At 72.5% G+C, this 57545-nt stretch carries 50 protein-coding genes and 2 pseudogenes (2 of these 52 running past the window's edge); 39 read left to right on the top strand and 13 right to left on the bottom strand.

Features of this window, described 5'->3' with window-relative positions; translation table 11 throughout:
- From rplQ to QMZ92_RS06240, 6 genes and pseudogenes are all read left to right on the top strand, one after another.
- On the top strand, window positions 1–89 hold the 3' portion of the coding sequence (rplQ, locus tag QMZ92_RS06215) for a 50S ribosomal protein L17 (RefSeq protein WP_269728889.1). Its footprint begins 406 nt before the window's first position; 89 of the gene's 495 nt are visible here — the last part of the coding sequence; its start codon lies beyond the left edge, outside the window; the stop codon is at window positions 87–89.
- Window positions 90–186: 97 nt separating this feature from the next.
- On the top strand, window positions 187–1056 hold the full coding sequence (gene truA / locus QMZ92_RS06220) for a tRNA pseudouridine(38-40) synthase TruA (RefSeq protein ID WP_283296199.1): 870 nt from the start codon (window positions 187–189) through the stop codon (window positions 1054–1056).
- Between the two features lie 175 nt (window positions 1057–1231).
- Window positions 1232–2530, top strand: a pseudogene (locus tag QMZ92_RS06225) (cache domain-containing protein); the annotation flags it as partial.
- Window positions 2531–2536: 6 nt separating this feature from the next.
- Window positions 2537–4129, top strand: a complete 1593-nt coding sequence (gene pgsB / locus QMZ92_RS06230; RefSeq protein ID WP_283296201.1) for a poly-gamma-glutamate synthase PgsB — start codon at window positions 2537–2539, stop codon at window positions 4127–4129.
- Between the two features lie 66 nt (window positions 4130–4195).
- Complete coding sequence (locus QMZ92_RS06235; protein ID WP_283296202.1) at window positions 4196–4678, top strand: poly-gamma-glutamate biosynthesis protein PgsC/CapC; 483 nt, start codon at window positions 4196–4198, stop codon at window positions 4676–4678.
- Window positions 4679–4698: 20 nt separating this feature from the next.
- A pseudogene (locus QMZ92_RS06240) lies at window positions 4699–5776 on the top strand (C40 family peptidase).
- Between the two features lie 95 nt (window positions 5777–5871).
- On the opposite strand, the gene QMZ92_RS06245 reads toward QMZ92_RS06240, so the two are convergent.
- The gene (locus QMZ92_RS06245; protein ID WP_283296203.1) at window positions 5872–6744 is read right to left on the bottom strand and encodes a hypothetical protein; all 873 of its coding nucleotides are present in this window, start codon (window positions 6742–6744) and stop codon (window positions 5872–5874) included.
- Between the two features lie 56 nt (window positions 6745–6800).
- Between QMZ92_RS06245 and QMZ92_RS06250 the strand changes: the two genes are divergently transcribed.
- The 5 genes from QMZ92_RS06250 to QMZ92_RS06270 all read left to right on the top strand — a co-directional run bounded on the left by QMZ92_RS06250 (window position 6801) and on the right by QMZ92_RS06270 (window position 12801).
- A complete protein-coding gene (locus QMZ92_RS06250; RefSeq protein WP_283296204.1) occupies window positions 6801–8453 on the top strand; it encodes an ABC-F family ATP-binding cassette domain-containing protein in 1653 nt (550 codons plus the stop codon).
- Window positions 8454–8747: 294 nt separating this feature from the next.
- Window positions 8748–9191 carry a 50S ribosomal protein L13 gene (rplM, locus tag QMZ92_RS06255; RefSeq protein ID WP_017949632.1) on the top strand — a complete coding sequence of 148 codons (444 nt, stop codon included), beginning with the start codon at window positions 8748–8750 and terminating at the stop codon, window positions 9189–9191.
- Between the two features lie 41 nt (window positions 9192–9232).
- Entirely contained in the window at window positions 9233–9751 is a 519-nt protein-coding gene (gene rpsI, locus QMZ92_RS06260; protein ID WP_093656348.1) for a 30S ribosomal protein S9, read from the top strand.
- A gap of 199 nt (window positions 9752–9950) precedes the next feature.
- The gene (gene glmM / locus QMZ92_RS06265) at window positions 9951–11309 is read left to right on the top strand and encodes a phosphoglucosamine mutase (RefSeq protein WP_283296205.1); all 1359 of its coding nucleotides are present in this window, start codon (window positions 9951–9953) and stop codon (window positions 11307–11309) included.
- A gap of 85 nt (window positions 11310–11394) precedes the next feature.
- Entirely contained in the window at window positions 11395–12801 is a 1407-nt protein-coding gene (locus tag QMZ92_RS06270; RefSeq protein ID WP_283296206.1) for an alpha/beta hydrolase family protein, read from the top strand.
- A gap of 75 nt (window positions 12802–12876) precedes the next feature.
- Here QMZ92_RS06270 and QMZ92_RS06275 read toward each other — a convergent pair whose 3' ends face one another.
- Together QMZ92_RS06275 and QMZ92_RS06280 are read right to left on the bottom strand one after the other, a co-directional pair.
- Entirely contained in the window at window positions 12877–13074 is a 198-nt protein-coding gene (locus QMZ92_RS06275; RefSeq protein ID WP_283296207.1) for a hypothetical protein, read from the bottom strand.
- Window positions 13071–13304: a hypothetical protein gene (locus QMZ92_RS06280; RefSeq protein ID WP_283296208.1), complete on the bottom strand. Its 234-nt coding sequence runs from the start codon at window positions 13302–13304 to the stop codon at window positions 13071–13073. The genes QMZ92_RS06275 and QMZ92_RS06280 overlap by 4 nt, the downstream gene beginning before the upstream one ends.
- Window positions 13305–13485: 181 nt before the next feature.
- On the opposite strand from QMZ92_RS06280, the gene QMZ92_RS06285 reads away from it, so the two are divergent.
- On the top strand, window positions 13486–13728 hold the full coding sequence (locus tag QMZ92_RS06285) for a GntR family transcriptional regulator (RefSeq protein ID WP_283296315.1): 243 nt from the start codon (window positions 13486–13488) through the stop codon (window positions 13726–13728).
- 3 nt (window positions 13729–13731) lie between these two features.
- Here the strand turns inward: QMZ92_RS06285 and QMZ92_RS06290 are convergent, their stop codons facing one another.
- Entirely contained in the window at window positions 13732–14679 is a 948-nt protein-coding gene (locus QMZ92_RS06290; RefSeq protein WP_283296209.1) for a DUF389 domain-containing protein, read from the bottom strand.
- Window positions 14680–14730: 51 nt separating this feature from the next.
- The gene (gene coaA, locus QMZ92_RS06295) at window positions 14731–15723 is read right to left on the bottom strand and encodes a type I pantothenate kinase (RefSeq protein WP_269728881.1); all 993 of its coding nucleotides are present in this window, start codon (window positions 15721–15723) and stop codon (window positions 14731–14733) included.
- 215 nt (window positions 15724–15938) lie between these two features.
- Between coaA and glmS the strand changes: the two genes are divergently transcribed.
- The 7 genes from glmS to QMZ92_RS06330 all read left to right on the top strand — a co-directional run bounded on the left by glmS (window position 15939) and on the right by QMZ92_RS06330 (window position 23292).
- On the top strand, window positions 15939–17786 hold the full coding sequence (gene glmS, locus QMZ92_RS06300; RefSeq protein ID WP_283296210.1) for a glutamine--fructose-6-phosphate transaminase (isomerizing): 1848 nt from the start codon (window positions 15939–15941) through the stop codon (window positions 17784–17786).
- Complete coding sequence (locus QMZ92_RS06305; protein ID WP_283296211.1) at window positions 17783–18151, top strand: holo-ACP synthase; 369 nt, start codon at window positions 17783–17785, stop codon at window positions 18149–18151. Before glmS ends, QMZ92_RS06305 begins: the two co-directional genes overlap by 4 nt.
- A gap of 304 nt (window positions 18152–18455) precedes the next feature.
- The gene (locus QMZ92_RS06310) at window positions 18456–19889 is read left to right on the top strand and encodes an NAD(P)H-hydrate dehydratase (protein WP_283296212.1); all 1434 of its coding nucleotides are present in this window, start codon (window positions 18456–18458) and stop codon (window positions 19887–19889) included.
- 91 nt (window positions 19890–19980) lie between these two features.
- On the top strand, window positions 19981–21150 hold the full coding sequence (gene alr / locus QMZ92_RS06315; RefSeq protein WP_283296213.1) for an alanine racemase: 1170 nt from the start codon (window positions 19981–19983) through the stop codon (window positions 21148–21150).
- Between the two features lie 39 nt (window positions 21151–21189).
- Window positions 21190–22419 (top strand): alpha/beta fold hydrolase, encoded by a 1230-nt coding sequence (locus tag QMZ92_RS06320; protein WP_283296214.1) that lies wholly within the window; start codon window positions 21190–21192, stop codon window positions 22417–22419.
- The gene (tsaE, locus tag QMZ92_RS06325; protein ID WP_283296215.1) at window positions 22391–22915 is read left to right on the top strand and encodes a tRNA (adenosine(37)-N6)-threonylcarbamoyltransferase complex ATPase subunit type 1 TsaE; all 525 of its coding nucleotides are present in this window, start codon (window positions 22391–22393) and stop codon (window positions 22913–22915) included. The genes QMZ92_RS06320 and tsaE overlap by 29 nt, the downstream gene beginning before the upstream one ends.
- A 179-nt stretch (window positions 22916–23094) precedes the next feature.
- Window positions 23095–23292 (top strand): hypothetical protein, encoded by a 198-nt coding sequence (locus QMZ92_RS06330; protein ID WP_283296216.1) that lies wholly within the window; start codon window positions 23095–23097, stop codon window positions 23290–23292.
- 73 nt (window positions 23293–23365) lie between these two features.
- Here the strand turns inward: QMZ92_RS06330 and QMZ92_RS06335 are convergent, their stop codons facing one another.
- The gene (locus QMZ92_RS06335; RefSeq protein ID WP_283296217.1) at window positions 23366–23917 is read right to left on the bottom strand and encodes a L,D-transpeptidase; all 552 of its coding nucleotides are present in this window, start codon (window positions 23915–23917) and stop codon (window positions 23366–23368) included.
- A gap of 102 nt (window positions 23918–24019) precedes the next feature.
- On the opposite strand from QMZ92_RS06335, the gene tsaB reads away from it, so the two are divergent.
- From tsaB to QMZ92_RS06360, 5 genes are read left to right on the top strand one after another with little or no spacing between them, the layout of a single operon-like run.
- Window positions 24020–24673 carry a tRNA (adenosine(37)-N6)-threonylcarbamoyltransferase complex dimerization subunit type 1 TsaB gene (gene tsaB / locus QMZ92_RS06340; protein WP_283296218.1) on the top strand — a complete coding sequence of 218 codons (654 nt, stop codon included), beginning with the start codon at window positions 24020–24022 and terminating at the stop codon, window positions 24671–24673.
- Window positions 24674–24693: 20 nt separating this feature from the next.
- Window positions 24694–25167: a ribosomal protein S18-alanine N-acetyltransferase gene (rimI, locus tag QMZ92_RS06345; protein WP_283296316.1), complete on the top strand. Its 474-nt coding sequence runs from the start codon at window positions 24694–24696 to the stop codon at window positions 25165–25167.
- Window positions 25160–26272 carry a tRNA (adenosine(37)-N6)-threonylcarbamoyltransferase complex transferase subunit TsaD gene (gene tsaD / locus QMZ92_RS06350; protein ID WP_283296219.1) on the top strand — a complete coding sequence of 371 codons (1113 nt, stop codon included), beginning with the start codon at window positions 25160–25162 and terminating at the stop codon, window positions 26270–26272. The genes rimI and tsaD overlap by 8 nt, the downstream gene beginning before the upstream one ends.
- Complete coding sequence (locus QMZ92_RS06355) at window positions 26269–26553, top strand: hypothetical protein (protein ID WP_283296220.1); 285 nt, start codon at window positions 26269–26271, stop codon at window positions 26551–26553. The genes tsaD and QMZ92_RS06355 overlap by 4 nt, the downstream gene beginning before the upstream one ends.
- A 7-nt stretch (window positions 26554–26560) precedes the next feature.
- Window positions 26561–26758, top strand: a complete 198-nt coding sequence (locus QMZ92_RS06360) for a hypothetical protein (protein WP_283296221.1) — start codon at window positions 26561–26563, stop codon at window positions 26756–26758.
- A 33-nt stretch (window positions 26759–26791) separates the two neighbouring features.
- Here QMZ92_RS06360 and QMZ92_RS06365 read toward each other — a convergent pair whose 3' ends face one another.
- On the bottom strand, window positions 26792–28009 hold the full coding sequence (locus QMZ92_RS06365) for a THUMP-like domain-containing protein (RefSeq protein WP_502962000.1): 1218 nt from the start codon (window positions 28007–28009) through the stop codon (window positions 26792–26794).
- Between the two features lie 148 nt (window positions 28010–28157).
- Here QMZ92_RS06365 and QMZ92_RS06370 point away from each other — a divergent pair, with 148 nt between their 5' ends.
- The 3 genes from QMZ92_RS06370 to groL all read left to right on the top strand — a co-directional run bounded on the left by QMZ92_RS06370 (window position 28158) and on the right by groL (window position 31514).
- Entirely contained in the window at window positions 28158–29219 is a 1062-nt protein-coding gene (locus QMZ92_RS06370; RefSeq protein ID WP_283296223.1) for a polysaccharide deacetylase family protein, read from the top strand.
- A gap of 263 nt (window positions 29220–29482) precedes the next feature.
- Window positions 29483–29791, top strand: coding sequence for a co-chaperone GroES (gene groES / locus QMZ92_RS06375; protein ID WP_017949608.1), 309 nt, complete (start codon window positions 29483–29485; stop codon window positions 29789–29791).
- A gap of 100 nt (window positions 29792–29891) precedes the next feature.
- Entirely contained in the window at window positions 29892–31514 is a 1623-nt protein-coding gene (gene groL / locus QMZ92_RS06380) for a chaperonin GroEL (protein WP_283296224.1), read from the top strand.
- A gap of 131 nt (window positions 31515–31645) precedes the next feature.
- On the opposite strand, the gene QMZ92_RS06385 is transcribed toward groL, so the two are convergent.
- The 3 genes from QMZ92_RS06385 to QMZ92_RS06395 form a co-directional block, all read right to left on the bottom strand.
- Entirely contained in the window at window positions 31646–32335 is a 690-nt protein-coding gene (locus QMZ92_RS06385; RefSeq protein ID WP_283296225.1) for an ester cyclase, read from the bottom strand.
- A gap of 465 nt (window positions 32336–32800) precedes the next feature.
- Complete coding sequence (locus QMZ92_RS06390; protein ID WP_283296226.1) at window positions 32801–33574, bottom strand: SDR family NAD(P)-dependent oxidoreductase; 774 nt, start codon at window positions 33572–33574, stop codon at window positions 32801–32803.
- A gap of 396 nt (window positions 33575–33970) precedes the next feature.
- Window positions 33971–34639, bottom strand: coding sequence for an MOSC domain-containing protein (locus QMZ92_RS06395; RefSeq protein ID WP_283296227.1), 669 nt, complete (start codon window positions 34637–34639; stop codon window positions 33971–33973).
- Between the two features lie 79 nt (window positions 34640–34718).
- Here QMZ92_RS06395 and QMZ92_RS06400 point away from each other — a divergent pair, with 79 nt between their 5' ends.
- A complete protein-coding gene (locus QMZ92_RS06400; protein ID WP_283296228.1) occupies window positions 34719–35609 on the top strand; it encodes a LysR family transcriptional regulator in 891 nt (296 codons plus the stop codon).
- A gap of 104 nt (window positions 35610–35713) precedes the next feature.
- On the opposite strand, the gene QMZ92_RS06405 is transcribed toward QMZ92_RS06400, so the two are convergent.
- Window positions 35714–36037 carry a WhiB family transcriptional regulator gene (locus QMZ92_RS06405; RefSeq protein WP_017949599.1) on the bottom strand — a complete coding sequence of 108 codons (324 nt, stop codon included), beginning with the start codon at window positions 36035–36037 and terminating at the stop codon, window positions 35714–35716.
- 380 nt (window positions 36038–36417) lie between these two features.
- On the opposite strand from QMZ92_RS06405, the gene QMZ92_RS06410 reads away from it, so the two are divergent.
- From QMZ92_RS06410 to QMZ92_RS06425, 4 genes are all read left to right on the top strand, one after another.
- On the top strand, window positions 36418–37029 hold the full coding sequence (locus QMZ92_RS06410) for a response regulator transcription factor (protein WP_003948568.1): 612 nt from the start codon (window positions 36418–36420) through the stop codon (window positions 37027–37029).
- 335 nt (window positions 37030–37364) lie between these two features.
- On the top strand, window positions 37365–37952 hold the full coding sequence (locus tag QMZ92_RS06415; RefSeq protein ID WP_017949598.1) for a sigma-70 family RNA polymerase sigma factor: 588 nt from the start codon (window positions 37365–37367) through the stop codon (window positions 37950–37952).
- Between the two features lie 150 nt (window positions 37953–38102).
- Window positions 38103–39605, top strand: coding sequence for an IMP dehydrogenase (gene guaB / locus QMZ92_RS06420; RefSeq protein ID WP_269728858.1), 1503 nt, complete (start codon window positions 38103–38105; stop codon window positions 39603–39605).
- 127 nt (window positions 39606–39732) lie between these two features.
- Window positions 39733–40857: a GuaB3 family IMP dehydrogenase-related protein gene (locus QMZ92_RS06425; protein ID WP_138053617.1), complete on the top strand. Its 1125-nt coding sequence runs from the start codon at window positions 39733–39735 to the stop codon at window positions 40855–40857.
- 109 nt (window positions 40858–40966) lie between these two features.
- Here QMZ92_RS06425 and QMZ92_RS06430 read toward each other — a convergent pair whose 3' ends face one another.
- Together QMZ92_RS06430 and QMZ92_RS06435 are read right to left on the bottom strand one after the other, a co-directional pair.
- The gene (locus QMZ92_RS06430; RefSeq protein WP_283296229.1) at window positions 40967–41491 is read right to left on the bottom strand and encodes a hypothetical protein; all 525 of its coding nucleotides are present in this window, start codon (window positions 41489–41491) and stop codon (window positions 40967–40969) included.
- Window positions 41492–41605: 114 nt separating this feature from the next.
- Window positions 41606–42847 (bottom strand): nucleotide sugar dehydrogenase, encoded by a 1242-nt coding sequence (locus tag QMZ92_RS06435; RefSeq protein WP_283296230.1) that lies wholly within the window; start codon window positions 42845–42847, stop codon window positions 41606–41608.
- A gap of 220 nt (window positions 42848–43067) precedes the next feature.
- Between QMZ92_RS06435 and QMZ92_RS06440 the strand changes: the two genes are divergently transcribed.
- From QMZ92_RS06440 to QMZ92_RS06470, 7 genes are all read left to right on the top strand, one after another.
- Window positions 43068–44774 (top strand): glycerol-3-phosphate dehydrogenase/oxidase, encoded by a 1707-nt coding sequence (locus QMZ92_RS06440; protein ID WP_283296231.1) that lies wholly within the window; start codon window positions 43068–43070, stop codon window positions 44772–44774.
- Between the two features lie 163 nt (window positions 44775–44937).
- Window positions 44938–47550, top strand: coding sequence for a serine/threonine protein kinase (locus QMZ92_RS06445; RefSeq protein ID WP_283296232.1), 2613 nt, complete (start codon window positions 44938–44940; stop codon window positions 47548–47550).
- 252 nt (window positions 47551–47802) lie between these two features.
- Complete coding sequence (locus QMZ92_RS06450; RefSeq protein ID WP_283296233.1) at window positions 47803–50952, top strand: serine/threonine kinase C-terminal domain-containing protein; 3150 nt, start codon at window positions 47803–47805, stop codon at window positions 50950–50952.
- 145 nt (window positions 50953–51097) lie between these two features.
- A complete protein-coding gene (locus tag QMZ92_RS06455) occupies window positions 51098–52681 on the top strand; it encodes a serine/threonine-protein kinase (RefSeq protein ID WP_283296234.1) in 1584 nt (527 codons plus the stop codon).
- A gap of 70 nt (window positions 52682–52751) precedes the next feature.
- Window positions 52752–54431, top strand: coding sequence for a serine/threonine-protein kinase (locus QMZ92_RS06460; protein WP_283296235.1), 1680 nt, complete (start codon window positions 52752–52754; stop codon window positions 54429–54431).
- A gap of 267 nt (window positions 54432–54698) precedes the next feature.
- A complete protein-coding gene (locus QMZ92_RS06465) occupies window positions 54699–56327 on the top strand; it encodes a succinic semialdehyde dehydrogenase (RefSeq protein WP_283296236.1) in 1629 nt (542 codons plus the stop codon).
- A gap of 98 nt (window positions 56328–56425) precedes the next feature.
- A protein-coding gene (locus tag QMZ92_RS06470) for a GMC family oxidoreductase (RefSeq protein WP_283296237.1) crosses the window boundary here: on the top strand, window positions 56426–57545 show its 5' portion. 719 nt of this gene lie beyond the right edge of the window; the window shows 1120 of its 1839 coding nt (coding positions 1–1120); the start codon lies at window positions 56426–56428; its stop codon lies off the right edge, out of view.

Raw genomic sequence — 57545 nt, forward strand, 5'->3', positions numbered from 1 at the left:
CGGTCAAGGAGGCCGACGAGGCCAAGGCCGAGGAGACCAAGGCCGAGGACGCCGCCGAGGCTCCGGCCGAGGAGTCGAAGGACGCCTGAGGCGTTCCGAGACGGCTTTACGGCTGACGGACGGGCCCGTTCCCCACTACCGGGGGCGGGCCCGTTCCCTTGAGAGGACCTGAGAGGCATACGAGACGTGAGCGATGACGTGAGGCCCGGCTTCGTGCGGGTGCGGCTGGACCTGTCCTACGACGGCAGGGACTTCTCGGGCTGGGCCCGGCAGACGCGTGGGCAGCGGACGGTCCAGGGCGAGATCGAGGACGCGATCCGTACCGTCACCCGTTCACAGGACACGTACCAGCTGACCGTCGCCGGCCGCACGGACGCGGGGGTGCACGCCCGCGGCCAGGTCGCGCACGTCGACCTGCCGCAGGACCTCTGGGCCGAGCACCGGGAGAAGCTGCTGCGGCGGCTGGCCGGCCGGCTGCCCCACGACGTCCGGGTGTGGAAGGCCGAGGAGGCTCCCGCCGGCTTCAACGCCCGCTTCTCGGCGGTCTGGCGGCGCTACGCCTACCGCGTCACCGACCACCCGGCGGGCGTCGACCCGCTGCTGCGCGGGCATGTGCTGTGGCACGACCGGCCGTTGGACCTGGAAGCCATGAACGCCGCGGCCGAACGCCTCCTCGGGGAGCACGACTTCGCCGCGTACTGCAAGAAGCGTGAGGGGGCCACCACCATCCGGACGCTCCGGGAGCTGCGCTGGGAGCGCGACGCGTCCGGGATCCTGACCGCGACCGTGAAGGCCGACGCCTTCTGCCACAACATGGTCCGTTCGCTCGTCGGCGCGCTGCTGTTCGTCGGCGACGGCCACCGGCCGGCGGACTGGCCGGCGAAGGTCCTGGCCGCAGGTGTCCGTGACTCGGCGGTCCACGTCGTGCGGCCGCACGGGCTCACACTGGAGGAAGTCGGCTATCCCGCCGACGAACTGCTGGCCGCCAGGAACCTGGAGGCGCGGAACCGGCGCACGCTCCCGGCCCGGGGCGCGGGGGCGTCCGGCTGCTGTTGAGCCTGCGGCTGCCCGAACGGCAGCCGCCGCTCAGTCCTTCGCCCACGTCGTGAGGAGGCCCGACAGGGCCTTCGCCGCCTCCTTCGTCTCGGGGCCGCCGTCCCTGGCGTCGGGAGCGAGTTCCACATGGACGAACGTGGTGTGCCGGCGCTTTGCCTCCCTGCCCTGGACGTTCGTGGTGCTCGGGCTGCTGGCCGCGGCCGTGCTGTGGGCGACCGTGCAGCGGCCGCTGCTGCGGCTGTTCCTGGAGTCCCGCCGACTCGCCCGGGGCGATCTGACCCGGCCCGTCTCGGTGCCCCGCTGGGGGGAAGCCGCCCGGATCGGCGCCGCGCTGGAACGGCTGCGCGAGCAGCTGCGCGGCACGGGAGAGGACTCCGGCTCCGCACCCCAGGGCAGGAGCCGGTTCGGGACGCGCGGACCGCTGGTGCTGACGGCCGCTCTGCTGCTGCTGTGGTGCGTCCCCGTCGGTCTGCTGCTGAACCGCACCGACGGCTCGGTCAGCGTGCCCGCGGCCATGGTCAACGACCAGCGCGACCGCACCGACCTGATCGCCGACCGGGTCCGCCGGGCGCTGAACGAGGCCCAGGCCGACCTCGTCTCCACCTCCCGCCTGATCGATGCGGACAAGCCCGACGCCACCGCGAAGCTGCTGACCGACGCCCTGCGCAAGCACACCCGCTACCAGGCGCTGTACGTCGTGGGTGAGGGCGGCAAGGTCGTCGCCCGCGCCGGCGGCGACCCGCGTGCCTGGAGCGACGGCGAGGACCTGCCCCTGGTCCGGGTGTCCGGCAAGGGCGAGAAGAAGCCGGTGGTCCAGGTCGGCGCGCCGGTGCCGAAGCGCAAGGGCACGACCCTCGTCGGCGAGATGCGGGTGGAGTTCCTCAACTCGCTGCTGAAGCGGCCCGGCCTCGGTGAGGTCCGCGTCGTGAACGCCGACGCGGAGACCCTTGCAGCCAGTGACGGCTTCCTGGCCTTCGAGGAGCTGCCGAACGACGCGCTGCCCGACCTGGTCCGGGCCGCCGGAGTCCGGGTCGGCGCAGGCCCCGTCGAGAACGGCCTGCTCATCCGTGAAGGCAGCCGCGTCACCGTCGCTGCGGCAGCCCCCTTCTCCGGCGGCGGCATCGCGGCCGACATCGGCTGGACCGTCGTCAGCTGGCAGAACGCCGAGCGCTTCCAGATCGCCCCGTACGAGCGCGAGGATCGCAGCGTGCTGGCCGGGATGCTCGGGCTGGCCGCGATCGGCGTCTGCCTGGGCTGGGTGTACCTGGTCGTCGTGCGGCCCCTGCGGGCCCTGGCCGCCGCCGCCGAGAAGCTCGCCGACGGAGACCTCAAGACCGTGCACTACCCCCGCTACCAGGACGAGGTGGGTGCCGTCGTCCGCAGCCTGGAACTGCTTCGCCAGCAGTTGCAGGCCCACAGACACAACCAGGCGCGCCGGCCCGCCGACCGACGGCTCCGCGTCGGAGGAAGGTGACCGGCTGTGCTCTACCTCTACTTCGTCCTGCTCATCGGCGGGGTGTTCCTGCTCGCGGCAGGAATCGTCGAACAGCGCAGGCACTACGCCGCCCTGCACAGCATCCCGTCGCGGGTGCTCGTCAACGGCATCCGCGGCAAGTCCTCCATCACCCGGCTGTGCGCGGGTGCCCTGCGCGGCGGTGATCTGGTCACCGTCGCGAAGACGACGGGGACGGCCGCACGCTTCATCCACCCCGACGCGACCGAGGAGCCGGTCTACCGCAAGTTCGGCATCGCCAACGTGGTGGAGCAGATCGGCATCGTGCGCCGGGCGGCCACCTACCGGCCCGACGCTCTCGTCATCGAATGCATGGCCGTCATGCCGGCCCTGCAGGAGGTGAACCAGAGCAAACTGATCCGTTCCACGATCGGCGTCCTGTGCAACGTCCGCGAGGACCACCTCGCCGAGATGGGTCCCACCCTGGACGACGTGGCCCGGTCGCTCTGCCGCTCGATGCCGGAGAACGGCATCTGCGTCACCGCGGAGAAGGAGCGCTTCCACATCCTCCAGGAGGAGGCGGACGCCCGTAACTGCGAGCTGGTCTACGCCGACCCGGAGTCGGTCACCGACGCGGAGCTGCGCGGCTTCAGCTGGTTCACCTTCAAGGAGAACGTCGCCATCGCCCTGGTCGTGGCGGATCTCCTCGGTGTGGAACGCCAGGTCGCCCTCCAGGGCATGTACGACGCTCCTCCGGACCCCGGCGTCCTCTCCGTGGAGCGCTATGTCACGCCCGAGGGCAAGCGGCTCGCGTTCGCCAACGTCTTCGCGGCGAACGACCCCGAGTCCACCCTGATGAACATCAACCAGCTGCTCGACCTGGGGGCGATCAGCCGCCCGCTGAACGTCGTGATCAACTGTCGGCCCGACCGCGTGGAACGCAACGGGCAGATGGGTGAGATCATCCCCGATCTGAAGCCCGACAACGTCTTCGTCATCGGGCACCCCGCCAAGAGCGCCATCGACGCCATCCCCGCCGAGTGGCGCGACAGGGCGGTCGACCTCGGGGGCGAGCGGCCGTCGGCCGACGAGTTCATGCCGGCCCTGCTCGAGCGCATGTCCGACGGGTCCTCCCTCGTGGCCATCGGCAACATCCACGGCCAGGGCGAGGAACTGCTGGAGTACCTGGCCGAACTCCCGGCGGACGAGAGCGAGAGCGGCTCCGCGGGCGAGCCGCAGCGCCCGGCCGTCGCCGCGGCTTCCCAGCCGGCACGGCTGGACCCCTTCGCCTCGTACCCCGTGGCGTACGAGGAGCGCTACCAGGCGTCCCAGACCCAGGAGATTCCGGTGGTCCGCATCCCGGTCCAGCCGTCAGGACCGGACGCCGCCGGCCATCGGGCTCCGGAGCCGCAGGCCCGGCAGCAGTGGGGCCAGCCCGCCCGGGCCGGGGCCCGGCAGCAGTGGGACCACCAGGCCCAGGCCCAGGAGCAGTGGGACCACCAGGCCCGGCAGCAGTGGGACCAGCAGACCGAGGGGTGGCAGGCGTGGCCGCACGCCGACGACCCGCACGGCCGGCCCCACCACCCGACCGAGGGCGGCGGCGTGCCCCCGCGCCCCTGACCCTCGCGGCCCCGGCCGCCTTCGCCGCGCCATGCCCGAAATCCGTACACCTGCCCGGAGACCCCGTTGACCACCGCTGCCCTGACCCCCGAGATGGCCGCCCTGGGCATCGCCATAGGTCTGTTCTTCTCACTGCTGTGCTACCTCACCACCAATCTGTCCCCCGGCGGAATGATCACCCCGGGCTGGCTCGCGCTGACGCTCATCGAGGATCTGCAGCGGGCCGCCATGGTGGTCGGTGTCACCGCCCTGACCTACGCGGGGACCAAGGTCATGCAGCGGCTGGTGATCCTCTACGGCAAGCGCCTGTTCGCGGCGGTGGTGCTGCTGGGCGTGCTGCTGCAGGCCACCGTGATGATCGTGCTCTCGATCGAGTTCCCGCTGCTGTACGGAAACCAGACCCTCGGGTTCATCGTGCCCGGCCTGATCGCCTACCAGTTGGTGCGCCAGCCCAAGGGGCCCACCCTGCTGGCCACGGGCACCGTATCCCTCATGGCCTACATCGTCGTCGCCGCCGGCCTGCTGCTCGGCGTCATGCCCGCCGTCTGAGAATCGAGGAAGAACCAGCGATGGCAGGAAAGAAGAAGTCGCGCCCGGTCGTCTCGGGCCTGGTGGTGCTCGGGCTCGTCGCCGTGTCCGGGTACCTCACGGTGGAGCTGCGCAAGCAGGAGGAGCAGGGGGTCACGGAGGTCCGGAACGTCGGGGTCCTCAACGGGACCCGCGGCTCGGGCACTCCGTCCGAGGGCAAGGGCGAGGAGACCTGGTCGCGGCTGGAGAACCCCGCACGCAGCGTTCTTCGCGGCTCCGACGGCAAGGTCAAGGCGGTGCTGACCGACGGGGCGCGCACCGCGACCCTGACCGGACCGGCGCGCACCTTCGAGGAACCGGCCGCCACGGCGTCCAAGGTCTCCACCACCGACTGGGTGCGGCTCATGCCGGAACCCTGGACCGAGGGCGCGCAGAAGGAGAAGTGGTTCAAGGACTGGTACGCGGAGAACAGGGACAGCAAGGAGGACGACGTCTTCGCCTTCGCCTTCCAGTACGTGGCGGGCGCACCCCAGAAGAAGGACGAGCAGGGCATCGCCTTCCGCGGCGACGCGAACTTCGGTCCGCTGAACACCTCGGGTGCCGAGGGCGGCGACCTGCGTCTGGAGCAGTCCGACTTCTACGACTACCTCGGCGTCCCGTACCCCTTCCGCGACGGCGTCACCGGCTCGCCGGAGGCCATGCGCGCGCTCCCTGGACTGCTCGGGATACATCCGCATGGTGCTGGGCTACCGAGCGCGCTACCCGCTGATGTCCTCCGACAAGTCCGGCGACGGCCTCCCGCGCACCGCGAACGGCATGGCCCGCTCGAAGCGGGGCGTCGACGTCCTGCCGCTCACCGGTGTGTCGGTGAAGGACCGCCCGTCCGCCATCGACCAGCTCCAGCCGGGCGACCTCGTCTTCTTCAAGCTCGACGCGCGCACCAACGAGCGGCTGGACCACGTGGGCATGGTCCTCGGCTACGACACCGAGGGCCACCTGATCTTCATCTCCAGCCGCGAGGAGATCAACGGGCCCACCATCGGCGACATCGGCGGCGTCTCCCGCCTGGACGGCAACGGCTACTACGCGAAGACGCTGCGCAGCGCCAAGCGCCTGTGACGTGACGCGGTGCCGGTGCGGCGTGCCGCCCGTGCCGGCCCGCGCCACGGGGGCGCCCGCCGACGCTCCGGCGGTGCCCCGGACCGGCCCGGCCGTCAGCCCGCCGGGGCCGTGGCCGCCGCGGACGCCTGCATCTCGCCGCGGCGCACGATCTGGCGGAACGTGAACTCCGCGAGGTCGTCGCCCGGCTGGAACGCCTTGCTGTCGCCCTTGGTGACGGACTTTCCGCTGACATAACCGGTGGCGGTGAAGTAGGCGTACCGGCCGTAGGAGTTGCCCACGAAGCGGCACACCGGCCCGCCCTTGCAGAAGGCGGCGACGCCCGAGCCGGAGAGCGGGGCGATGCTGCGGGCGGACTGCTTCGCGGCCGCCTGGGCCTGCGCCTCGGTCGGGAAGACGGCGACGCCGATGGTCACGGCCACGCCGTCCTTGGTGTACGTGGCGCGGATGACCTGGTCGCAGCCGTGCGAGCGGAGCGCCGTGCCCAGCGAGGCCTGGGTCGCGGAGGCGCAGTTCGTGGTGCGGGCCGTGGGGCCCTTGGCGTAGACCCGGTCGCCCATCGTGAGCTTCTTCCCCGGGAACAGGGTGTCGGCGCTCAGCGGCGCGGTGTCCTTCTTCGCGCTGGAGATGAAGTCCTTGGGGTTCGGCGGCGGCGGGGGAGCGACCGTCGAGAACGACGGCTCCGGCTGTGTGGTCTCGTTCGGCAGCTCGGGAGCCGTGGGCAGGTCACTGGCGTTCTTGCCGGAGGACGACGCGTCGTTGGTGAAGACGACGGCCGTGGCCACGATCGCGGCGACGGCGGCCGTCGCGACACCACCCGCCCCGATGAGCAGCCACCTCCTGCGGCGGGCCCGCGCGGCGGAGGCGTCGGCCAGCGCCGCCCAGTCGGGCGTCGACGACGGAGGCTCTCCGTAGGACTCGTACGGCTGCCGCGGCTCCTGCGGCCACTGCGATCCCCCAAAGCTCATGCCGCGCATCCTAAACCTGTTGGGCGTGAGCATGTCCTGCGGTGACAATGCCCACCATGGGACATCTCGAGGCCGCGCATCTGGAGTACTTCCTCCCGGACGGGCGGGTGCTGCTCGGCGACGTCTCGTTCCGGGTGGGGGAGGGGTCGGTCGTCGCCCTGGTCGGGGCGAACGGCGCGGGCAAGACGACCCTCCTGCGGTTGCTCTCCGGCGAGCTGAAGCCGCACGGCGGCACGGTGTCGGTGAGCGGCGGCCTCGGAGTGATGCCGCAGTTCGTGGGTTCCGCGGGGGCGCCTCCCGCGCCCGGAGGGCAACGGGGGAGCGACGAGCACACGGTCCGGGACCTGCTGGTCTCGGTGGCGCCGCCCAGGATCAGGGACGCGGCCCGCGCGGTCGACGAGGCCGAGCGCCAGATCATGACCGTCGACGACGAGGCCGCGCAGATGCGGTACGCGCAGGCGCTCAGCGACTGGGCCGAGGTGCAGGGGTACGAGGCCGAGACCGTCTGGGACATGTGCACCACGGCCGCGCTCGGTGTTCCCTACGAGAAGGCCCAGTGGCGCCTGGTGCGCACGCTGTCCGGCGGTGAGCAGAAGCGGCTGGTGCTGGAGGCGCTGCTGCGCGGCCCGGACGAGGTGCTGCTGCTCGACGAACCGGACAACTATCTGGACGTACCGGGCAAGCGCTGGCTGGAGGACCGGCTGGGGGAGACCCGCAAGACCGTGCTCTTCGTCTCCCACGACCGGGAGCTGCTGGCCAGGGCCGCGCAGAAGATCGTGGCCGTTGAGCCGGGGCCCGCGGGCAGCGACGTCTGGGTCCACGGCGGCGGCTTCGGCACCTTCCACGAGGCCCGGCGGGAGCGGTTCGCGCGCTTCGAGGAGCTGAAGCGGCGCTGGGAGGAGGAGCACGCCCGGCTGAAGGCCCTGGTCCACAAGCTGCGCCAGCAGGCGGCGATCAGTCCGGACATGGCGTCGCGGTACCGCGCGATGCAGACGCGGTTCAGGAAGTTCGAGGAGGCCGGCCCGCCTCCGGAGCCGCCGCGCGAGCAGGACATCCGGATGCGGCTGCGCGGCGGCCGGACCGGCGTACGGGCCGTGACCTGCGAGGGCCTGGAGCTGACGGGGCTGATGGAACCCTTCTCGCTGGAGGTCTTCTACGGCGAGCGGGTCGCGGTGCTCGGCTCGAACGGCTCTGGCAAGTCCCACTTCCTGCGGCTGCTCGCGGGGGAGGACGTGGCCCACACGGGGGCGTGGAGGCTGGGCGCCCGGGTGGTGCCCGGGCACTTCGCGCAGACCCACGCGCACCCGGAACTGCTCGGCCGCACGCTCGTCGACATCCTGTGGACCGAGCACGCCAAGGACCGCGGCGGCGCGATGAGTGCCCTGCGCCGCTACGAGCTGGAGCGCCAGGGCGACCAGACGTTCGACCGGCTCTCGGGAGGGCAGCAGGCCCGCTTCCAGATCCTGCTGCTGGAGCTGCGCGGCGCGACCGCGCTGCTGCTGGACGAGCCGACCGACAACCTGGACCTGGAGTCCGCGGAGGCGCTGCAGGAGGGCCTGGAGGCGTACGAGGGCACGGTGCTCGCGGTGACGCACGACCGCTGGTTCGCCCGGTCCTTCGACCGCTTCCTCGTCTTCGGCTCGGACGGGGTGGTCAGGGAGGCGCCGGAGCCGGTCTGGGACGAGCGCAGGGTGGTCCGGGCGCGGTAGCGGAGGCCCCGGGGCCTCCGTGCCGGGCCGCGCCGCCGGGCCGGGGGCGTTTTGACCCGTGCGGGGGAGCGCGGGTATTCTGCTGGTTCGTTATGCGTATTGGCTTGCTCTATCTCACGTGAGGGGCCCTTACGCCGGTTCACCGGGCCGATGACCAGCGGCATGCACTCGGGTTGCGTCCCCGATGTGCGGCCAGGGCTGTCGTGATCGTCCGGGTGGCCTTGTCAGGACCCCGTCCTCCGTGCTCTCACGAGCCGGGGGATCCCCATCACTGAAGAAGCGAAGGCTACGACCGTGCGTACGTACAGCCCCAAGCCCGGCGATGTGACGCGCCAGTGGCACGTCATCGACGCCCAGGACGTCGTCCTGGGTCGTCTGGCCACCACCGCTGCCACCCTCCTGCGGGGCAAGCACAAGCCGATCTACGCGCCCCACGTCGACGCTGGTGACTTCGTCATCATCATCAACGCCGACAAGGTGCACCTGTCCGGCAACAAGCGGACCCAGAAGATGGCGTACCGCCACTCCGGCTACCCGGGTGGTCTGCGCTCCGTCCGCTACGACGAGCTGCTCGACAAGAACCCCGAGAAGGCCGTCGAGAAGGCCGTCAAGGGCATGCTGCCCAAGAACTCCCTCGGCCGTCAGATGCTCTCGAAGCTGAAGGTCTACGCGGGCGAGAACCACCCGCACGCTGCCCAGCAGCCGGTCCCGTTCGAGATCACCCAGGTCGCGCAGTAAGTCCGGCCACCCCCTAAGACGAACAGAATCTGAGGAGAATCGTGGCCGAGACCACCACCGAGACCCCGCTCGAGGGCGAAGAGACCTACGCCGAGGTCACCACCTTCGAGTCCGAGGCCCCCGTCGAGGGCGAGTACACGAGCGAGTCGCTCGCGTCCCGCTTCGGCGAGCCGCAGCCGGCCGCCGGCCTGGGTCGCCGCAAGAACGCCATCGCCCGTGTCCGCATCGTGCCGGGCACCGGCAAGTGGACGATCAACGGTCGCACCCTCGAGGACTACTTCCCGAACAAGGTGCACCAGCAGGAAGTCAACGAGCCCTTCAAGGTGCTCGAGCTCGACGACCGCTACGACGTCATCGCCCGCATCGCGGGTGGCGGCGTGTCCGGCCAGGCCGGCGCCCTGCGCCTCGGCGTGGCCCGCGCGCTGAACGAGGCGGACGTGGAGAACAACCGCGGCCCGCTGAAGAAGGCCGGCTTCCTGCGCCGCGACGACCGCGCGGTCGAGCGGAAGAAGGCCGGTCTGAAGAAGGCCCGCAAGGCCCCGCAGTACAGCAAGCGCTAATCGCCTGCTCGCCTGTACGGCGTACGTTCGCCCCGGCGGCACTCGGTGCCGCCGGGGCGTTCCGTATATCGGACCCGGAGTGCCCCCCGGGGTGACACAGCCCCGTACCCCCGGCGTATAAACGGCACACGGGGACCCCGCACCCTCACGCAGGGGCACCACGGGGCTTGCGTTTTCGGAGCACAATCGGAGGACACCAGTGGGACGACTCTTCGGCACGGACGGTGTGCGCGGTGTCGCGAACGCGGATCTGACGGCGGAGCTGGCGCTCGGCCTGTCGGTCGCGGCGGCGCACGTGCTGGCCGAGGCGGGCACGTTCGAGGGCCATCGGCCGACGGCGGTGGTCGGACGTGATCCCCGCGCGTCCGGGGAGTTCCTGGAGGCCGCCGTGGTGGCGGGCCTCGCGAGCGCGGGCGTGGACGTCCTGCGGGTCGGTGTGCTGCCCACCCCGGCGGTGGCGTACCTCACCGGCGTGCTCGGCGCCGACCTCGGCGTGATGCTCTCCGCGAGCCACAACGCCATGCCGGACAATGGCATCAAGTTCTTCGCCCGCGGTGGCCACAAGCTCGCCGACGAGCTGGAGGACCGGATCGAGTCCGTCTACGAGGAGCACCGCACCGGCGCGCCATGGGATCGACCGACCGGCGCGGGCGTCGGCCGGGTCCGGGACTACGACGAGGGCTTCGACAAGTACGTCGCCCACCTCATCGCAGTGCTGCCCAACCGGCTGGACGGGCTCAAGGTCGTTCTCGACGAGGCGCACGGCGCCGCGGCCCGGGTCTCGCCCGAGGCGTTCGCGCGGGCCGGCGCCGAGGTGGTCACGATCGGCGCCGAGCCGGACGGCCTCAACATCAACGACAACTGCGGTTCGACCCACCTCGGCCTGCTGAAGGCCGCGGTCGTCGACCACGGGGCCGACTTCGGCATCGCCCACGACGGCGACGCCGACCGCTGCCTCGCCGTGGACGCGGAGGGCAACGAGGTCGACGGCGACCAGATCCTCGCGGTGCTGGCCCTCGCCATGCGCGAGGCGGGCACGCTGCGCGGCAACACCGTCGTCGCCACCGTGATGTCGAACCTGGGCTTCAAGCTGGCGATGGAGCGCGAGGGCGTCGAGCTGGTGCAGACCGCCGTCGGCGACCGCTATGTGCTGGAGTCGATCAAGGAGCACGGCTACGCCCTGGGCGGCGAGCAGTCCGGCCACGTCATCGTCCTCGACCACGCCACCACTGGAGACGGCACGCTCACCGGGCTGATGCTGGCGGCCCGCGTCGCCGCGACCGGCCGGTCCCTGGCGGAGCTGGCCGGTGTCATGGACCGTCTCCCGCAGGTCCTGGTCAACGTCCCGGACGTCGACAAGTCGCGCGTCTCGTCGTCGGCCGAACTGGCGGCCGCCGTCGGCGACGCCGAGCGAGAGCTCGGCACCACCGGCCGAGTGCTGCTGCGCCCCTCCGGCACCGAGCCGCTGGTCCGGGTGATGGTCGAGGCCGCGGACATCGAGCAGGCCCGCTCGGTGGCCGGGCGGCTCGCCGACGCGGTGAAGTCCGCGCTGGGCTGACGCGGGACTTCGCGGCCCGCCGTTCGGGGGAACGGCGGGTGTCGCGGGCAGGGGCCCGGAGCCACGGCTCGTACGTTCGGCTGGCATGACGTACGTATCAGCTGACCGCTCGTCAGGGCCCAGCCGTCGCAGCGCACTGGCCGGGATCCTCGGCGGGGCCGGGGTCGCCGCACTGGCCGGGTGCACCTCGTCGGGGGCGAGTCCCGCGAACGCGCCCACGCCGAGCGGGGCGACTTCGCCGCAACCCCAGGCGGACACCCCGACGCCCGGGGCGATGACGCTCTTCGAGGATCCGGCCTACAACTTCAGCTGTCTGTGGGCTCTCGGCGGGGCCGGCTTCAGCGCGGGAGAGGTGGGCGAGGTCCTCACCGCCGTAAACGCCGTGAACAAGGCCGGCCTCTCCGCGCAGACGTACGTCACGACGTTCCGCGAGCTCGGCGACAAGCTGATGGGGCCGCCCCCGGGCAGCAAGCCCGACGACCAGACCACCCGCTTCCGTGCGCTGCGCGCCGCGCAGTACTACGCCCAGGCGCTGTTCTTCGTCCTCGGCTCGGACGACCCGGGAAGCGAGGAGGACCTGTACAAGGCCGGTCGGGGCGCCTGGGACACGTTCTGCGACCTGTGCGACCCGGCACCGGAGAAGGCGAACGTCCCCTACGGCACGACTCCGCTGCCGGTGTGGTTCTTCCGTCCGGACCCGTCGAACACCCGCCGCCCCACCGTGATCCTGACCAACGGCAGCGACGGACAGAACGTCGACATGTGGACCTACGGCGTCGCGGCCGCTCTGGACCGCGGCTGGAACGCCCTCGTCTACGACGGTCCCGGACAGGGCCAGCTGCTCTTCGTGGACCAGGTGGTCTTCACCCCGACCTGGGAGAAGGTCGTCGGTCCCCTCGTCGACTGGCTGTCGCGGCGTTCCGACGTGGACACCGCCAAGATCGGTCTCACCGGGTTGAGCATGGCCGGTGACCTGGCACCCCGGGCCGCGGCATTCGAGGACCGGATCGCCGCGCTGGTGGCCATGCCCGGCTGCGTGGAGCCGTGGCTGGGCTTCCCCGCGGAGGTCCGGGAGATCCTCACCCCGAGCAAGGAGGAGACGAACAACATCTGGAACGAGGAAGTCGTTCCCGGAATGTCCCCCGCCGACGCCGCGACGATGAAGAAGCGCTTCGAGCCCTTCTCCATCCCGGCGATGCTCGCTGCCCGCGAGGGCAAGATCTTCACCGACTTCTACACGCCCGCCAAGCGCATCCAGGCGCTGACGATCACGGACATCGTGCCGCGCATCAAGACGCCGACGCTCGTGCTCGACTACGAGGACGAGCAGTTCTACCCGGGTCAGGCCCAGCAGATGTTCGACGCGCTGACCGCGCCCAAGGACTATCTGAAGCTCACCGCGGCCGAGGGCGCGCAACTGCACTGCTCGCCGATGGCGCCGCAGCTGCACTGCGAGGTCGTCTTCGACTGGCTCCAGGAGAGGCTGGGGTAGTCCTCGGACGACCGGGGGCGGGCACGGCGCCGGTCCGGTCCGCCCCGTCGTCGTTCCGGGCCCGGTCGACCCGGTTCAGTCGCCCCGCAGCAGGTCGAACACGTCGACGGGTGGCGGGAATCGAGGGGCGCAGCGGCGGCAGGCGTACACGTTCCAGCCGGGACCGCTCGCACTGTGGACCTCGTGCACCAGTACGGGATCGTCCGTGACCTGCTCGCACCGCACGCACATGCGCACGGGCGGCGGCGGTTCCGGGGAACGGTCGCGGTTCATGCGGCCGCCTCGCGGAAGAGGGCGTCGCCGAGGTAGGGGCGCACCAGCGCGCCCGCGTCCCCGTCGAGCGGTCCGTCGAGGCCGTACGGGCTGCGGTGCGCGAGCAGGGGCGGCGCCGGGCGCGCGACCGGCGCGGGCGGGGGAGTGGTACCGGTGCCCGCTCCCGGAGGAAAGCGCCGGTCCAGCCAACTCCGCAGTCGCGCGGCGAGGCGGGGGGCAAGGTCGGTCACGTCATCGGCTCCTTGGTTCTTGGTTCCCTGGTCGGTTGATGGCCACCCCCCGGGACGGTTGCATCCGTCGCCGGGGTTTCTTTGTGTAGACGCTAGAGATGACGTTTATAGATGTCTATAGAGAACGTATGATGTAGGTATCTGTGTTCGGACAGTAGTGGCTGTGTACGGTCACCGCGTGATGGAGTACGACCCGACCCGCCCCAAGTGGGTGCAGATCGTCGACGTGATCCGAGAGCGCATCGCCAGCGGCGAGTACCCGCCGCGCCACCGCCTCTCGGAGATGCAGATGGAGGAGGAGTTCGGCGTCGCTCGGATCACGGTGCGCAAGGCGACCGCCGCCCTCCGGGACGAGGGGCTGATCACCACGGCCCACGGTATGGGATCGTTCGTCACGGACCAGGGCGCTGACGCGTCCGGCTGACGCTCAGGCTTCCGCCGGCTTCGACATAGCCCGGCGCCGGCGCGTCCACAGCCACTTCTGGACGAGCAGCGTCAGCGTCCCGGCCATGATGATCCCGACCAGGTTCAGCAGCAGTTGCCGGCTGGAACCCCCCGCCTGCACGTAGTCGCCGTAGCTGAGCGCCACCGCCGCGTTGGCTGCCGCCGGGACGGTCGTCACGGAGATGGCGACCCCGACCAGCGCCCCGGACTTGGCGGACGTCAGCGACAGCGTGCCGGCGATGCCCGCGAGGACGGCGACGACGAACGAGAACGCGTCCGGGTCGTAGATGAAGGCCGTGTCCGGGCGGTCCCCCTCCAGCATCGAGAACTCGAACAGCCCGACGCCGTTCATGAAGAGGCTGAACACGACCGTCACCGCCATGGCCACGGCGAAGCCCACGACCAACGCCACCAGCGAGCGCAGGGCGAGTCTCGGGAGGCGTTGCACCACGGCCGTGCTGAAGCCGGCGAGCGGGCCGAACTCCGGGCCGACGGCCATCGCGCCCACGATAAGGATCGCGTTGTCGAGGAGGACACCGCACGCGGCGATCATCGTGGCCAACGTCAGGAACGCCAGATAGGTGACGGAGAGGGTCGACTCCTCGTGGGTGGCTTCGGTCAGCTGCTCCCACAGCACCGCGTCCGCGGGTTCGCCCGGTGCCTCCTTCTCGGCCTTGTCGGCGCGCTTCGAGAGGGACAGGTCCGTCGTCTCCACGGAGATCGCACCGTCACGGTCGAGGCCCAGGTCCCGCAGACGGCCGATCAGCTCGTCGCCTGCCTCGCGGGCGACATCGCACATGACCAGATCGCCCGACGGGTTCCGGGCGGCGCCGGCGAGTACGACGAGGTGCGTCGTGCCGACCGTCCTCTCGATGGCGCCGACGACCGGCTCGGTGCGGTCGGGCGGGACGATCAGACGCAGGTGCAGCACGCGGACGGCTCCTCGGCGGTTTCCGGTCCGGCCGGACCGGCCGACGGCGGGTCAGAGCTTGCGCAGGGAGAGCCGCTGGACCTTGTGGTCGGGGCCCTTGCGCAGGACCAGGGTGGCACGCCCGCGCGTCGGGGCCACGTTCTCCTGGAGATTGACGCCGTTGATCGTGCGCCACATCGTCCGCGCGTAGTCCAGTGCCTCCTCCTCGGAGACCTGGGTGTACCTGCGGAAGTACGAGGACGGGTCCTGGAACGCGGTCTCGCGCAGCTTGCGGAAGCGGTTGAGGTACCAGCGTTCGATGTCCTCCGGACGCGCGTCCACGTACACGGAGAAGTCGAAGTAGTCGGCGAGACCGACCCGGGTGCGCCCGTCCTTGCCGGGCAGGGCGGGCTGGAGGACGTTGAGGCCCTCGACGATCAGGATGTCGGGGCGGCGCACGGTCAGCCGCTCGCCCGGGACGATGTCGTAGATGAGGTGCGAGTAGACGGGCGCGGACACCTCGTCCTTGCCGGCCTTGATGTCGGCGACGAAACGGGTCAGGGCGCGGCGGTCGTACGACTCGGGGAAGCCCTTCCGCGACATCAGCCCCCGGTCCTGGAGCTCCTTCATCGGGTAGAGGAACCCGTCGGTGGTGACCAGTTCGACGCGCGGGTGCTCGGGCCAGCGGGCGAGCAGCGCCTGCAGCAGCCGGGCCACCGTGGACTTGCCGACGGCTACGGAGCCCGCGACGCCTATGACGAACGGGGTGCCCCGCTGGGTGCCGTGGCCGTTGCCGGCCTCGCCGAGGAAGGTGTTGAGGGCGCCGCGGAGATTGGCGGTGGCCCCGACGTACAGGTTGAGCAGCCGGGACAGCGGCAGATAGATGTCCCGTACCTCGTCGAGGTCGATGACGTCACCGAGGCCGCGGAGCCGCTCGACCTCGGCGGCGGTCAGCGGCAGCGGCGTCTTCTCGCGGAGGGCGCTCCACTCCTCACGGGTCAGGTCGACATACGGGGACGCCTCGGTCCGGTCTCCCCTGCGGCTTCGTGGCGGCGAAGTGATCACATGCTCATTGTCGGGGCTGAGGGCGGGTCGTGGGGGGTGGGCTCGGTCACGCGGGGCCGGACCCCGCCGGGTGGTCACCGGGCGTCACGGACCGGGCACCGGTGCACCCGGCACGGCCGCCTCGCCGTCGGCCACGCGGCCGACGGCGGCGGACCGCCCCGCTCACGCGGTTCGCGACGGCGGCGGGCGGGGCGCCGGAGTCGTAGGCTGCCGCCATGTGCGGAATCGTGGGTTATGTGGGAGCGCAGTCCGCGCTCGATGTCGTCATCGCCGGGCTCAAGCGGCTCGAATACCGGGGCTACGACTCGGCAGGCGTGGCCGTCCTCTCCGACGGAGGGCTGGCCGGGGCCAAGAAGGCCGGGAAGTTGCTCAACCTGGAGAAGGAACTCACCGACCGGCCGCTGCCGAGCGGTTCCACGGGCATCGGGCACACGCGGTGGGCCACCCACGGCGGCCCCACCGACGCCAACGCCCATCCGCACCTGGACAACGCCGGGCGCGTCGCCGTCGTCCACAACGGCATCATCGAGAACTTCGCCGTGCTGCGGGCCGAACTCGCCGAACGCGGCCACGACCTGGCCTCCGAGACGGACACGGAGGTCGTGGCCCATCTGCTCGCCGAGGAGTTCTCGTCCTGCGGTGAACTCGCCGAGGCCATGCGGCTGGTGTGCCGGCGGCTGGACGGCGCGTTCACCCTGGTCGCGGTCCACGCGGACGAGCCAGACGTCGTCGTCGGAGCGCGGCGAAACTCCCCTCTCGTCGTCGGTGTCGGTGACGGTGAGGCGTTCCTGGCCTCGGACGTCGCCGCGTTCATCGCCCACACGCGCTCGGCCGTCGAGCTCGGGCAGGACCAGGTCGTCGAACTCCGGCGCGACGGTGTCACGGTGACCGACTTCGACGGCGCGCCCGCGGAAGTGCGCTCCTACCACGTGGACTGGGACGCCTCCGCCGCCGAGAAGGGCGGCTACGACTACTTCATGCTCAAGGAGATCGCCGAGCAGCCGAAGGCCGTCGCCGACACGCTCCTCGGGCGGATCGACGCGGAGGGCTCGCTCACGCTCGACGAGGTGCGGATCCCCGCCGCGGTGCTGCGGGAGGCGCACAAGGTGGTGATCGTGGCGTGCGGCACGGCATTCCACGCCGGGCTCATCGCCAAGTACGCCATCGAGCACTGGACGCGGATCCCGTGCGAGGTGGAGCTGGCCAGCGAGTTCCGCTACCGCGACCCGATCCTCGACCAGCGCACCCTCGTCGTCGCCATCTCGCAGTCCGGCGAGACCATGGACACGCTCATGGCGCTGCGCCACGCCCGCGAGCAGGGTGCGAAGGTCCTCGCCATCTGCAACACCAACGGCTCCACGATCCCGCGCGAGTCGGACGCCGTGCTGTACACGCACGCCGGGCCGGAGGTCGCGGTCGCCTCGACCAAGGCGTTCCTGACCCAGCTGGTGGCCTGCTACCTGGTCGCGCTGTACCTGGGGCAGGTGCGCGGCACCAAGTGGGGCGACGAGATCCGGGCCGTCATCCGGGACCTCTCGCAGATCGCCACCCAGGTGGACCAGGTCCTGGAGACCATGGAGCCGGTGCGCGAGCTCGCCCGTTCGCTGGCCCGCAAGAACACGGTGCTCTTCCTCGGCCGGCACGTCGGCTACCCGGTGGCCCTGGAGGGCGCGCTGAAGCTCAAGGAACTCGCCTACATGCACGCCGAGGGCTTCGCCGCCGGCGAGCTCAAGCACGGGCCCATCGCCCTGATCGAGAACGATCTGCCCGTGGTCATCGTCGTGCCGTCGCCGCGCAGCCGTTCCGTGCTGCACGACAAGATCGTGTCCAACATCCAGGAGATCCGGGCCCGCGGCGCCCGCACCATCGTCATCGCCGAGGAGGGAGACACGGCGGTCGAGGCGTACGCCGACCACCTGATCCGCATCCCGCAGACGCCGACGCTGCTCCAGCCGATGGTGGCGACCGTGCCCCTCCAGGTCTTCGCCTGCGAACTCGCCACCGCCCGGGGCAACGAGGTGGACCAGCCGCGCAACCTGGCGAAGTCGGTCACCGTCGAATGATCATCGGGGTGGGGATCGACGTCGCCGAGATCGACCGCTTCGGGGAGGCGCTGCGCCGGACACCGGCGATGGCAGACCGGCTCTTCCTGCGGAGCGAGCTGTTCCTCCCGAGCGGGGAGCGGCGCGGAATCGCCTCCCTCGCGGCGCGCTTCGCCGCGAAGGAGGCGGTCGCCAAGGCGCTGGGTGCGCCGGCAGGGCTGCTCTGGACGGACTGCGAGGTCTACGTCGAGGACTCCGGCAGGCCGCGCCTCCGGGTCACCGGAACGGTGGCGTCGGCGGCGCGGGAGCGGGGGGTGCGGTCGTGGCACATCTCGCTGAGCCATGACGCGGGGGTGGCGTCGGCGATGGTGGTCGCGGAGGGGTAGGGCGCGGCGCGTCCCGGGCGGTGGGCCCGTGCCGGTCGGACCGCCCGGGGCCGCTCCCGGTCCGGGACGGCGGGTCGGCGGGCGCCGACGGCGCTCCGCCGGCGGAGCCGAGTGCGTTTCGGCGTGCGGCCCCGCAGGAGGGTGGGTCCCGTCCTCCTCGCGTTTGCCCAGCGCCTGCCGCGCCACGACCTGCGCGGCGGCCAGGTGCGACCGGGACCGGCCGGAGCGGGTGACGCCCGTCGAGAGCGAGCCAACGTCGCGCCACCGCACGCGCCACGCACGCGCGCACGGCATGCTTCTGAGTATGCGTCATGCCTACAGCGTCGACACCGTAAGGGCCGCCGAGGCCGAACTGATGGCCGAGCTGCCGGAGGGTGCCCTCATGCAGCGGGCCGCCGCGGGGCTCGCCGCGGCGGTCGCCGGACTGCTGCCCCGCGTCTCCGGCGCCCGGGTCGTCCTGCTCGTCGGCAGCGGCGACAACGGCGGCGACGCCCTGTACGCGGGCGTGCGGCTGGCCCGCCGCGGCGCCGGAGTGAGCGCGGTGCTGCTCGCCCCGGACCGCGCCCACCGCGGCGGGCTCGAGGCGCTGCGGGCCGCCGGTGGCCGGATCGCCGAGGACCCTTTCGGAGTGCTCGCGGTCGCCGACGTCGTCCTCGACGGCATCACCGGCATCGGCGGCCAGGGCGGTCTGCGCCCGGACGCGGTCCCGCTCGCGCGGGCCGCGCGGGGCTCCGGCGCGACGGTCGTCGCCGTCGATCTGCCGAGCGGCGTCGAGGCGGACACGGGTGAGGTGAAGGGCGAGGCCCTGCGCGCCGACGCCACCGTCACCTTCGGCACGTACAAACCGGGCCTGCTCGTCGACCCGGCGCACGAGTACGCGGGCGCCGTGCGGCTCGTCGACATCGGCCTCGGCCCCCGGCTGCCGTCCGTACCGGACCTGGAGGCGCTGCAGCACGCGGACGTGGCACGCCTGGTGCCGGTGCCCGCCGCGGAGAGCGACAAGTACCGGCGCGGTGTCGTCGGCGTCGTGGCCGGGTCGGCCCGCTACCCGGGCGCCGCGGTGCTCGCCGTGGCGGGCGCGGTGCACGGCGGCGCCGGGGCCGTGCGGTACGTGGGGCCCGGGGCGGACGCGGTGATCGCCCGGTTCCCGGAGGTGCTGGTGCACGGCTGGCCGCCGTCCCGGGCGGGCCGGGTGCAGTCCTGGGTCGTCGGACCGGGCCTCGGCGACGGTCCGGGGGTGGCGGAGGTGCTGGAGTCCGACGTCCCGGTCCTGGTCGACGCCGACGGCCTCCGGGGCCTCGACCCGGACACGGTGCGGGCCCGCAGCGCGCCGACGCTGCTCACTCCGCACGCGGGCGAGGCGGCCGTGCTGCTCGGGGTGGAGCGCGGGGAGGTGGAGGCCGCGCGGCTCGGGTCCGTACGGGCGCTGGCCGCCAAGTACGGTGCCACGGTGCTGCTGAAGGGCTCCACGACACTCGTCGCCGACGCGGACGCCCGCCGTCCGGTCAGGGTGAACCCGACGGGTACCTCCTGGCTCGCCACGGCCGGCAGCGGCGACGTGCTGTCGGGGCTGGCCGGCTCGCTCCTCGCGGCCGGCCTCGAACCGCTGGACGCCGCCTCCGCCGCCGCGTACCTGCACGGCCTGGCGGCGCGGCTCGCCTCGCAGGGCGCCCCGGTGACCGCACAGGACGTGGCGGGGGCGATTCCCCGGGCCTGGCGCGACACGCGGACACCCTGACGTGCCGCAGGCCACGGCGCGCGGGTGAGCAGGGCCACTGTTGGCCGCTGCCGTACGAACTGAGCGGCGGGCCTCTGAGAGACTGAGCGCGATGACTCAGAACGCACCCTTCCGGGCCCGTGCCGAGATCGACCTCGCCGCGCTGCGCGACAACGTCCGCGCACTGCGTGCGCGGGCGCCCCGCGCCGCCCTCATGGCCGTGGTCAAGTCGGACGCGTACGGGCACGGGATGGTGCCCTGCGCGAAGGCCGCCCTGGCCGGGGGCGCCGACTGGCTGGGCACCGCGACGCCGGAGGAGGCGCTCGCACTGCGGGCCGCCGGGATCGGCGGCCGGGTGATGTGCTGGCTGTGGACGCCCGGAGGCCCCTGGCGCGAGGCGGTCGAGGCGGACCTGGACGTGGCGGTCAGCGGCATGTGGGCGCTGCGCGAGGTGACGCGGGCCGCCGCCGGGGCCGGCCGCCGCGCGAGGATCCAGCTCAAGGCGGACACGGGCCTGGGGCGCAACGGCTGCCCGCCGGCCGACTGGGCGGAACTGGTCGCGGCGGCCCGGGCCGCCGAGGAGGCGGGCACCGTCAGGGTCACCGGCCTCTGGTCGCACTTCGCCTGCGCCGACGAGCCCGGTCACCCTTCCATCTCCGCCCAGCTGTCCGTCTTCAAGGACCTGGTGGCGTACGCGGAGAAGGAGGGCGTCGAGCCGGAGGTGCGGCACATCGCCAATTCCCCGGCCACGCTGACCCTTCCGGAGAGCCACTTCGACATGGTGCGCACGGGCGTCGCGGTGTACGGGATCTCGCCGAGCCCGGAGCTGGGCACACCCGCCGACTTCGGGCTGCGCCCGGTGATGACGCTCAGGGCGTCGGTGGCCCTGGTGAAGCGCGTCCCCGCCGGACACGGCGTCGGTTACGGGCACCACTACGTCACGGGTGGCGAGACCACCCTCGGCCTGGTGCCGGTGGGGTACGCGGACGGCGTTCCGAGGCACGCCTCCGGCCGCGGTCCGGTGCTGGTCGGCGGCGAGTGGCGGCGGGTGGCCGGCCGGGTGGCGATGGACCAGTTCGTCGTCGACCTCGGTCCCGAGGGGAAGTCGGTCGAGGAGGGAGCGGAGGCGGTGCTGTTCGGCCCGGGTGACCGGGGCGAGCCGACCGCCCAGGACTGGGCGGACGCGGCGGACACGATCGCCTACGAGATCGTGACCCGGATCGGGGCGCGCGTCCCGCGCGTCCATCTCCACGAGGGCGACGGCACGGCATCCGGCGACTGACCGGACGACCAGGAGACGACGACCAGTAGGAGCGGCACGGTGAGCGAGAACAGCGCGGGGGACGTGGCGGCGGCGGTGACCGACGCCGCCACGGGCAACTGGCGCCGGGCGGGTGTCGCCGGCGCCGCCATAGGGGTGATCGCCGCCGGTGCGGCGGCGGGCGTCGCGATGGAGCGCATGACCGTGGGCCGTGGCATGCGCCGGAAGGCCAGGCTCGCCCTGGACGCCTCGGGGCCGTACGGGGCGCTTCGCGGCACTCCGGGCAGGGCCGTCGCCGACGACGGCACGGCCCTGTACTTCGAGACGGACGAGGTGGACCCGGAGACGGGCGGCACCGCACCGCGCAGGCGCAGGCTGTTCGGTCGCAAGGCCCCCGCGTCGGTGACCGTCGTGTTCTGCCACGGCTACTGCCTCAACCAGGACTCCTGGCACTTCCAGCGGGCCGCGCTGCGCGGGCTGGTCCGTACCGTCCACTGGGACCAGCGCAGCCACGGCCGGTCGGGCCGGGGCGCCGCCCAGACCGGCCCGGACGGGGTGCCGGTCTCCATCGACCAGCTGGGCCGTGATCTGAAGGCGGTGGTCGACGAGGCCGCCCCGGAGGGGCCGCTGGTGCTGGTGGGCCATTCGATGGGCGGTATGACGCTGATGGCGCTGGCCGCCGCGTACCCGGAGCTGATCCGGGAGAGGGTCGTGGGCGCCGCGTTCGTCGGTACCTCGGCCGGCCGGCTCGGCGAGGTGAACTACGGCCTCCCGGTGGCGGGTGTGAACGTGGTGCGCCGGGTGCTGCCGGGGGTCCTGAGGGCGCTCGGCTCGCAGGCGGAGCTGGTGGAGCGGGGCCGGAGGGCGACGGCCGACCTCTTCGCCGGTCTGATCAAGCGCTACTCGTTCAGTTCCAGGGACGTGGACCCGGCGGTGGCCAGGTTCGCCGAGCGGATGATCGAGGGGACGCCGATCGACGTCGTCGCCGAGTTCTTCCCGGCCTTCGCGGAGCACGACAAGGCGGCGGCGCTGGACGTCTTCCAGGAGGTCCCGGTGCTGGTGCTGGCCGGGGACCGAGACCTGGTCACTCCCAGCTCGCACAGCGAGGCGATCGCGGACCTGCTGCCGGACGGGGAGCTGGTCATCGTGCCGGACGCGGGGCACCTGGTGATGCTGGAGCACCACGAGGTGGTCACCGACCGGCTGGCGGACCTGCTGGTGCGGGTGGGGGCGGTCCCGGCAGCGGCTAACGTTGGCACGTATGGAAGCACCGCACAGCCCGGCGGCTGAGACCGCTCACCCGTCCGCCGTCCGCCTGACCCTCACCTCGCCGGAGCAGACGCAGGAGCTAGGCCGCCGGCTCGCCAAGCTGCTGCGGCCCGGTGACCTCGTGATGCTCACCGGCGAGCTCGGCGCGGGCAAGACGACCCTGACACGGGGGCTCGGCGAGGGCCTGGGCGTGCGCGGCGCCGTCACTTCCCCGACCTTCGTGATCGCCCGGGTGCACCCGTCCCTGGTCGGCGGACCCGCGCTGGTGCACGTGGACGCCTACCGGCTGGGCGGCGGGCTGGACGAGATGGAGGACCTCGACCTCGACGTGTCGCTGCCGGAGTCGGTCGTCGTCGTGGAGTGGGGCGACGGCAAGGTCGAGGACCTGTCGGAGGATCGCCTGCACGTGGTCGTCCACCGCGTCGTGGGCAGCACGGACGACGACCGCCGCCAGGTCACGCTCACCGGTATCGGTCCGCGCTGGGCGGACGCCGGACTGGCCGGGCTCAGCGCCTGAGCCCCCCACCGGGTCCGGACGTCCGGCGTCCGGCCGGGACTCCTCGCCCGCCCGTGTGTACGTTCCGACAAGACGTCGGCAAGGTGTTGCGTCCGCCGCTCCGGGCATGGTCACATTGAGGACAGTACGTGGTTAGGTCTGCCTAACCGCGCCTGCCCCCGGAGCACCAGGAGGCATCCATGCCGGCGTCCGAACACGGAACGCAGTCGCGGCCGAAGCCGTCGTCCCGGCCGTCGCCGGCGGCGTTCTCCATGCGTGATCTGCTGGCGTCGTGCGCTGCGGCCAGCGCGGTCTCCACACCGCCGCGCGACCGCGGCGAATCCGTACCGGCCGGGGACTCCCCCGGAGAGCGGGAACCCCACCGCGACGCGGCGTAGTCCGTTCGAGCGAAACTCCCGGGCGCCGGGAGCGGCCTTCCGGATGCCGCGGCGCGCCGGTCCCCCTGCTGCGCTACGGCACGACGACGATCTTCGAGCCGATCGTCGCGAACGTCCACATGGCGTCGCCGTCGGCCCGCTTCATGCGTACACCGCCGGTCTTCCTCCGCGGGTCCGGGCTCGCCATCGACCCGTCCACGGCGGCACTGAAGCCGATCGACACGTCGTCGACCTCGGCGAACCGCACGACGTGCTCGATCTCCACGCCGTCCGAACCCTCGATCCGGCCGCTGCGCGACGTCACCTCGTACGTGCCGGGCCGCGGGCTGACCGTGCTGGGTGCGACCGGGAACGTCTGGGTGAGCTGCCCCTCGCCGACCAGCCAGACCCTGCGCTCGGCGAGCGAGTAGACGACGCGCACGCCCTTGCCGGACCCCGCGGGAACGGCCAGCGGGTCCTTCCGCGGACCCTCGGCGGCCTTCGAGGGACGGGCGCTGGGGGCGGCCGCGGCGGGCTTCTCCAGGTCCGCCGGCACGTTCGCGGAAGCCTGGTAGGCGAGGAACGCGACGACGGCGAGGGCCGCAGCGGTGAGCCCGGCCACCGTTCCCGAGCTGCTCCTTGCCACGCCTGCTCCCCTCGCTCGCACACCTGCCTGAGTGACGGTAGCAGCAGGGGAGCGGCGGGACGGGACGCCGTGCCTCGCCCGCGGTGGCCGTAGGCTGTTTGCGTGCTCTTGCTCGCCCTTGATACCGCCACGCCCGCCGTCACCGTCGCCCTCCACGACGGCGACTCCGTCGTCGCCGAGTCCACCCAGGTCGACGCCCGCCGGCACGGGGAGCTGCTGCTGCCCTCCGTCGACCGGGTCCTCGCCTCCGCCGGGCTGACACTCGACGCGGTCACCGGTCTCGTCGTCGGCGTCGGGCCCGGCCCGTACACCGGACTGCGCGTGGGCCTGGTCACCGCCGCCACCTTCGGCTCGGCGCTCGGGGTGCCGGTCCACGGACTGTGCACGCTGGACGGGCTGGCGTACGCCTCCGGGCTGGAGGAGCCGTTCGTGGTCGCCACGGACGCGCGGCGCAAGGAGGTCTACTGGGCGCGGTACGACGGCTCCCGCACGAGGGTCGGCGAGCCCGCGGTCGACCGGCCCGCCGAGATCGCCGAGGAGGTCGCGGGGCTCCCCGCGGTCGGCGCCGGCGCCCTGCTGTACCCGGAGGTCTTCCCGTACGCCCGGGGCCCCGAGCACCAGTCGGCGGCCGCCCTCGCCGCGCTGGCCGCAGGGAAGCTGGCCGCGGGCGATGAACTGCTGCCGCCGCGGCCGCTGTACCTGCGCCGCCCGGACGCCCAGGTGCCGAAGAACTACAAGGTGGTCACGCCGCAGTGAGCGTCCCTGTCCTGCGCGGGATGCGCTGGTGGGACATCGCGCCGGTGCTGGACCTCGAGCACGAGCTGTTCCCGGAGGACGCCTGGTCCCCGGGGATGTTCTGGTCCGAGCTGGCGCACGCGCGCGGCCCGCAGGCGACGCGCCACTACGTGGTCGCCCAGGACCCGGCGGAGGGGCGGATCGTCGGCTACGCGGGCCTCGCGGCGGCCGGCGGGCTCGGCGACGTCCAGACCATCGCCGTCGCCCGCGACCAGTGGGGCACGGGCCTCGGCGCCCGGCTCCTCACCGACCTGCTGCAGCACGCGACCGCGTTCGAGTGCGACGAGGTCCTGCTCGAAGTACGGGTGGACAACACCCGGGCCCAGAAGCTGTACGAACGATTCGGCTTCGAGCCGATCGGCTTCCGCCGCGGCTACTACCAGCCCGGCAACATCGACGCCCTCGTGATGCGGCTGCACGTACACGACGCACAAGGAACCGGAAACCATGGCTGACGAACCCCTCGTACTCGGTATCGAGACGTCCTGCGACGAGACCGGCGTCGGCATCGTCCGCGGGACGACGCTCCTCGCCGACGCCATCGCCTCCAGCGTCGACGAGCACGCGCGCTTCGGCGGGGTCGTGCCCGAGGTCGCCTCCCGCGCCCATCTGGAGGCGATGGTCCCGACGATCGAGCGCGCCCTGAAGGAGGCCGGGGTCACGGCCAGGGACCTCGACGGCATCGCGGTCACGGCCGGCCCGGGACTCGCCGGCGCGTTGCTCGTGGGCGTCTCCGCCGCCAAGGCGTACGCGTACGCCCTGGGCAAGCCGCTCTACGGCGTGAACCACCTCGCCTCGCACATCTGCGTCGACCAGCTGGAGCACGGCCCGCTGCCCGAGCCGACGATGGCCCTGCTGGTCTCCGGCGGGCACTCCTCGCTCCTGCTCGCGCCCGACATCACCGCCGACGTGCGGCCCATGGGGGCGACGATCGACGACGCCGCGGGCGAGGCGTTCGACAAGATCGCCAGGGTGCTGAACCTCGGCTTTCCCGGCGGCCCGGTCATCGACCGGCTCGCGAAGGAGGGCGACCCGGAGGCGATCGCCTTCCCGCGCGGGCTGACCGGTCCCCGCGACCCCGCGTACGACTTCTCCTTCTCGGGGCTGAAGACGGCCGTGGCCCGCTGGATCGAGGCCAGGCGCAATGCGGGCGAGGACGTTCCCGTGCGGGACGTCGCCGCCTCCTTCCAGGAGGCCGTGGTCGACGTGCTGACCCGGAAGGCCGTGCGCGCCTGCAAGGACGAGGGAGTCGACCACCTGATGATCGGCGGCGGGGTCGCCGCGAACTCCCGGCTGCGCGCGATGGCCGAGGAACGCTGCGAGCGCGCCGGGATCCGGCTGCGGGTGCCCCGGCCGAAGCTGTGCACGGACAACGGGGCCATGGTCGCCGCGCTCGGGGCGGAGATGGTCGCGAGGAACCGGCCCGCCTCGGACTGGGAGCTGTCCGCCGACTCGTCGCTGCCGGTGACCGATCCGCACGTGCCGGGTGAGCACCACCACGGCCATGTGCACGACCACGATCACGTACACGAGATCAGCAAGGACAACCTGTACTCATGACCGTCGTCACCCTGATGTGGGAGGCCAGAGCGGCCTCCGGGCGGGGCGGGGAACTGCTGGAGTGGGCCCGCGCCCAGGCCCTCGGCACGGCCCCGCTGCGTCGGGAGACCTTCCGGGCGCCGGGCGAGCGGGTACTGGTGCTGACCTGGTGGGAGACGGACGGTCCGGACGACGAGCTGCCCGAACTGCCGGACCCGGACGCCGAGCTGGTCGGCCGGCCGGTGCACCGGTGGCGCTTCCAGTCGCTCGACTTCTCCGGAGCGGACTACGCCGGCGGCTGATCCCTGGGTGTCCTTCGCCGCCCCGGCCGCCGCGCGCCCCGGGAACCGGACGTACGGGGAGGTCGCGTACCTCATGGGGGTCGGCGTGCTGTGCTGGGTGCCGGGGGTGACAGGTGCCGCCAAGGCGGTGGCGCACTACCGCTGGGCGGCGCGGCTGACCTCGGCGGTCCCCTCCGCCGCGGCGCCCGGGGCGGCGCACGGCTGACGGCGGGCGCCCGCCGTTGCCCCCGACGCCGCGTCAGGCATCCGCGGGAGCCCCGATCAGCACCGTGGGCGCACCGGCCACGCGGGTCAGGAAGACCGTGGCCGCGTTCGGCCCGCTCGGCTTCACCTTGCGGCGCAGCTCCTCGGGTTCGACCGCCGATCCGCGCTTCTTGACGGTGAGCGTGCCGACTTCCCGTTCGCGCAGCAGGGCCTTGAGCTTCTTCAGGTTGAACGGGAGTTCGTCGGTGATCTCGTACGCGGTCGCGTACGGCGTCGGGCGCAGCTCGTCGGCCGTGATGTACGCGATCGTCCCGTCGAGCAGGCCGCCGTCGAGTTCCTCGGCGACCTCCGCGACCAGATGGGCGCGGATGACGGCGCCGTCGGGCTCGTAGAGGTAGCGGCCGGTCCTCCGTACGCGGGGGTCGGGCAGCCCGCGTCCGACGAGCGGGGCACCCGACGGCAGCAGCGTGGCGCGCCGGGCGCCCGGCGCGGTGCCGAACCAGAGCACGGCCTCCTTCACGTCCCCGTGGTCGGAGATCCACTCGGCCTCGGCTTCCTCGGGGATCGCCTCGTGCGGGATGCCCGGAGCGATCTTGAGGGCCGCGAACCGGGCCGTGCGGGCCGCTCCGACGGCCCAGGACAGCGGTGGCGAGTACGCCTCCGGGTCGAAGATCCGGCCGCTGCCGCCCTTCGGCCCGCGTCCTCCTCCCGGCCGCCCGGCGCGGCGGGCGGGGTCGACGAAGACGGCGTCGTGGGCGGAGGTGTCGACCTCGGTGACATCGGCCCGGCGGACCTCGATGAGCGGGGCCAGGCCCAGCGCCTCGGCGTTGGCCCGGGCGACGTCGGCGGTGAACGGATCGCGGTCCACGGCGAGTACGGGGATCCCGGCGCGGGCGAGCGCGATCGCGTCGCCGCCGATCCCGCAGCACAGATCCGCGACGCTCCGTACCCCGAGTTCCGCGAACCGGGCGGCTCGGTGGGCGGCGACGGACGCCCGCGTCGACTGCTCCACGCCGTTGGGTGTGAAGTACATCCGGTAGGCGTCCTCCGCGCCGAACTTGGCCACCGCGCGCTGCCTCAGCCGTGCCTGCGTCAGCGCGGCCGAGACCAGCTCGGCCGGGTGGTCGCGGCGCAACCGGGTGGCGATAGCGAGCTCCTGTCCCGGGTCGTAGTCGCGCAGGGCGGCGAGCAGGGCCTGCCCTTCGTGGGTGAGCAGGGGGGCGAGCGGGGAGGGCGAGCCGGCGTCGTTCACCCGGCCATTGTCGGCCAGCCGGGGGACGGTCCGCGGCCGGGCGGCGCTGTCGGGCCTTCGCGGGCGCGCGGCGCTGACAAGATGCGACGCCATGCAGCAAGTACGACAAAACGAAAAGAAGCCAGCAATTCGGCGCAGACGTATGTGGATGTGCGTGCTGCTCGTCATGGCCGTCGGCTCGGGCTGTGCCGCCGAGCCCGGGCGGGGCGGCGGCGGGGCCGGGGCCACCGGGCAGGCGGGCGCCACCGCTTCGGCCGCCGCTCCCGCGCACGGTCAGGAGCCGGGGGACCGGAAGGGCGCCGGATCCCGGAAGGCGGAGGACCGGGAGGAGGGCCGCGGGGAGGGCGGGAAGGAGGGCCGGCAAGGCGCCCGGAAGGATTCCGGCGAGGAGGGCGGGGAGCGGGGGAAGGGCGAGGGCCGGGAGCGGGCGGGGGAGAAGGCACCCGTCGGACCGGCCGAGGCGCTCGCGTACGTCAAGCGCACGAAGAAGATCCAGGCCGCCCGGGCTGCCGCCGCCCGGCGCTGGGGCCTCCGGCAGGCCCCGCTGCCCGCGCCCCCGCCGCCCGACGAGAAGCCGAGGATCACCACGCGCAAGGGCTTCGAGGTCGATCGCCACAAGGGCCTGCCGCCGGTCTTCACCACCGTGCCCACCAAGCAGAAAATCGTCTTCCTGACGATCGACGACGGCGCGGAGAAGGACCCGGAGCTGCTGCGGATGATGAGCGAGCTGCAGATCCCCTACAGCGCCTTCCTCAGCGACTACGTCGTCCGGGACGACTACGGCTACTTCGAGAAGATGCAGGACCGCGGCGTCTCCCTGCACAACCACACGCTCACGCACCCCTACCTGCCGGCGATGCCGTACGCGAAGCAGAGGGCGGAGATCTGCGGGCAGCAGGCCAGGATCGAGAAGCGGTTCGGCAAGCGGCCGCGCCTCTTCCGTCCGCCGTACGGCAGCTACGACCGGGACACGCTGCGCGCCGCCAAGTCCTGCGGTGTGAAGGCCGTGCCGCTGTGGGCGGCGGAGGCGTTCCCCGACCACATGGAGTGGCGCGAGTTCGACCGGGACCTGCACCCCGGCGACATCATCCTCACGCACTTCCGCGGCAAGGTGGAGTGGAAGGGTGGCATGCCGGACATGATCCGCCACGTGATGAAGGTCGTCACCGCGAAGGGCTACGCCGTGGCGAGGCTGGAGGACTACGTCTGAGGGGCTGAGGACGCGTCGGGAAGCCGGACGGCCCGCGCGAGGGGATGCACGCCGGACGGTCGTCGGGAACCAGCCGAACACGCAGTGGATTGGCACTCCGCTTGACCGAGTGCTAATCCCGGTCATAGTCTCGGCTCTGGCACTCCCCACCGGAGAGTGCCAACACAGCGACGGGCAGGTCCGGCACCCGCGACGACGGATCCACCTGGTCGCCACCTCAGACAGTTGAACCCCGTGAGATCTCCGAAGGGGGAGGTCGGATCGTGACGACCACCAGCTCCAAGGTTGCCATCAAGCCGCTCGAGGACCGCATCGTGGTCCAGCCGCTCGACGCCGAGCAGACCACCGCCTCTGGCCTGGTCATTCCGGACACCGCCAAGGAGAAGCCCCAGGAGGGCGTCGTCCTGGCCGTCGGCCCGGGCCGCTTCGAGAACGGCGAGCGTCTTCCGCTCGACGTCAAGACCGGCGATGTCGTGCTCTACAGCAAGTACGGCGGCACCGAGGTGAAGTACAGCGGCGAGGAGTACCTCGTCCTCTCGGCCCGCGACGTGCTCGCGATCGTCGAGAAGTAGTTCACCGCAGATTTGCTCAGAGCCGCGCCCCTGGCCCCCGCTGATGATGAAGCCGGGCGGCGGGGGGCGCGGTTCGCTTTGAGAGGACTTGAGAAGCTCCATGGCGAAGATCCTGAAGTTCGACGAGGACGCCCGTCGCGCCCTTGAGCGCGGCGTCAACAAGCTCGCCGACACGGTCAAGGTGACGATCGGCCCCAAGGGCCGCAACGTCGTGATCGACAAGAAGTTCGGTGCCCCCACCATCACCAACGACGGTGTCACGATCGCCCGTGAGGTCGAGATCGAGGACCCGTACGAGAACCTCGGCGCCCAGCTGGTGAAGGAGGTGGCGACCAAGACCAACGACATCGCGGGTGACGGCACCACCACCGCCACCGTGCTCGCCCAGGCCCTGGTTCGCGAGGGTCTGCGCAACGTCGCCGCCGGTGCCTCCCCGGCCGCCCTGAAGAAGGGCATCGACGCCGCGGTCAAGGCCGTCTCCGACGAGCTGATCGCCACCGCGCGCCCGATCGAGGAGAAGTCCGACATCGCCGCCGTCGCCGCGCTGTCCGCCCAGGACCAGCAGGTCGGTGAGCTGATCGCCGAGGCGATGGACAAGGTCGGCAAGGACGGCGTCATCACCGTCGAGGAGTCCAACACCTTCGGTCTGGAGCTGGACTTCACCGAGGGCATGGCCTTCGACAAGGGCTACCTGTCGCCGTACATGGTGACCGACCAGGAGCGCATGGAGGCCGTCCTCGACGACCCGCACATCCTGATCAACCAGGGCAAGATCTCCTCCATCCAGGACCTGCTCCCGCTGCTGGAGAAGGTCATCCAGGCCGGCGCCTCCAAGCCGCTGCTGATCATCGCCGAGGACGTCGAGGGCGAGGCCCTGTCCACCCTCGTCGTCAACAAGATCCGCGGCACCTTCAACGCGGTCGCGGTCAAGGCCCCCGGCTTCGGCGACCGCCGCAAGGCGATGCTGCAGGACATGGCCACCCTCACCGGTGCCACCGTCATCTCCGAGGAGGTCGGCCTCAAGCTCGACCAGGCCGGTCTGGACGTGCTGGGCACCGCCCGTCGCGTCACCGTCACCAAGGACGACACCACCATCGTCGACGGCGGCGGCAAGAGCGAGGACGTGGTCGGCCGCGTCGCGCAGATCAAGGCCGAGATCGAGGCCACGGACTCCGACTGGGACCGCGAGAAGCTCCAGGAGCGCCTCGCGAAGCTGGCCGGCGGCGTGTGCGTGATCAAGGTCGGCGCCGCCACCGAGGTGGAGCTGAAGGAGAAGAAGCACCGTCTGGAGGACGCCATCTCCGCGACCCGCGCCGCGGTCGAGGAGGGCATCGTCTCCGGTGGCGGCTCCGCTCTGGTCCACGCCGTCAAGGTGCTGGACGGCAACCTCGGCAAGAACGGCGACGAGGCCACCGGTGTCGCCGTCGTGCGCCGTGCCGCCGTCGAGCCGCTGCGCTGGATCGCCGAGAACGCCGGCCTCGAGGGCTACGTCATCACCGCGAAGGTGGCGGAGCTGGAGAAGGGCAACGGCTTCAACGCCGCCACCGGCGAGTACGGCGACCTCGTGAAGGCCGGCGTCATCGACCCGGTCAAGGTCACCCGCTCGGCCCTCGAGAACGCCGCCTCGATCGCCTCCCTGCTTCTCACCACCGAGACCCTCGTGGTGGAGAAGAAGGAGGAGGAGCCGGCGGACGCGGGCCACGGCCACGGCCACGCCCACTGACCCGCAGCGGTCTCCCGTCCGTCCAGGACGTACGAAGGTCCCCGCTCCCTCCCGGGAGCGGGGACCTTTCCCGTGCGCTGGCCGGGTGCCTCGGCCGGGCCGGAGCGCCGGCCGGGGTCACGGCCCGGTGGTCACATCTCCAGTGCCCCGAGTTGCCCCATCAGCCCGAGCCGGTCGTACTGCCACCAGCCCTCGCAGATCAGGCCCTCGTGGAGCCGGTGGACGGTCGTGCCGGTCATCGAGGCCTGCCTGCCGGTGGGCGCGAGGCCGAGGAACTCGCCCGTGTGCGTGCCCTCCCACGTCCACCGGGTGCAGACGCGGTCGGCCTCGGCGACCTGGTCCTCGACGGTGAAGGTGAAGTCGAAGGCGTCCCGCCACATCGCGACCTCGCGGCGGAAGGCGTCGACCCCGATCACGTCCGGCGAGTTGGCCGGGTCGTGGTCGTGGTAGTCCCGGGTGAGCAGTCCGTCGAGGAGGCCGGGGTCACCGGGAAGGGCCTCGAAGAACCGGGCGCACAGGCCCTTGTGCAGCTGCTCATCGCGGATGACCTCCAGGTCGGTGAAAGTCGGCATGCGGTCGCACAGCGCCACCATCTCCTGGAAGATCCGGTCGGTCTCCGGGAGGTTCGAGTTCCGCATCGCGTCCTCGTACGAGGGGAACTCGACGATCTCCACCACGTGGGTCCCGTCGGAGCGGTCCTGGGCGAGGAGGCTGTGGGTGGCGGTGCGCCTGCCCCTGGTCTGTTCGACCCAGGTGTCCAGGAGCTGGTTGAGCTCGTCGACGCGTTCCGTCTTGCAGTCGATCATCTGTACGAATGTCATGGCGTCTCCCGGCGGATCGGGCGCTGCGTCGGATGCCTCCAGTCTAGTGAAATGCGGGCATTCTGCCTCGATTTGCCCTGTCGGGAGAGGCTCGGGTGGAGCGGGCGGCCTTCCGGACGGAACGCCTAGGCCGAGCGGTCCAGCAGCGAGGGGACGACCGGCTCGGCGAAGGGGCGGCCCAGCGCGTACCCGGACGGACCGACCGTGCAACCCCATCCGGTACCCGGCTGCACGGTCCGGACCGCCCCCGTTCTCCGGCTCCGCCCTCCAAACCCGCTCACCCGCACCTCCGCCCCGCAGGGCACGACCGGCCCGCGACGGGACACGCTCCTCGTCCGCACCCGCCTCGCCCACGGCCGAGCCGATCCCGCATCCGCCATGGCCCCCACCGGGGTCGGGACCGGCGGCGCAGCCTCACGGTGACCCGGCAGGGCCGCATCCTCAGGTGACCCGGCAAGGACGGGACTACCGCGGTCCGTACTTGCGGCCCGCCCTGGAGCTGACCCCGCCCAGCAGACCGCGCGGGGCCAGCTTCACCATGCCCATCAGCGCCTTGTAGCGCGGATCGGGGACCGACAGCGTCTTGCCGCGCGCCAGATCGGCGAGCGCTGACGACACCAGCTTGTCGGCGTCCAGCCACATCCAGCCCGGGATGTTGTCCGTGCCCATCCCCGCCCGTTCGTGGAACTCGGTGCGCACGAACCCCGGGCAGAGCGCCATCAGCCGAACCCCGGTGCCCGCCAGGTCCCGGGCCGCGCCCTGGGTGAACTGCACGACCCATGCCTTCGACGCCCCGTACGTGCCGCGCGGCACGAACGCGGCGACCGAGGCCACGTTCACCACTCCGCCCCGGCCCCGGTCGCGCATGGGCGCGGTGGCCGCGGCCGTCAGCCGCAGCACGGCCTCGCAGTGCACCTTGAGCATCCGCAGTTCGTCGGCCATGGAGACCTCGAGGAAGCGCCCCTTGTTGCCGAACCCGGCGTTGTTGACGAGCAGGTCCACCGGTCGCCTGCGTTCGTCGAGCCGCTGTTCCACGGAGGAGATGCCGTCGTCCTCGGCCAGGTCGGCGGTCAGTACCTCCGCCTCGATGCCGTGCCGGTCGTGGAGTTCGGTGGCCTGCTCCTGGAGGCGCTTGGTGTCCCGGGCGACCAGGACCAGATCGTGCCCGTCCGCCGCGAGCCGCCGCGCGAACGCGGCCCCGATGCCCGCGGTCGAGCCCGTGATGAGTGCTGTCGTCATAGGCGGCACGTTAGTGCGCCGCGTGCACGGGCGCCGTGCGAGTCCGGCCGCGGTGCGGGACCGTCAGCCCTCCCGGCGGGCACGGGAGGCGGGGTGTCGCCCGGCCGGACGGGGTACGGGAGCCGGCGGTCAGCCGTTCCGGTGGGGTACGGGTAACGGGCCGTCACCCGTCCGTCCGGGAAGGCCGCCCGGCGGTTGCGGAGCACGCCGGCCCGCCCGGGAGCCGGGCCGCCCGGCGGTGTCCCCGCCGCCTGCCCCGTCCCGTCCGGTCTGCGGCCGCGCCCGCCGTCGTCCCGACCGGCAAGTGCCCGTCGCTCCCCGGCCCCGCGTCTCCGCCCCGCGTCTCCGCCCCGGCCTCTGCCCCCGGCCCGCGGGCAGAGGCACGCCGGAGCTGCGTCAGCCGCCGTGTTTCTCCGCGTACTCCCGGGCGACCTCCAGCAACGAGGACTCCATCCACGGCGCCGCGACGAGCGTGCGCGGCAGCAACTCCCGTTCCAGCGTGGCCGCCCTGAACAGCAGCGCGACGGTGATGTCGTGGTCCGGACGGTGCTCGACCTGCACCGGATCGCCCGCCCGGAGCGTCCCCGGTTCGATCACCCGCAGCAGCGCCCCCGGCTGCCCCGCCCGGGTGAAGCGCCTGACCCAGCCCTTCTCCCCGAGGTGTCCTTGGAAGGTGTTGCAGGGCACCCGGCCGCCCGTGACCTCGAGGACCACTCCCGATCCGATGCGCCAGCGCTCCCCGATCAGCGCTGCGTTCACGTCAAGACCGGTGGTCGTCAGATTCTCCCCGAACGCGCCGTCCGCCAGCGGCCGGCCCAGCTCCCGCTCCCAGCGGTCGAGGTCCTCGCGGGCGTAGGCGGTGACGGCCCGGTCGTCGCCCCCGTGGAAGCGGGGGTCGCCGATCCCGTCCCCCTCCACACCGCTCGCGCCGGCACCCCCCGGCCCGGGGGCGATGACCCGCACCGGGCCCGCGACGGGCCGCTTGTCCACACCGCTGAGGCCGGAGGCCGCCGAGGTGTGCTCGACGGCCCTGAGCCGCCCCACGTTCACCGAGAGAAGTTCCATGCCCCGACGCTAATCCGACCCACCCAAAGCATCCATCGAATATTTCACCAGCGCCCCAAGTGTCCCTTATGCTCGAGGAGTGATCGAAGCCCGCCATCTCCGTGTCCTGCGTGCCGTGGCCGCCACCGGCTCCTTCTCCGCGGCGGCCCGCGAACTGGGCTGCACCCAGCCGGCCGTCAGTCAGCAGATGAAGGCCCTGGAGGCGTCCGCGGGGACGCCGCTGCTGGTCCGCACCGGCCGGGAGATGCGCCTCACCCAGGCCGGGGAGGCGCTGGTGCGCCACGCGGCGGGCATCCTGGCCGGGCTCACCGCGGCCGAGGAGGAGGTCGCCGCGATCGCCGGGCTCCGCGCCGGCCGGGTCCGGCTGGTGTCGTTCTCCAGCGGCAGTTCCACGCTGGTGCCCACCGCCCTCGCGGCCCTGCGCGCCGCGCACCCGGGCACGCGCGTCTCACTGGTCGAGGCGGAGCCGCCCCGATCCGAGGAGATGCTGCGCGAGGGGGACTGCGACGTGGCGCTCGCGTTCCGGTACGGCGCCGGAGGTACGGAGTGGGCGGATCTCGTCGTACGGCCGCTGCTCAGCGACCGGCTGGTGGGGCTGGTGCCCGAGGGGCACCGCCTCGCCGACGCGGGATCCGTCTCCATCGCGGACCTCGCGGACGAGCCGTGGATCGCCGGGTGTCCCCGCTGCCGCCGCCAGCTCGTGGCGGTCTGCGAGGAGTCGGGGTTCACCCCCAGGATCGACTTCGCCACGGACGACTACCCGGCCGTGGTCGGGCTCGTCGGCGCCGGTCTCGGCGTCGCGGTGCTGCCGGAGCTCGCGCTCGAATCCGTGGTGCCCAAGGGGGCTCGCACGGTGGCGGTGGAGCCCTCCGTCCACCGCGAGATCGTCGCCCTGACCCTGCCCGATCTGGCTCAGGTGCCCGCGGTCGCGGCCACGCTGGACCGGCTGGCCCTGGCCGCCGCTCGCTGACGCGACGAGACGCCACCCCCGGTGCCCGCCGTCCCGAGCTGGACCGTCCCGGATGTGGCCCGAGCGATGCAGGAACGTTTCTTCTCAAGTCGTTGACGGCTCGTTCAGCCGTGCGGCGCGCCCCCCGCGCCCCCCGCCGGGATCAGTCGGTGCCGAGCCCGCCCCATGAGCTCCTCGCGTTCGTCCTCCGTCAGTCCGCCCCACACCCCGTAGGGCTCCCGGACCGCGAGTGCGTGCGCCGCGCACTCCGCGCGTACCGGGCACCTCATGCAGACCTCTTTCGCCGAGTTCTCGCGCGCACTCCTTGCCGCGCCGCGTTCCCCCTCGGGATGGAAGAAGAGTGAGCTGTCTACCCCACGGCACGCTGCGAGCAGCTGCCAGTCCCACAGATCGGCGTTCGGTCCGGGAAGGCGGGAGAAATCTGCCATAGCGCATGTCCCCTTGTAGCCGTGCTGAGTGGTTCTGAGCTCCGACCGTACATCTACGGTGTAAGTAGATGTAAATATGACTCATTGCGAATCTAGTCGCAGACACCAACAAATGGGAAGAAATGAAGCTAAATGGGGCATAGAGGTCCATCTGACATGCAGTTGAGCTGTGTCGCTCTCCTCCGTTCGCAGGTCCTCACGTAGAGTGCCGAAGGTGCCCGGCCCACCCGTAACTCTTTCGAGTGACCGTCGTTGAGAGGGCGGAGGCGGTTGAGAGAACAAGCGCTCGGGCAAAAGTCCGGGGGCGTCAACCGCACAGGTGACGATACGTAACCAGCCTGGAGGCTCAAGGTGACGCGCATCAGCTGCGGAGGGCGGCCATGACATCCGTCCTCGTCTGCGACGACTCCCCGCTCGCCCGAGAGGCGCTCCGCCGCGCGGTGGCAACCGTGCCCGGCGTCGAGCGCGTGACGACCGCGGCCAACGGCGAGGAAGTCCTCCGCCGCTGGGGGGCCGACCGCTCGGATCTGATTCTGATGGACGTGCGCATGCCCGGACTGGGCGGCGTCGAGACGGTCCGCCGGCTCCTCTCCGCCGACCCCGGAGCCCGGATCATCATGCTCACCGTCGCCGAGGACCTGGACGGCGTCGCGCTCGCCGTCGCCGCCGGCGCCCGTGGGTACCTGCACAAGGACGCCTCGCGCGCCGAACTGCGGGCCACGGTCACCCAGGCCCTCGCCGACCCGACCTGGCGGCTCGCCCCGCGCCGGCTGCGCTCGGCCGAGATGGGTGCCGCGCCGACCCTCACGGCCCGGGAGATCCAGGTGCTCGAGGGCATGAGCCACGGCAGGTCCAACGCCGAGATCGGGCGTGAGCTGTTCCTCTCCGAGGACACGGTGAAGACGCACGCCAGGCGGCTGTTCAAGAAGCTGGGCGCCTCGGACCGGGCGCACGCCGTCGCGCTCGGATTCCGCTGGGGCCTGGTCCGCTGAGCGGTGCCGGGTGGAGCCGGGACCGGTCCCGGCGGGCGAACCCTAGGGGCGCGCGGCCGTCGTGCACGCGACGCGCGCCCGGGGCCCTGTCGCACGGGCCACACGGGCATCGTGAGTCCCGCCCGTCGTACGGTGGGCGGGACGGCGGACGACGGAGGGCGCACGTTTCCCGCGCGATGCCGCATCCTTGAGTTGTGGAGTTCCTCGGGGACGAGTCGGTCGAGCGCAAGGGGAGGGCGCAGGAGATGAGTTCCGGCGCACCTGCTCATAACGCTTCGGTGCACAACTACGGACGCGGTGCCATGGATCAGCGGCAGCCAAGGCACCATGGACCGATGCGGGACGACGAGGCGGCGGCTGCCCAGGGGGCCATCGGTGCCCTCGTCCAGCGTGCCGTCGACGGCGACGACCAGGCCACACACGATCTGCTGGCCCGGGTCCACCCGCTCGCGCTGCGGTACTGCCGCACCCGGCTGAGCCGGCTGCCCGGTGACGCCCGTCACTTCGTCGAGGACCTCGCGCAGGAAGTCTGCGTCGCGGTCCTCATGGCGCTGCCGCGCTACAGGGACACCGGCCGTCCCTTCGAGGCTTTCGTCTTCGCGATCGCCGCGCACAAGGTCGCCGACCTGCAGCGGGCCGCAATGCGGCACCCCGGGTCCACCGCCGTGCCGTCCGACGAGATGCCGGAGCGGCCCGACGACTCGCTCGGTCCCGAGGAGCGCGCGCTGCTCAGCGACGACGCGGAGTGGGCCAAGCGGCTCCTCGCCAGTCTCCCGGAGAACCAGCGCGAGCTGCTGGTGCTGAGGGTCGCGGTCGGGCTCACCGCGGAGGAGACCGGACAGATGCTCGGCATGTCGCCGGGTGCGGTCCGCGTCGCGCAGCACAGGGCCCTCAGCAGACTGCGGGCACTCGCGGAGCAGTAGCGTGGAGGGCGGCGGCTGAACCGCACGAGCGCCACGTCCGTACGTACGAACGTACAAAGCTGCTCGGTGATCTTGATCGTGGAATGAGGCACCTTCGGATCCCGTTAGCATGGACATCCGCACCGATCAAGGCCATTTGGGGAAGGTGTCATGACTGCATACGTCGACGGAGTGCCCGAGAAATTCGCGACACTCGGGCTGACCTACGACGACGTGCTGCTTCTGCCCGGCGCGTCCGACATGGCGCCCGACCAGATCGACGCCTCCTCGCTCGTCTCGAAGAACGTCCGGGTGAACATCCCGCTGCTGTCCGCGGCCATGGACAAGGTCACCGAGTCCCGGATGGCCATCGCCATGGCCCGCCAGGGCGGCGTCGGCGTGCTGCACCGCAACCTCTCCATCGCCGACCAGGCCAACCAGGTCGACCTGGTGAAGCGCTCCGAGTCCGGCATGGTCACCGACCCGATCACGGTGCACCCGGACGCGACGCTCGCCGAGGCGGACGCGATCTGCGCCAAGTTCCGCATCAGCGGCGTTCCCGTCACCGACGCGGCCGGCAAGCTGCTCGGCATCGTCACCAACCGCGACATGGCCTTCGAGACGGACCGCTCCCAGCAGGTGCGCGACGTCATGACCCCGATGCCGCTGGTGACCGGCAAGGTCGGCATCTCCGGCGTGGACGCCATGGAGCTGCTGCGCCGCCACAAGATCGAGAAGCTTCCGCTGGTCGACGACGCGGGCATCCTCAAGGGCCTCATCACGGTCAAGGACTTCGTCAAGGCGGAGAAGTACCCCAACGCCGCGAAGGACAAGGACGGCCGGCTCATCGTCGGTGCCGCCGTCGGTGTCGCCGGCGACGCCTTCGAGCGCGCCCAGGCCCTCATCGAGGCCGGAGTCGACTTCATCGTCGTCGACACCGCCCACGGCCACTCCAAGCTGGTCGGCGACATGGTCGCCAAGATCAAGTCGAACGCCCCGGTCGACGTCATCGGCGGCAACGTCGCGACCCGCGACGGCGCCCAGGCGCTCATCGACGCCGGCGTGGACGGCATCAAGGTCGGTGTCGGACCCGGGTCGATCTGCACGACCCGGGTCGTCGCGGGTATCGGCGTCCCGCAGGTCACCGCGATCTACGAGGCGTCGCTGGCCGCCAAGGAGGCGGGCGTCCCGGTCATCGGCGACGGCGGCCTCCAGTACAGCGGCGACATCGCCAAGGCCCTGGTCGCCGGTGCCGACACGGTGATGCTCGGCTCGCTGCTCGCCGGCTGCGAGGAGTCCCCGGGCGAGCTGCTCTTCATCAACGGCAAGCAGTTCAAGTCCTATCGCGGCATGGGCTCGCTCGGCGCGATGCAGTCCCGAGGTGACCAGCGCTCCTTCTCCAAGGACCGCTACTTCCAGGAGGGCGTCGCCTCCGACGAGAAGCTCGTCCCCGAGGGCATCGAGGGCCAGGTGCCCTACCGCGGCCCGCTCTCGGCGGTCGTCCACCAGCTCGTGGGCGGTCTGCGCCAGTCGATGTTCTACGTCGGCGGCCGCACGGTGCCTGAGCTGCAGGACCGCGGCCGATTCGTCAGGATCACATCGGCGGGTCTCAAGGAGAGCCACCCGCACGACATCCAGATGACGGTCGAGGCGCCGAACTACAGCAGGAAGTAGCGCGAACCGCCGCAGGTGGCGGCGGGAGCGTTTCCGCAGGGGCGGTTCCGGGGATTCCCGGGACCGCCCCTGACACCTGTGTCGGGGATACTGGTAGGCGCAGACGTAGAGGGAAAGGCCACACATCGTGACTGAGATCGAGATCGGGCGCGGCAAGCGCGGCCGCAGGGCGTACGCGTTCGACGACATCGCCGTCGTACCGAGCCGGCGCACCCGGGACCCGAAGGAGGTCTCGATCGCGTGGCAGATCGACGCCTACCGCTTCGAGCTGCCGTTCCTGGCCGCGCCCATGGACTCCGTCGTCTCCCCACAGACCGCGATCCGCATCGGTGAGCTGGGCGGACTGGGCGTACTGAACCTCGAGGGCCTGTGGACCCGGTACGAGGACCCGCAGCCGCTGCTGGACGAGATCGCCGAGTTGCCCGCGGAGAGCGCGACCCGCCGTCTGCAGGAGATCTACGCCGCCCCGATCAAGGAGGAGCTGATCGGGCAGCGTCTGAAGGAGGTGCGCGACTCCGGCGTCGTCACGGCCGCCGCCCTGTCGCCGCAGCGCACCGCGCAGTTCTCCAAGACCGTCGTCGACGCGGGCGTGGACATCTTCGTCATCCGCGGCACGACCGTCTCGGCCGAACACGTCTCGGGGGCGGCCGAGCCGCTGAACCTGAAGCAGTTCATCTACGAACTCGACGTCCCGGTCATCGTCGGCGGCTGCGCCACCTACACGGCGGCGCTGCACCTGATGCGCACCGGCGCGGCGGGTGTCCTCGTCGGCTTCGGCGGCGGCGCCGCGCACACCACCCGCAATGTGCTGGGGATCCAGGTGCCCATGGCGACTGCCGTCGCGGACGTCGCCGCGGCCCGCCGCGACTACATGGACGAGTCCGGCGGCCGGTACGTCCACGTCATCGCCGACGGCGGTGTCGGCTGGTCCGGCGACCTCCCGAAGGCCATCGCCTGCGGTGCGGACGCCGTGATGATGGGCTCCCCGCTGGCACGCGCGACGGACGCGCCGGGCCGCGGCCACCACTGGGGCATGGAGGCGGTCCACGAGGACGTGCCGCGCGGCAAGCTCGTCGACCTGGGCATCGTCGGTACGACGGAGGAGATCCTCACCGGTCCGTCGCACACTCCCGACGGCTCGATGAACCTCTTCGGCGCCCTGCGGCGCGCCATGGCGACGACGGGCTACAGCGAGCTCAAGGAGTTCCAGCGCGTCGAGGTGACGGTCGCGGACTCCCAGCACAAGCGCTGACGGTCCGGCCGGGCCGTACGCACGGGAGGGGTCCGGCACCGTCGAGGTGCCGGACCCCTCCCGTTGCCGTGCGCCGGTCAGGCCGGACGCCGGCGGTGGCGGCGGGCGTTCACTCCGTCGCCTTCTTGGCCCCGGCGAAGGCGGCGAAGGCGGCCAGTGCGAAGAAGACGAAGGTCATGAAGTCCTTGCTCGCGCTCCAGGCGTCCGTCATCAGCCCGAAGTTGTCGAAGAACATCTCGGACGCGGAGACCTTCAGTTCCTTGCCGACGATGATCGCGATGGCGAGGAGCTGGCCGAGGTAGACGGCGCCGAGCGCGAGCACGGCTCCGGCGACGGGCAGCACCGCGTTGCGGCCGCCGAGCTTGCCGGCCGCGAAGCCGACGAGGAAGCCGACGCCGATGGCGGCCCAGCCGATCTCCCGCTCGATCGCGCCCGCGACACCGCCGTAGACGCCGCCCGCGACGAGTGCCGCGACCAGGGCGGCGACCAGGCCGAGACCGACGTTGCCGCGGGCGGGTGCGGGCGCCGGGACGTCCGCGCCGATGACGGGTGCGGGCGCCGGTGCGGTGCCGTCGGCGAACGGAGTTCCGGACGGCGAGGCGGCCTGCTCGGACGGCGGAGTGGACTGGGACATGCTGGTGTTCCCCCCAAGGAAACGCTGTAGTGCACTGATGTGCGACACGTGGCGCTGGAGGCTAGCACCCGGGTCCGACAACGCACACACGAATTCCGGCGGGGGCCCGCGGGGTCACAGACGGTGCGCCGCGCCCGCCGGGGAGGCTCCCCTGGTGTCCAGGAAGATCTGTGCCTTCACGGCCAGTCCCTGCAGGTCGTACGTGCGGTGGTGCTGCAGCAGCACGGTGAGGTCGGCGTTGGCCGCGGCCTCGTACAGGGAGTCGACGCGGGGCACGGGACGGCCGTTCACACGCCAGTCCGTCACATAGGGGTCGTGGTAGCCGACCGAGGCGCCCAGTTCCATCAGCCGGTGCGCGATCTCCGGGGCGGGGGAGCCCTGCCGGTCGGCGAGATCCGGCTTGTAGGTGACGCCGAGGAGGAGGATCCGGGCGGCGCGGGCCGACTTGCCGTGCTCGTTCAGCAGGGTCGCGCAGCGCTGGACGACGTAACTCGGCATGCGTTCGTTGATCTGGCCCGCGAGCTCCACGAGCCGCAGCGAGCGGTGGGGGCCGACCGTGTCGACGGGGAGACCGTGCCCGCCCACCCCGGGGCCGGGGCGGAACGCCTGGAACCCGAACGGCTTGGTCTCGGCGCAGCGGATGACGTCCCACAGGTCGACGCCGAGGTCGTGGCAGAGCACCGCCATCTCGTTGACCAGGGCGATGTTGACGTGCCGGAAGTTGGTTTCCAGGAGTTTGACGGCCTCCGCCTCGCGCAGTCCGCGCGCGCGGACCACCTTGTCGCTGACGCGGCTGTAGAAGGTCGCCGCCGACTCGGTGCAGGCGGGCGTCAGGCCGCCGATCACCTGCGGGGTGTTGGCCTGGCCGTGGGCGCGGTTGCCGGGGTCGAGCCGGCCGGGGGAGTACGCCAGGTGGAAGTCGGCGCCCGCGCGCAGCCCCGAGCCCTCTTCGAGGATCGGCCGCAGATAGCCCTCCGTGGTGCCGGGCTCCACGGGCGACTCGAGCAGCACGGTGGTGTGCGGCCGAAGCCGTGCGGCCAGCGCCCGTGCGGCCGCGCCGACCGCCGTGAGATCGAGCCTGCGGTCCGGGCCGAGGGGGGTCGGCGCACAGATGACGGCGGTGCGCACCCGGCCCAGCTCGGCGGCGTCGGTGGTGGGCCGGAAGCCCCCCGAGAGCATCCGGCGGATCTCCGACGCGCTGAGGGAGCCGTCCACGGGCGGACGGCCCGCGGCGAGTTCGGCGGCGGGGCGGGGATCGGGGTCGTAGCCGATGGTCCCGATGCCCGCGGCCGCGGCGGCCTGGGCGAGGGGCAGTCCGAGGTGGCCGAGTCCGATGACGGCGAGATCTGCGGGCATGGCGGTGAGCCGTCCTTCCCAATAGCCGAAGGGCACGTGACGCGCAAGTCCTGTGGACAGAACGAGCAGGGGCAATGTCAGACTAGGAGTAAATATGACCGATATGCGGTATTGCGCGCGTCGGGTCGCCCGAGTGTTGTCCACAGGCGGTGGCTGAAGTCCGGGAGTGCGGACAGAATCGAGTGTGTGGGCCAGACCAATGGGGGCGACGGGAGGCACCGTGAGGACAGCGACACTGGGACCGGCGCAGCGCGCCGAGGCCCTGGCCGCGATGGCGGAGCGCGAGCTGGACGTACTGGTGGTCGGCGGCGGAGTGGTCGGCGCGGGGACCGCGCTGGACGCGGTGACGCGCGGGCTGTCCACCGGAATCGTCGAGGCGCGTGACTGGGCGTCGGGCACGTCGAGCAGATCGAGCAAGCTGATCCACGGCGGGCTGCGCTATCTGGAGATGCTGGACTTCGCGCTGGTGCGGGAAGCACTCAAGGAGCGCGGGTTGCTGCTGGAGCGGATCGCCCCGCATCTCGTGAAGCCCGTGCCCTTCCTCTATCCGCTGAAGCACAAGGGCTGGGAGCGGGTCTACGCCGGAGCGGGCGTCGCGCTGTACGACACGATGTCGGTTTCCTCGGGCCACGGCCGAGGTCTGCCCGTCCACCGCCATCTCGGCCGCAGACACGCCCTCCGGGTGGCCCCGTGCCTGCGGAGGGACGCTCTGGTCGGTGCCCTGCAGTACTACGACGCCCAGATGGACGACGCCCGTTACGTGGCGACCCTGGTGCGCACGGCCGCCTCGTACGGTGCGCACGCCGCCAGCAGGGCACCCGTCATCGGCTTCCTCCGCGAGGGGGAGCGCGTCGTCGGCGCCCGGGTGAAGGACATCGAGACGGGAGGGGAGTACGAGATCAGGGCGAAGCAGATCGTCAACGCCACGGGTGTCTGGACCGACGACACCCAGGCCATGATCGGCGAACGCGGCCAGTTCCACGTCCGGGCCTCCAAGGGCATCCACCTCGTCGTGCCCAAGGACCGGATCCACTCGACCACGGGCCTGATCCTGCGCACCGAGAAGTCCGTCCTCTTCGTCATCCCCTGGGGGCGGCACTGGATCGTGGGCACCACGGACACCGAGTGGGACCTGGACAAGGCGCACCCGGCAGCCTCCAGCGCCGACATCGACTACCTTCTGGCGCACGTGAATTCGGTGCTCGCCGTGCCGCTCACCCGCGACGACGTCGAGGGCGTGTTCGCGGGGCTGCGACCGCTCCTCGCCGGGGAGTCGGACGCCACGAGCAAGCTCAGCCGCGAGCACACGGTGGCGCACCCGGTGCCGGGGCTGGTCGTCGTCGCCGGCGGAAAGTACACGACGTACCGGGTGATGGCGAAGGACGCCGTGGACGAGGCGGTGCACGGGCTGGACCGCCGGGTGGCGGAGTGCGTCACTGAGGACGTGCCGCTGCTGGGAGCCGAGGGCTACCGCGCCCTGTGGAACGCACGGGCCAGGATCGCGGAGAGGACGGGCCTCCACGTCGCCCGCGTCGAGCACCTGCTGAACCGGTACGGGTCGATGACCGAGGAACTGCTGGAACTCGTCACGGCCGATCCGGGGCTCGGTCGGCCGCTGACCGGGGCGGACGACTACCTGCGGGCCGAAGTCGTCTACGCCGCCTCCCACGAGGGGGCACGGCACCTCGACGACGTGCTCACCCGGCGGACCCGCATTTCCATCGAGACCTTCGACCGGGGCACGCGTTGCGCGCGGGAGTGCGCCGACCTGATGGCCCCGGTGCTCGGCTGGGACAAGGGGCAGATCGAGAAGGAAGTCGAGCACTACGAGAAGCGGGTGGAGGCCGAGCGGGAGTCGCAGCTGCAGCCGGACGACCTGACGGCCGACGCGGCGCGGCTGGGCGCGCCGGACATCGTCCCGATCTAGGATCCTGCGGAATCCCCTTCTCCGGAGCCTTCCTGACGCTCAGTGGACCCGGGAGCTTCCCCAGTCCTGGAGTGAGAGAGAATGGGGGCTCTTCCAGGGCGGGTTACCGCATCGCGCGGGAGCGGCGGGCGCGGGCGAGGATCAGGGATCGCAGAGGGGACGCATGTCGGAGGCGGAGCAGTCGCGGGACACGACACGGGAACCCCTTCGGGACGCGCAGCCGGAGGGCGGACACGCCACCGGCGCGGACCCCGCGGCGAGTTCGGCCGCGGAGCGGTCCGAGCATCCGGATGCGGGCTCCGGCTCCCGTGACGGCGGTTCGGGTGGGACCGCGGACAGGGGCACGGCGCGGGACTCCGCGCCCGGTGCGTCGGACGACGGTGCCGGCCGGGGCGGGCGGGACGGTGGCACCGGTTCGGTGGACGCGGCCGGGGACGCAGGGCCGGAGACCGGGCAGGCCGCGGCCGGTCCCGAGGCCGCGGCCGGTCCCGAGCCCGGTGACGGGCCCGGCTCCGATGGCGCGAACGCGCCCGCGGCCGACGCCGGTACGCGTGCGGAACCGGCTGCGGGGCAGGCGAACCTGATGAAGGACGGTGGGTCACAGAGCACGGACCGGCGGCCGGACCCGGCGGACCCGGCGAAGCGTGGTGCGGCGCGGGACGCGACCGGTGACGGCGGATCACGGGATCCGGACCGCGGTGCCGGGGCGGGCGCCCCCGAGGACGCCGAGGCCGACCCGCGGCGTGCCGGTGCCGAGGCCGCCGAGGGCGGGGGCACACGCGGCCCGGCGAAGGAACCGGCGGGCCGGAGGGCTCCCGTGCGCGGTGACGCGAAGGCCGCGGAGGCGGGCTCCGGCCCGGCCGGCCGGCCGGGCGGGGCGAAGGCCGCGGGGTCCTCGTCGCGACGCGGACCGACCACGGAGGGGCGGCTGTTGGCCGGCCGGTACCGGCTGGGAGGCGTTCTCGGACGCGGCGGCATGGGCACCGTCTGGCGGGCCGACGACGAGACGCTCGGCCGCACGGTGGCCGTGAAGGAACTGCGCTTCCCGAACAGCATCGACGAGGACGAGAAGCGCCGCCTCATCACCCGGACCCTGCGCGAGGCGAAGGCGATCGCCCGGATCCGCAACACCGGCGCCGTCACGGTCTACGACGTCGTCGACGAGGACGACCGCCCGTGGATCGTGATGGAACTCGTCGAGGGCAAGTCCCTCGCCGAGGCCATCCGGGAGGACGGCCTCCTGACGCCCCGGCGGGCAGCCGAGGTCGGTCTCGCCGTCCTCGACGTCCTGCGCTCCGCGCACCGCGAGGGCATCCTGCACCGCGACGTGAAACCGTCCAACGTCCTCATCTCGTCGGACGGCCGGGTCGTGCTCACCGACTTCGGCATCGCCCAGGTCGAGGGCGATCCCTCGATCACTTCCACCGGCATGCTCGTCGGCGCGCCCTCGTACATCTCCCCGGAGCGCGCCCGGGGCCACAAGCCCGGTCCGGCCGCCGACCTCTGGTCGCTGGGCGGACTGCTGTACGCGAGCGTGGAGGGCTGCCCCCCGTACGACAAGGGTTCGGCCATCGCGACGCTGACCGCCGTGATGACCGAGCCGCTCGATCCGCCGAAGAACGCCGGGCCGCTGGAGGAGGTCATCTACGGCCTGCTGGCCAAGGACCCGGCGCAGCGGCTCGACGACGCCGGCGCCCGGGCGCTGCTGCGGAACGTGGTCGACTCCCCCGAGCCCCCGGCGGAGCCGGAGCCCTCGCCGGGGGCGACCCGCGTCGTGGCCCTGCCCCCCGTCCCGCCCGAGCCGGCCGTCCCCAGCCGGGACCGAGCCAGGGAGACCGCGCCCGCGGCGGCCGAGCGGGTCCGCGGAGCGCTGCGCTCCGTCCGGAACGCGGCGAAGAGCGATGTCGTGCAGACCGAGGGCAAGGACGGCGCCGCCAAGCCGCCGTCGGCGCCCGCGGCCGACCGGACGGCTCCCGTGCGGGCGCCGCTCACCGACGTGGTGCCCCGCCGCACACTGGTGGTCGTCGCGGTCGTCGCAGCGCTCGCGATCCTGTCCACCGTGCTCGTCGTCGCACTGGGCGGGGACGGGGACAAGGGCGGGCAGAACAAGCCGAAGAGCGACACCACCTCCGCCGGGAGCGCCGCGGGCGGCGACGCCGAGGGCGACGGCGGTGCCACCGGCGACAGCGGACGGAACGACGAGGGCAAGGGCGACAGTCGGCCCACGGGCGACGCCGGCGAGGACAACGGGAGCACGGACACGGGCGGGGCGCAGCCGTCCGGCGGCACGGACCCCGGAGCCTCCGAGGGGAACGTACTCCCCGCCGGGTACGCGATGGTGTCGAACGATCAGTTCCACTTCACCATGGCGATGCCGAAGTCGTTCCGCCGCACCGGTACCGCCGGCCAGAGCTCGGGTGCGATCTTCAGTGTGGACGGCGGTTTCCCGCGCGTCCAGGTCGACTTCACCGACAGCCCCAAGGGCGACGCCGCGGCTGCCTGGAACGCCGCGCTGTTCGCGGTGAGGGGCAGCAGCAGCGGTTACGAGCACCTCGGGATCAAGCCCGTCGAGTACAAGGGCTATCCGACGGTCGCCGACTGGAGCTTCGAGCGGAACCAGGGCGGCCAGCGGGTGCGTGTGCTCAACCGCGGCTTCAAGGTCGACGCCCGCCGCGGCTACTCGATCATGATCAGCTGCAAGGCGAGCGAATGGGACGGCGCGGAGTGCAGCACGCTGCGCAAGACGGCGTTCGCCACGTTCGCCCCGAAGGACTGAGAGGTTCGCCCCCAAGGACCGGGCAGGCCACGTATCGTGAGAGGTCGTGGACCGTACGCAGCCGCAAGAGCCCGGTGAGTGACCGGAATTGATGGTGTCGTACGGTCCCCCGGGACCGGGGGCGGGGCTCTGACGACCAGGGCCGCGCACACGACCGACCGTGGCACCGGTTCGAGCACGCCCGGTGGGGAACCCCACCGACGGGCAGGGGGCAACCGGGCCGGGAACGCTGCACGCTGGTGGGGAGGCGTCGTGGACGACTACGCGGGAAGGGTGCTGGCCGACCGCTATCGGCTTCCCCTGCCGCCTGCCGACGAGTACGAACTCGTCGAGACGCGTGCCTTCGACACCTACAGCGGCCAGGAAGTCCTCGTCCGGCAGGTCCCGCTGCCCGAGGTCGTCGAGGCGGAGGTGCTCGACGACCGGGGTGGCGCCGGCGTGCCCCCGCCACGCCGGGCCGCGGGGCGCACCACCCGCCGGCCGACCGACCCGGCGGTGCGGCGGGCCGTCGAGGCGGCGCAGGCCGCCGCGCAGATCCCCGACCATCCGCGGCTCGACCAGGTCTTCGACGTGTTCGCCGAGGACGGGTCGCTGTGGATCGTCAGTGAGCTGGTCGCCGCACGGCCGCTCGCCGCGCTGCTGGCCGAGAGGCCGCTGAACCCGTACCGGGCGGCGGAGATCGGCTCGGACGTGCTGACGGCCCTGCGCGCCCTCCACGCGCACGGCTGGACCCACCGGAACATCACCGTCCGCACGGTGCTCGTGTGCGACGACGGCCGTGTCGTGCTGACGGGACTCGCGGCGGGCGCGGCGGAGGAGGCCCTGTGCGGGTACGCGCCGGTCCCGGAACCGGTCGCCGAGGTCGAGGAGGCCGAGCCGGCGGATCCGCCGTACGGGGCGCCGTACCCGCCCTACGCGCCGCCGTACGCGACGGGGCCGGCTCCGCTGGGGCCCGGCGGTCAGGAGCTCCCGGGCCCGGGGACGGACGCGACGGAGCCCTACCGGGGCCGGCCGTCCCCCGAGCGGCTGCCCGCACCTCCGTCCCTCCCTGACCGGGTGCCCGGACCGGCCGTTCCCGGACCCGGCGGCGCGGTGGACCGGTACGCCCCTCCCGCGTACGGCCACGGATTCGGCGCCGGCCCGGACGACGCACGTGCCGCGCGGGCCGGTGCGATCGCCGCCTACCGGGCCGGGGCCCGTGCCGCCGCCCGGCTCAGCGAGGAGAGCCGGCAGGGGCCGGCTCGCGACGACGGCGACCAGGACCGGGCCGGCGACGGCGGTCCGGGCGCCGGTCTGCACGGCGACAGCCGGTGGGCCCTGCCCGGCGGCGGTGCCCCCGGCTCCGAGGGCCCTCGTCCCGGGGGCGGCACCGGGGCCGGCGAGCGGCGTGCCGCCGAGGACGGCGCTCTCTTCGACGGTGACGACGCCGGACCGACGGCCGATCCCGAGGGCCTCCGGTGGCAGGCCGCGGACGACGAGGGCACCCACGGCGCAGGCGAGGCCGTCAGGTTCCCCGGCCGCGCCGCGACCGGCCCCGCCCCCGGTGGGCCCGACGGCACCGGCCGCCCGCCCGGCGGCGACGGCCCGACCGGCGTGCACGGCCACGGCGACCGCGTCGGCGGAGGCGCGCTGCCGCCCGCGGGTCGTTCGACGGACGGCATCGGCCGGCTGCACCACCCCGGTGTGAGGGACGAGTGGGACGCACCCGAGGGATCCGGTACGCCCCCCGGCACCGCGGTGCCTCCGCTCCGGCCCGGTCCGGCCCTGCCCGCTCCCCGCGACGGGTCGCCCGCCCCGCAGTGGTGGTCGCGGCCCGCGGACGCCGAAGCGGCCGACGCCGACGAGCACGACGATCCGGACGGCGGCCCCCAAGGCGGTCCGCACGAGGACCCGCCCGGCGGTCCCCGCCGGGTCCGGCTCGCCGGCATCTGGCGCGACGGCCCCGCCTCGGACGGCGCCGCCCCGGTCCCGGCCGGTGGCAGCGCGGCCGCCTACGGCGGCAGCGCCCGCGACGCCCTGCGCGCCGACGCCCGGCGGGGGACCGACGCGGACGCCGGCGCGCGGCCCGTCCCCGCAGGCCGCTGGGACGAGGTCGTCGCCGCCGGAGCGACCCCGGAGCCCTACCGGGGTCCCACGACGCCCCTCGCCGCCGAGCGCGCCCGCCAGACCCGGATCGCGGTCGTCGGAGCGGTCACCGAGCGCTGGGCACCGGAGCAGGCGGGTCCGGTCCACGAGAACTGGCAGCTGGCACCGCCGATCGGCCCGGCCACCGACCTGTGGGCGCTCGGCGCTCTGCTCTACCGCGCGGTGCAGGGCCATGCCCCGTACCCGGAGGAGCACCCGGCCGAGCTGGTCCAGCTGGTCTGCGCGGAACCGCCGGCGTTCGCCGAGGAGTGCGGCCCGCTGCGTCCGGTCGTGGAGTCGCTGCTGCGTCAGGACCCCACCGAGCGGCCGGACTTCGAGGAGCTGCGCGGCTGGCTGCGTTCGCTCGTCCGTTCCGCCCCGGAACCCGACGCGGGCACCGAGGTGGTCCCGCTGCCCTCGGTCGACGGCACCCGCCTCCCCGTCGTGCGGCGCAGGGGCGAGCTGGTCCGCAGGCGACGCGGCGGCTCCGCCGAACTCCGTGGCCGGCACCGCCACAAGAAGCCCAGGGAGTCCAGGGAGTCCAGGGAGTCCAGGCAGCCCGGGGAGTCCGGGGAGCGGCCGGCGCGCAGCCCGCGCTCACTGGGCCGGACGCTGCTCCTCCTCATCCTGCTCGCGCTCGCCGCCGCCATCGCCTACGCCGTGCTGTTCATGCCCAGGGCCGGCCCCGGGGCCGCGCCGTCCTCCCAGCCGGCCGCTTCCTCGTCCCAGGGACCGGACCGGCCGGGGGGCCCGGGCGGCGAGGCAGGCGGTGACCCGTCGCCGGACGGGAAGGGGCCGCAGACCTCCGCGCCCGCCGTGGACCTCGCCGACGGCTACGTCGTGCGCGTGGACCCCGAGGGCTTCCGGATCGGCGTCGACAAGACCTGGCAGCGCAGCCCGGTCAACGACAGCGGCCAGGTCCGTTACGTCGGCGGGGACTTCACGCTCATCGTCGTCCCCGGCCGGGACACCGTCGGGGCGAACGGATCCGACCCGATGGCGTACCAGCGCGACAAGGAGCGGGAGCTCCAGCCCTTCCGCGACTCGTCCTGGTCCACGGCCTCCGGGCTGCGCCGGATCGACGTGGGCAAGCAGGCCATGGCGGAGGGCCAGTTCACCTGGCAGGACGGCACCGGACGCGAGGTGTACGTCCGCAATCTCGCCATGATCGTCGGCGACAGGTACCACGTGCTGCAGGTGATCGGCCCCGCGGACCAGCGGGACAAGGTCACCGAGATCTACCAGCAGGCCACGACCGCCTACCGCGCCCGGAGTTGACCCCGGAGCGTCGGTCCCGCCGTCTCTCCGTTCCCGACCGCGCGCCGCAACCGCCACATCACGGTGCGAGTTACTGAGCCGCCCCAGGTTCCGTGCACGTACCTCCCCTCCGTAACCTGGGAATCCAAGGAACGGGGCGGAGCACGTGGAACACGCACAGAGCGCGGGTACGGCAGCGGGACTTCTGCTGGCAGGCCGGTACCGACTGACCGAGAGCATCGGCCGCGGAGGCATGGGCAAGGTCTGGCGCGCGCAGGACGAAGTCCTCCACCGGACGGTCGCCGTCAAGGAACTGACCGCCGGTCTGTACGTGTCCGAGGCGGACCGCACGGTGCTGCACGCGCGCACCCAGAAGGAGGCCCGCGCCGCCGCCCGGATCAGCCACCCCAACGTTGTCACCGTCCACGACGTACTGGAGTACGACGGCCGGCCGTGGATCGTGATGCAGTACGTCGACGGGCCGTCACTCGCCGACGCGGCCAAGGAGTCCGGCCGTATCCAGCCGGCCGAGGCAGCCCGGATCGGGCTGCACGTCCTCGGGGCCCTGCGCGCCGCGCACGCCGCCGGGGTGCTGCACCGCGACGTCAAGCCCGGCAACGTGCTGCTCGCCTCCGACGGGCGGGTCCTCCTCACCGACTTCGGCATCGCCGCGATCGAGGGCGACTCGACCATCACCAGGACGGGCGAACTCGTCGGCTCCATCGACTACCTGGCCCCCGAGCGGGTCCGCGGCGGCGATCCCGGGCCGGCCTCCGACCTGTGGTCCCTGGGCGCCACCCTCTACTCGGCGGTGGAGGGGAACTCGCCGTTCCGGCGCACGTCACCGCTGTCCACGATGCAGGCCGTGGTGACCGAGGAGCACCCGCCCGCCCCGCACGCCGGAGCGCTGGAACCCGTCATCTCCGCGCTGCTGCGCAAGGAGCCCGAGCAGCGGCCGCCGGCCGACGAGACCGAGCGGATGCTGCTGGAGGCGGTGGAGGGGCGCCGGCCCCGAGCGGCGCAGGCGTATGTGCCCACACGGACGGTGGATCCGGAGGCCCGGCGGGCGGCGACCGTGCCGCTCACCGGGCCGACGCGCGCCCCGGCCCCCGCGACCTCCGCGCCGAAACGTTCCGGCGTCTGGCGCCGCGCGCTGCTCGTGGCCGTCATCGCCGCCGTGGCAGGCGGCGGCGCCGGATTCCTCGCCCTGCAGTACGGAACCGGTGGCGGGAGCCCCACCACCGACGACGCCGGATCGTCCGCCCCGGCCGCGGGCTCCACTCCGAAGCCGGCGGAAGGGGAGAGGTGGCAGCGGGTACGGGACCCCGAGGGCTTCAGCCTGCTCGTACCCGAGGGCTGGACGCGCCAGCGGGACGGCGACCAGATCGACTACACGCCGGACAACGGGCGTCGGCTCATCCGCATCAGCATCGACGCGACGCCCGATTTCGAGAACCCGTACATGCACATGCTCGACGTCGAGAAGACCGTCAGGAAGCGGCTGCCGGAGTACGAGCGGGTGCGGCTCGACCAGAACACCTTCCGGGACCGGGAGAACTCCGCCCTGTGGGAGTTCACCTGGACCGAGACCAGGAACAACGCGGGGGAGCGGCGCGCCATCGACCAGGTCTACTACGACGAAGACGGCACCGAGTACGCGCTCTACATGTCCAGTCCGGCGGAGGAGTGGGCCACGACCCGGCAGCGCTTCGACAGAATGGTGCAGAGCTTCCGGCCCTCGGCGGGCTGACTCTGTCACGGCTCTGCATCGCTCAACCCCGGCAGTGGCGATGGCAAACGATCTTCGCCAGGATATGAGCATGACGAACGACGGGGGACGGGCGAACGAGCCCACCAGTTACGCACTCCGCCCGCCGCAGGCGCCGCAGCCTGCCGGGCCGCCGCAGTCCGGACCGCGGCAGTCCGGTCCCGGTGCGCCGTATCCGGTGCCGACCCAGCAGGTGACCGGCACACCGGCGGCGCCTGCCGCCGACCCGGAGACCGGACGCGTCATCGGCGGGCGCTACCGGCTCGTCTCCCGCCTCGGGCACGGCGGCATGGGCACCGTCTGGCGCGCGCACGACGAGGTCGTCGACCGGGACGTCGCGGTCAAGGAGCCGCGCCTCCCCGAGCACTTGGGCGAGCGGGAGCGCGAGAACGTCCATCTGCGCATGCAACGCGAGGCCCGCGCCGCCGCCCGGATCGACCACCCCTCGGTCGTCACCATGCACGACGTCGTGATGGAGGACGGCAAGCCGTGGATCGTCATGGAGCTGGTGCGCGGCCAGTCCCTCGGCGACCGGCTGCAGGAGGGAACGCTGGACGTCCGCGAGGCCGCGAGGATCGGCCTCTCCGTCCTCGGCGCGCTGTCCGCCGCGCACGAGGCGGGCGTGCTGCACCGCGACGTGAAGCCCGACAACGTCCTGCTGGGGCGCGGTGACCGGGTCGTGCTCACCGACTTCGGCATCGCCCAGGTCGAGGGCGAGCAGGGTCTCACCGAGACCGGCGCGTTCGTCGGTTCGCCCGAGTACATCGCCCCGGAGCGGGTGCTGGGCCAGCGGCCGGGCCCGGAGTCGGACCTGTGGTCGCTCGGCGTGGTGCTGTACGCGGCCGTCGAGGGCATGTCCCCGTACCGGCGCTCGCACACCCCTGCCACGCTTCAGGCCGTACTCTCCGCGGAACCCCAGGTCCCGGCGCGCGGTTCCGGCGCCTTCGGCACGCTGGTGATGCAGTTGCTGCGCAAGGACCCCGCGGCCCGGCCGACCGCTGCGGAGATCCGCTCCACGCTGGAGGCCGTGGCCCGCCCGCCCCAGCCCTCCCCCGACGTGACCCGTGCGTACGGCACCGGGACCGCGGCCGGGAGCGGCGGCTCCCGCTGGGTGCCGCCGGTCCTGCACCGCAACCGCCCGGCGCAGTGGGGACTCCTCGGCGGCCTCCTCGCGGTCGCGCTCGCCGCCACCGCCGTCGCCGTCGACCCCTTCGGCGGCGACGAACTGCCGGAGGGCTGGAAGGTGCGCCCGGAGAGCGAGATCCTCGCGGCGGACGTGGCCGTGCCGGAGGAGTACGAACGGACCGAGTTCGACGGCGGCTTCGCCGTCAACTACCGCGACCCCAGCGGGGTCTTCTCGGTCTACCTGGAGCGCGTCGCGGCCGGAGACGAGGACACCACCGCGGAGGTCCTCGAGCCCAGGAAGGAGGTGTGGAAGGACTGGTACGCGAAGGGCGGCGAGAACGGCAGGGAGATCAAGGACGCCGACGTCGGCACCAGGGACGTCACACACCAGGGCGCGAAGTCCTTCGAGACCACGGTCGACTTCCTGTTCTACGGGGACAACGAGGAGGACGCCGTCCGCTACCGCTGGCACGAACTGGTCGTGCCCGGAAAGGACGAGGTGCACTGGCGGCTGAGGGTCCAGATGCCCTCGGAGGGCGCCGCCCGGCAGGACGGGGAGCAGATCTTCACGAACGTGGTGAAGCACCTGCAGATCCAGGATCTGTGATCCGCCCGGACCGAGCGAGGGGACGGGGGCCCACCGGGAGTGGATCCCCGCCGGACGACGGCCGGAGGCGGCCGGAGCGTTCGGCCCTCCTCCCGGGCGCGGGGGAGCGCGTCGAACCCGGAAATGTGGCGATGGGGATGGCGCGGGGCGTCACAAGCCCCTGATCAGGGCTTCTCTGCCAGTGATCACTGGCGCAATGTGTGGACCTGGCGAAAAGCTGTTACCGACGGGTACCCAAAGCCTTGATTGCGTCATACTCTCGCCCCCATGACGGACTCGCAGGCCCCCGCCGCCCAGCACACCGGCGCCCTCGGCACCAACCCCACCGCCGCCGCCCCGGCCGGCGCGCGCACCGCCGCCGACGTGGTCACCCCCGAGGTGGTCGCCCAGCTCACCCGGGGCGTCGTCGGCTCCGGCCGTACCGCCAACCACACTCCGTTCACCGGGGAGAAGCTGGCGGAGCTGCCCGAGTCCACCCCCGAGGACGTGGCCGAGGCCTTCGCCCGCGCCCGGGCCGCCCAGCCCGCCTGGGCCGCGACCTCCCCGCGCGCCCGCGCCGCCGTGCTGCTGCGCTTCCACGACCTGGTCCTGGAGCGTCAGGCCGAGGTGCTGGACCTCATCCAGCTGGAGACCGGCAAGGCCCGTCTGCACGCCCACGAGGAGGTCCTGGCCGTCGCCGTGGCCGCCCGCCACTACGGCCGGAAAGCGCCTTCCTATCTGAGGCCCAAGCGGCACGCCGGTGTCGTTCCCGTCCTCACCAAGACCACCGAACTGCGCCAGCCGCGCGGGGTGGTCGGCCAGATCGCCCCCTGGAACTACCCCCTGGAGCTGTCGGTCGGCGACGCGCTTCCCGCGTTCGTCTCCGGCAACGCCGTCGTGATGAAGCCCGACACCGAGACCGCGCTCACCGCACTCTGGGCCCGTGACCTGCTGATCGAGGCAGGGCTCCCGGCAGGTGTCTTCCAGGTCGTCCTCGGTGAGGGACCGGTCGTGGGCCCCGAGGTCGTGAGGCACGCCGACTACGTCTCGTTCACGGGATCCACCCGCACCGGCCGGGAGGTCGCCCGGGGTGCCGCGGCCCGTCTCGTCGGCGTCTCCCTCGAACTCGGCGGCAAGAACGCCATGCTGGTGCTGCACGACGCCGACATCGACAAGGCCGCGGCCGGCGCCGTCCGGGCCTGCTTCTCCTCCGCCGGGCAGCTCTGCATCTCCATCGAGCGGCTGTACGTGCACGAGTCGGTCGCCGACGCGTTCGTGGAGCGCTTCGCGGCCCGTACGAAGGCCATGCGGCTGGGCAGTGCCCTCGCGTACGGCGCCGACATGGGGTCCCTGGTCGGCGAGCGCCAGCTGGAGACGGTCAAGCGGCACGTCGAGGAGGCCGTCGCCAAGGGCGCCACCCTCGTCGCGGGCGGCGTCCACCGCACCGACATAGGCCCGCTGTTCTACGAGCCGACCATCCTCGACGGGGTCGAGGCGCCGATGTCCGTCTGCACCGAGGAGACCTTCGGCCCCGTCGTCTCGGTCTACCGGTTCACGGACGAGGACGACGTCGTCGAGCAGGCCAACGCCACCCCGTACGGCCTCAACTCCAGTGTCTGGACCAGGGACGGCAGGCGAGGTCACGCGGTCGCGGCCCGGCTGCGCACGGGCACCGTCAACATCAACGAGGGTTATGCGCCCGCATACGGCAGCGTGCAGTCGCCGATGGGCGGCATGAAGGACTCCGGTCTCAGCCGGCGCCACGGCTCCGAGGGCATCCTCAAGTACACCGAGGCCCAGACCGTGGCGCAGCAGCGGCTGATCCCGCTCGCCCCGTCCTTCGGCATGGACGACGAGAAGTACGCGGCGTTCATGAGCACGTCCCTGAAGGTGATGAAGGCCCTGCGGCTGCGCTAGGGCGGAGCAGCTCCGTCCGTCCGTCCCGCAGGCCAGGAGGGACCTTCGCCACACGCCCCGGTGCCGCCCGCACCCGCACGTTTTCCACGAGGAGAGCCATGTCCGAGGACTTCCCTGCCCACGAACCGGGTGACCGGGGCGAGAGCGACGCGGATTCCGCGTACGACTACGACGTCGTCGTCGTCGGCTCGGGCTTCGGCGGCTCGGTCTCCGCGCTGCGTCTCACCGAGAAGGGCTACCGCGTCGGCGTCCTGGAGGCGGGCCGCCGCTTCACCCGGGAGACCCTGCCGAAGAACTCCTGGGACCTGCGCAACTACCTCTGGGCTCCGGCGCTCGGCCTCTTCGGCATCCAGCGCATCCACCTGCTGGGCAATGTGATGGTGCTGGCCGGCGCCGGAGTCGGCGGCGGCTCGCTGAACTACGCCAACACGCTCTACGTGCCGCCCGCGCCGTTCTTCAACGATCCGCAGTGGAAGGACATCACGGACTGGCAGGACGAGCTGAAGCCCTACTACGACCAGGCCAAGCGCATGCTCGGGGTGCGGCTCAACCCGACCATGACCCCGTCGGACGTCCATCTGAAGGCCACCGCACAGGCGATGGGCGTCGGCGACACCTTCCACATGGCCCCCGTCGGCGTCTTCTTCGGCGACGGCAGGGACGCGGTCGGCGAGGACGGCACCGGCACGCCGAAGGCAGAGCCCGGGGCCGAGGTCCCGGACCCGTACTTCGGCGGGGCCGGGCCCTCGCGTCGCGCCTGCACGGAGTGCGGCGAGTGCATGACGGGCTGCCGCCACGGCGCCAAGAACACGCTGAACGAGAACTACCTCCACCTCGCCGAGAGGGCGGGAGCCGTCATCCACCCCATGACGTCGGTGGTCACGGTGCGTGAGGACTCCCGCGGCGGCTTCGAGGTCGGCACCGTCCCCAGCGACGGCCGGCGCAAGGGCGGCGGCCGTACGTTCACGGCCCGGCGGGTCGTCGTCGCCGCCGGCACGTACGGCACCCAGACCCTCCTGCATCGGATGAAGGACGACGGGCTCCTGCCGCGCCTCTCCGCCCGGCTGGGCGAGCTGACCCGCACCAACTCCGAGGCCATCGTCGGGGCCCAGACCGACAACCGGCGCTACCGCAAGCGCCACGGCAAGGACAGGGTGGACTTCACCCGCGGCGTCGCGATCACGTCCTCGATCCACCCGGACGCCAGCACCCACATCG

This window comes from Streptomyces sp. HNM0645 (assembly GCF_030056615.1).
Lineage (GTDB): Bacteria > Actinomycetota > Actinomycetes > Streptomycetales > Streptomycetaceae > Streptomyces > Streptomyces marianii.

Bases quoted from the DNA above. Each gene is read 5' to 3' on its own strand.
- rimI (WP_283296316.1), top strand. From the start codon at position 24,694: ATGCGCTGGTGGGACATCGCGCCGGTGCTGGACCTCGAGCACGAGCTG.
- QMZ92_RS06435 (WP_283296230.1), bottom strand. From the start codon at position 42,847: ATGCCCGCAGATCTCGCCGTCATCGGACTCGGCCACCTCGGACTGCCC.
- QMZ92_RS06445 (WP_283296232.1), top strand. From the start codon at position 44,938: ATGTCGGAGGCGGAGCAGTCGCGGGACACGACACGGGAACCCCTTCGG.
- QMZ92_RS06415 (WP_017949598.1), top strand. From the start codon at position 37,365: ATGCGGGACGACGAGGCGGCGGCTGCCCAGGGGGCCATCGGTGCCCTC.
- QMZ92_RS06405 (WP_017949599.1), bottom strand. From the start codon at position 36,037: ATGGCAGATTTCTCCCGCCTTCCCGGACCGAACGCCGATCTGTGGGAC.
- QMZ92_RS06385 (WP_283296225.1), bottom strand. From the start codon at position 32,335: ATGACATTCGTACAGATGATCGACTGCAAGACGGAACGCGTCGACGAG.
- QMZ92_RS06270 (WP_283296206.1), top strand. From the start codon at position 11,395: ATGACGTACGTATCAGCTGACCGCTCGTCAGGGCCCAGCCGTCGCAGC.
- alr (WP_283296213.1), top strand. From the start codon at position 19,981: ATGACTCAGAACGCACCCTTCCGGGCCCGTGCCGAGATCGACCTCGCC.
- QMZ92_RS06460 (WP_283296235.1), top strand. From the start codon at position 52,752: ATGACGAACGACGGGGGACGGGCGAACGAGCCCACCAGTTACGCACTC.
- tsaE (WP_283296215.1), top strand. From the start codon at position 22,391: ATGGAAGCACCGCACAGCCCGGCGGCTGAGACCGCTCACCCGTCCGCC.
- QMZ92_RS06245 (WP_283296203.1), bottom strand. From the start codon at position 6,744: ATGAGCTTTGGGGGATCGCAGTGGCCGCAGGAGCCGCGGCAGCCGTAC.
- QMZ92_RS06430 (WP_283296229.1), bottom strand. From the start codon at position 41,491: ATGTCCCAGTCCACTCCGCCGTCCGAGCAGGCCGCCTCGCCGTCCGGA.
- tsaD (WP_283296219.1), top strand. From the start codon at position 25,160: ATGGCTGACGAACCCCTCGTACTCGGTATCGAGACGTCCTGCGACGAG.
- QMZ92_RS06250 (WP_283296204.1), top strand. From the start codon at position 6,801: ATGGGACATCTCGAGGCCGCGCATCTGGAGTACTTCCTCCCGGACGGG.
- guaB (WP_269728858.1), top strand. From the start codon at position 38,103: ATGACTGCATACGTCGACGGAGTGCCCGAGAAATTCGCGACACTCGGG.
- glmS (WP_283296210.1), top strand. From the start codon at position 15,939: ATGTGCGGAATCGTGGGTTATGTGGGAGCGCAGTCCGCGCTCGATGTC.
- QMZ92_RS06285 (WP_283296315.1), top strand. From the start codon at position 13,486: ATGGAGTACGACCCGACCCGCCCCAAGTGGGTGCAGATCGTCGACGTG.
- QMZ92_RS06310 (WP_283296212.1), top strand. From the start codon at position 18,456: ATGCGTCATGCCTACAGCGTCGACACCGTAAGGGCCGCCGAGGCCGAA.
- QMZ92_RS06355 (WP_283296220.1), top strand. From the start codon at position 26,269: ATGACCGTCGTCACCCTGATGTGGGAGGCCAGAGCGGCCTCCGGGCGG.
- QMZ92_RS06275 (WP_283296207.1), bottom strand. From the start codon at position 13,074: ATGAACCGCGACCGTTCCCCGGAACCGCCGCCGCCCGTGCGCATGTGC.
- QMZ92_RS06390 (WP_283296226.1), bottom strand. From the start codon at position 33,574: ATGACGACAGCACTCATCACGGGCTCGACCGCGGGCATCGGGGCCGCG.
- QMZ92_RS06465 (WP_283296236.1), top strand. From the start codon at position 54,699: ATGACGGACTCGCAGGCCCCCGCCGCCCAGCACACCGGCGCCCTCGGC.
- QMZ92_RS06395 (WP_283296227.1), bottom strand. From the start codon at position 34,639: ATGGAACTTCTCTCGGTGAACGTGGGGCGGCTCAGGGCCGTCGAGCAC.
- QMZ92_RS06305 (WP_283296211.1), top strand. From the start codon at position 17,783: ATGATCATCGGGGTGGGGATCGACGTCGCCGAGATCGACCGCTTCGGG.
- QMZ92_RS06410 (WP_003948568.1), top strand. From the start codon at position 36,418: ATGACATCCGTCCTCGTCTGCGACGACTCCCCGCTCGCCCGAGAGGCG.
- groL (WP_283296224.1), top strand. From the start codon at position 29,892: ATGGCGAAGATCCTGAAGTTCGACGAGGACGCCCGTCGCGCCCTTGAG.
- QMZ92_RS06370 (WP_283296223.1), top strand. From the start codon at position 28,158: ATGTGCGTGCTGCTCGTCATGGCCGTCGGCTCGGGCTGTGCCGCCGAG.
- QMZ92_RS06330 (WP_283296216.1), top strand. From the start codon at position 23,095: ATGCCGGCGTCCGAACACGGAACGCAGTCGCGGCCGAAGCCGTCGTCC.